This is a genomic window from Geodermatophilus sp. TF02-6, from assembly GCF_003319115.1.
Lineage (GTDB): Bacteria > Actinomycetota > Actinomycetes > Mycobacteriales > Geodermatophilaceae > Geodermatophilus.
Window position 1 is genome coordinate 1 of the sequence record NZ_QOHF01000019.1, and the last position, 56,273, is coordinate 56,273.

General features: G+C 74.3%; 56 protein-coding genes and 5 tRNA genes (1 of these 61 running past the window's edge). 42 read left to right on the forward strand and 19 right to left on the reverse strand.

Annotated features, from left to right (window positions below; all coding sequences use genetic code 11):
• Nucleotides 1-239 precede the first annotated feature (239 nt).
• Nucleotides 240-313: transfer RNA gene (locus DQ238_RS16520), tRNA-Leu, on the reverse strand.
• An 81-nt stretch (nt 314-394) separates the two neighbouring features.
• Here DQ238_RS16520 and DQ238_RS16525 point away from each other — a divergent pair.
• Together DQ238_RS16525 and DQ238_RS24260 are read left to right on the forward strand one after the other, a co-directional pair.
• A complete protein-coding gene (locus DQ238_RS16525) occupies nt 395-994 on the forward strand; it encodes an ANTAR domain-containing response regulator (protein WP_113782367.1) in 600 nt (199 codons plus the stop codon).
• A gap of 234 nt (nt 995-1,228) precedes the next feature.
• Nucleotides 1,229-2,539 (forward strand): ABC transporter substrate-binding protein, encoded by a 1,311-nt coding sequence (locus DQ238_RS24260; protein ID WP_305037574.1) that lies wholly within the window; start codon nt 1,229-1,231, stop codon nt 2,537-2,539.
• Between the two features lie 297 nt (nt 2,540-2,836).
• Here DQ238_RS24260 and DQ238_RS16535 read toward each other — a convergent pair whose 3' ends face one another.
• The 4 genes from DQ238_RS16535 to DQ238_RS16550 are packed head-to-tail and all read right to left on the reverse strand — an operon-like array spanning nt 2,837 to nt 6,919.
• Nucleotides 2,837-3,694: an ABC transporter ATP-binding protein gene (locus DQ238_RS16535; RefSeq protein WP_199506406.1), complete on the reverse strand. Its 858-nt coding sequence runs from the start codon at nt 3,692-3,694 to the stop codon at nt 2,837-2,839.
• Entirely contained in the window at nt 3,691-4,728 is a 1,038-nt protein-coding gene (locus DQ238_RS16540; RefSeq protein WP_113782369.1) for an ABC transporter ATP-binding protein, read from the reverse strand. The genes DQ238_RS16535 and DQ238_RS16540 overlap by 4 nt, the downstream gene beginning before the upstream one ends.
• Nucleotides 4,718-5,716, reverse strand: coding sequence for a branched-chain amino acid ABC transporter permease (locus tag DQ238_RS16545; RefSeq protein ID WP_113782370.1), 999 nt, complete (start codon nt 5,714-5,716; stop codon nt 4,718-4,720). The genes DQ238_RS16540 and DQ238_RS16545 overlap by 11 nt, the downstream gene beginning before the upstream one ends.
• Nucleotides 5,717-5,719: 3 nt before the next feature.
• Complete coding sequence (locus DQ238_RS16550) at nt 5,720-6,919, reverse strand: branched-chain amino acid ABC transporter permease (RefSeq protein ID WP_233496031.1); 1,200 nt, start codon at nt 6,917-6,919, stop codon at nt 5,720-5,722.
• A gap of 427 nt (nt 6,920-7,346) precedes the next feature.
• On the opposite strand from DQ238_RS16550, the gene DQ238_RS16555 reads away from it, so the two are divergent.
• On the forward strand, nt 7,347-7,922 hold the full coding sequence (locus DQ238_RS16555; RefSeq protein WP_113782371.1) for a GNAT family N-acetyltransferase: 576 nt from the start codon (nt 7,347-7,349) through the stop codon (nt 7,920-7,922).
• Nucleotides 7,923-8,060: 138 nt separating this feature from the next.
• Here the strand turns inward: DQ238_RS16555 and DQ238_RS16560 are convergent, their stop codons facing one another.
• Nucleotides 8,061-8,465: a PaaI family thioesterase gene (locus tag DQ238_RS16560; protein WP_113782372.1), complete on the reverse strand. Its 405-nt coding sequence runs from the start codon at nt 8,463-8,465 to the stop codon at nt 8,061-8,063.
• A gap of 161 nt (nt 8,466-8,626) precedes the next feature.
• Between DQ238_RS16560 and polA the strand changes: the two genes are divergently transcribed.
• Nucleotides 8,627-11,374, forward strand: a complete 2,748-nt coding sequence (gene polA, locus DQ238_RS16565; protein ID WP_113782373.1) for a DNA polymerase I — start codon at nt 8,627-8,629, stop codon at nt 11,372-11,374.
• Nucleotides 11,375-11,496: 122 nt separating this feature from the next.
• On the opposite strand, the gene DQ238_RS16570 is transcribed toward polA, so the two are convergent.
• From DQ238_RS16570 to DQ238_RS16580, 3 genes are read right to left on the reverse strand one after another with little or no spacing between them, the layout of a single operon-like run.
• The gene (locus DQ238_RS16570) at nt 11,497-12,285 is read right to left on the reverse strand and encodes an IclR family transcriptional regulator C-terminal domain-containing protein (RefSeq protein WP_370447525.1); all 789 of its coding nucleotides are present in this window, start codon (nt 12,283-12,285) and stop codon (nt 11,497-11,499) included.
• Nucleotides 12,168-12,518: an FAD-dependent monooxygenase gene (locus DQ238_RS24455; protein WP_113782375.1), complete on the reverse strand. Its 351-nt coding sequence runs from the start codon at nt 12,516-12,518 to the stop codon at nt 12,168-12,170. The genes DQ238_RS16570 and DQ238_RS24455 overlap by 118 nt, the downstream gene beginning before the upstream one ends.
• The gene (locus tag DQ238_RS16580) at nt 12,515-14,002 is read right to left on the reverse strand and encodes an amidohydrolase family protein (protein ID WP_113782376.1); all 1,488 of its coding nucleotides are present in this window, start codon (nt 14,000-14,002) and stop codon (nt 12,515-12,517) included. Before DQ238_RS16580 ends, DQ238_RS24455 begins: the two co-directional genes overlap by 4 nt.
• Before the next feature lie 223 nt (nt 14,003-14,225).
• Between DQ238_RS16580 and DQ238_RS16585 the strand changes: the two genes are divergently transcribed.
• The 5 genes from DQ238_RS16585 (at nt 14,226) to DQ238_RS16605 (ending at nt 18,661) form a co-directional block, all read left to right on the forward strand.
• A complete protein-coding gene (locus tag DQ238_RS16585; RefSeq protein ID WP_113782377.1) occupies nt 14,226-15,425 on the forward strand; it encodes a CaiB/BaiF CoA-transferase family protein in 1,200 nt (399 codons plus the stop codon).
• Nucleotides 15,422-16,276: a citryl-CoA lyase gene (locus tag DQ238_RS16590; RefSeq protein ID WP_113782378.1), complete on the forward strand. Its 855-nt coding sequence runs from the start codon at nt 15,422-15,424 to the stop codon at nt 16,274-16,276. The genes DQ238_RS16585 and DQ238_RS16590 overlap by 4 nt, the downstream gene beginning before the upstream one ends.
• Nucleotides 16,269-17,219, forward strand: coding sequence for an extradiol ring-cleavage dioxygenase (locus DQ238_RS16595; RefSeq protein ID WP_113782447.1), 951 nt, complete (start codon nt 16,269-16,271; stop codon nt 17,217-17,219). The genes DQ238_RS16590 and DQ238_RS16595 overlap by 8 nt, the downstream gene beginning before the upstream one ends.
• Before the next feature lie 3 nt (nt 17,220-17,222).
• On the forward strand, nt 17,223-17,582 hold the full coding sequence (locus tag DQ238_RS16600) for a hypothetical protein (RefSeq protein WP_113782379.1): 360 nt from the start codon (nt 17,223-17,225) through the stop codon (nt 17,580-17,582).
• A gap of 179 nt (nt 17,583-17,761) precedes the next feature.
• Nucleotides 17,762-18,661 carry a zinc-binding dehydrogenase gene (locus tag DQ238_RS16605; protein ID WP_233496032.1) on the forward strand — a complete coding sequence of 300 codons (900 nt, stop codon included), beginning with the start codon at nt 17,762-17,764 and terminating at the stop codon, nt 18,659-18,661.
• Nucleotides 18,662-18,672: 11 nt separating this feature from the next.
• Here DQ238_RS16605 and DQ238_RS16610 read toward each other — a convergent pair whose 3' ends face one another.
• Entirely contained in the window at nt 18,673-19,518 is an 846-nt protein-coding gene (locus DQ238_RS16610; RefSeq protein ID WP_113782381.1) for a class I SAM-dependent methyltransferase, read from the reverse strand.
• A gap of 215 nt (nt 19,519-19,733) precedes the next feature.
• On the opposite strand from DQ238_RS16610, the gene rpsA reads away from it, so the two are divergent.
• Entirely contained in the window at nt 19,734-21,194 is a 1,461-nt protein-coding gene (gene rpsA, locus DQ238_RS16615; protein ID WP_113782382.1) for a 30S ribosomal protein S1, read from the forward strand.
• Between the two features lie 253 nt (nt 21,195-21,447).
• On the opposite strand, the gene DQ238_RS16620 is transcribed toward rpsA, so the two are convergent.
• A complete protein-coding gene (locus DQ238_RS16620) occupies nt 21,448-21,720 on the reverse strand; it encodes a hypothetical protein (protein ID WP_113782383.1) in 273 nt (90 codons plus the stop codon).
• Between the two features lie 143 nt (nt 21,721-21,863).
• Between DQ238_RS16620 and coaE the strand changes: the two genes are divergently transcribed.
• Nucleotides 21,864-22,460 (forward strand): dephospho-CoA kinase, encoded by a 597-nt coding sequence (gene coaE / locus DQ238_RS16625; RefSeq protein WP_113782384.1) that lies wholly within the window; start codon nt 21,864-21,866, stop codon nt 22,458-22,460.
• Nucleotides 22,461-22,604: 144 nt separating this feature from the next.
• Here coaE and DQ238_RS16630 read toward each other — a convergent pair.
• From DQ238_RS16630 to DQ238_RS16645, 4 genes are all read right to left on the reverse strand, one after another.
• Nucleotides 22,605-22,679: transfer RNA gene (locus tag DQ238_RS16630), tRNA-Val, on the reverse strand.
• Nucleotides 22,680-22,730: 51 nt separating this feature from the next.
• Nucleotides 22,731-22,801: transfer RNA gene (locus DQ238_RS16635), tRNA-Cys, on the reverse strand.
• Nucleotides 22,802-22,842: 41 nt separating this feature from the next.
• A tRNA-Gly gene (locus tag DQ238_RS16640) sits at nt 22,843-22,915 on the reverse strand.
• Between the two features lie 60 nt (nt 22,916-22,975).
• Nucleotides 22,976-23,422, reverse strand: coding sequence for an SsgA family sporulation/cell division regulator (locus DQ238_RS16645; RefSeq protein WP_113782385.1), 447 nt, complete (start codon nt 23,420-23,422; stop codon nt 22,976-22,978).
• Between the two features lie 139 nt (nt 23,423-23,561).
• On the opposite strand from DQ238_RS16645, the gene DQ238_RS16650 reads away from it, so the two are divergent.
• From DQ238_RS16650 to DQ238_RS16755, 23 genes are all read left to right on the forward strand, one after another.
• Nucleotides 23,562-24,179, forward strand: coding sequence for a sigma-70 family RNA polymerase sigma factor (locus DQ238_RS16650; RefSeq protein WP_233496033.1), 618 nt, complete (start codon nt 23,562-23,564; stop codon nt 24,177-24,179).
• A complete protein-coding gene (locus DQ238_RS16655; RefSeq protein WP_113782386.1) occupies nt 24,176-25,096 on the forward strand; it encodes an anti-sigma factor in 921 nt (306 codons plus the stop codon). The genes DQ238_RS16650 and DQ238_RS16655 overlap by 4 nt, the downstream gene beginning before the upstream one ends.
• A 119-nt stretch (nt 25,097-25,215) precedes the next feature.
• Nucleotides 25,216-25,566, forward strand: a complete 351-nt coding sequence (locus tag DQ238_RS16660; protein WP_255418065.1) for a TIGR02611 family protein — start codon at nt 25,216-25,218, stop codon at nt 25,564-25,566.
• Between the two features lie 97 nt (nt 25,567-25,663).
• Nucleotides 25,664-25,735: transfer RNA gene (locus tag DQ238_RS16665), tRNA-Val, on the forward strand.
• Nucleotides 25,736-25,822: 87 nt separating this feature from the next.
• Nucleotides 25,823-26,275, forward strand: coding sequence for an HNH endonuclease (locus DQ238_RS16670; protein ID WP_233496035.1), 453 nt, complete (start codon nt 25,823-25,825; stop codon nt 26,273-26,275).
• Nucleotides 26,272-26,877: an MOSC N-terminal beta barrel domain-containing protein gene (locus tag DQ238_RS16675; RefSeq protein WP_113782388.1), complete on the forward strand. Its 606-nt coding sequence runs from the start codon at nt 26,272-26,274 to the stop codon at nt 26,875-26,877. The genes DQ238_RS16670 and DQ238_RS16675 overlap by 4 nt, the downstream gene beginning before the upstream one ends.
• Before the next feature lie 56 nt (nt 26,878-26,933).
• Nucleotides 26,934-29,006, forward strand: a complete 2,073-nt coding sequence (gene thrS / locus DQ238_RS16680; protein ID WP_113782389.1) for a threonine--tRNA ligase — start codon at nt 26,934-26,936, stop codon at nt 29,004-29,006.
• Nucleotides 29,003-29,608 carry an HIT domain-containing protein gene (locus DQ238_RS16685; protein WP_199506408.1) on the forward strand — a complete coding sequence of 202 codons (606 nt, stop codon included), beginning with the start codon at nt 29,003-29,005 and terminating at the stop codon, nt 29,606-29,608. Before thrS ends, DQ238_RS16685 begins: the two co-directional genes overlap by 4 nt.
• Nucleotides 29,608-30,336 carry a phosphatidylinositol phosphate synthase gene (gene pgsA, locus DQ238_RS16690; protein WP_113782390.1) on the forward strand — a complete coding sequence of 243 codons (729 nt, stop codon included), beginning with the start codon at nt 29,608-29,610 and terminating at the stop codon, nt 30,334-30,336. The genes DQ238_RS16685 and pgsA overlap by 1 nt, the downstream gene beginning before the upstream one ends.
• Nucleotides 30,333-31,376, forward strand: a complete 1,044-nt coding sequence (locus DQ238_RS16695; protein WP_113782391.1) for a phosphatidylinositol mannoside acyltransferase — start codon at nt 30,333-30,335, stop codon at nt 31,374-31,376. Before pgsA ends, DQ238_RS16695 begins: the two co-directional genes overlap by 4 nt.
• Entirely contained in the window at nt 31,376-32,608 is a 1,233-nt protein-coding gene (locus DQ238_RS16700; protein WP_113782392.1) for a glycosyltransferase family 4 protein, read from the forward strand. The genes DQ238_RS16695 and DQ238_RS16700 overlap by 1 nt, the downstream gene beginning before the upstream one ends.
• 11 nt (nt 32,609-32,619) lie before the next feature.
• Complete coding sequence (locus DQ238_RS16705) at nt 32,620-33,168, forward strand: hypothetical protein (RefSeq protein ID WP_113782393.1); 549 nt, start codon at nt 32,620-32,622, stop codon at nt 33,166-33,168.
• A gap of 36 nt (nt 33,169-33,204) precedes the next feature.
• The gene (locus DQ238_RS16710; protein ID WP_113782394.1) at nt 33,205-34,323 is read left to right on the forward strand and encodes a DUF418 domain-containing protein; all 1,119 of its coding nucleotides are present in this window, start codon (nt 33,205-33,207) and stop codon (nt 34,321-34,323) included.
• Nucleotides 34,324-34,334: 11 nt separating this feature from the next.
• Nucleotides 34,335-34,562, forward strand: coding sequence for a hypothetical protein (locus DQ238_RS16715; RefSeq protein WP_233496036.1), 228 nt, complete (start codon nt 34,335-34,337; stop codon nt 34,560-34,562).
• Nucleotides 34,559-35,311 (forward strand): YebC/PmpR family DNA-binding transcriptional regulator, encoded by a 753-nt coding sequence (locus DQ238_RS16720; protein ID WP_113782395.1) that lies wholly within the window; start codon nt 34,559-34,561, stop codon nt 35,309-35,311. The genes DQ238_RS16715 and DQ238_RS16720 overlap by 4 nt, the downstream gene beginning before the upstream one ends.
• Before the next feature lie 376 nt (nt 35,312-35,687).
• Entirely contained in the window at nt 35,688-36,254 is a 567-nt protein-coding gene (ruvC, locus tag DQ238_RS16725; RefSeq protein WP_113782396.1) for a crossover junction endodeoxyribonuclease RuvC, read from the forward strand.
• 64 nt (nt 36,255-36,318) lie between these two features.
• On the forward strand, nt 36,319-36,960 hold the full coding sequence (ruvA, locus tag DQ238_RS16730) for a Holliday junction branch migration protein RuvA (RefSeq protein ID WP_113782397.1): 642 nt from the start codon (nt 36,319-36,321) through the stop codon (nt 36,958-36,960).
• Nucleotides 36,961-37,066: 106 nt separating this feature from the next.
• Nucleotides 37,067-38,140, forward strand: coding sequence for a Holliday junction branch migration DNA helicase RuvB (gene ruvB / locus DQ238_RS16735; RefSeq protein WP_233496045.1), 1,074 nt, complete (start codon nt 37,067-37,069; stop codon nt 38,138-38,140).
• Between the two features lie 149 nt (nt 38,141-38,289).
• The gene (gene yajC / locus DQ238_RS16740; RefSeq protein WP_113782398.1) at nt 38,290-38,625 is read left to right on the forward strand and encodes a preprotein translocase subunit YajC; all 336 of its coding nucleotides are present in this window, start codon (nt 38,290-38,292) and stop codon (nt 38,623-38,625) included.
• 14 nt (nt 38,626-38,639) lie between these two features.
• Complete coding sequence (gene secD / locus DQ238_RS16745) at nt 38,640-40,325, forward strand: protein translocase subunit SecD (protein ID WP_113782399.1); 1,686 nt, start codon at nt 38,640-38,642, stop codon at nt 40,323-40,325.
• A complete protein-coding gene (secF, locus tag DQ238_RS16750) occupies nt 40,322-41,773 on the forward strand; it encodes a protein translocase subunit SecF (RefSeq protein ID WP_199506409.1) in 1,452 nt (483 codons plus the stop codon). The genes secD and secF overlap by 4 nt, the downstream gene beginning before the upstream one ends.
• Nucleotides 41,770-42,372 (forward strand): adenine phosphoribosyltransferase, encoded by a 603-nt coding sequence (locus tag DQ238_RS23350; protein ID WP_199506410.1) that lies wholly within the window; start codon nt 41,770-41,772, stop codon nt 42,370-42,372. The genes secF and DQ238_RS23350 overlap by 4 nt, the downstream gene beginning before the upstream one ends.
• An 87-nt stretch (nt 42,373-42,459) precedes the next feature.
• Nucleotides 42,460-44,916, forward strand: coding sequence for a bifunctional (p)ppGpp synthetase/guanosine-3',5'-bis(diphosphate) 3'-pyrophosphohydrolase (locus DQ238_RS16755; protein WP_113782400.1), 2,457 nt, complete (start codon nt 42,460-42,462; stop codon nt 44,914-44,916).
• A gap of 45 nt (nt 44,917-44,961) precedes the next feature.
• Here the strand turns inward: DQ238_RS16755 and DQ238_RS16760 are convergent, their stop codons facing one another.
• Both DQ238_RS16760 and DQ238_RS16765 read right to left on the reverse strand, forming a co-directional pair.
• The gene (locus DQ238_RS16760) at nt 44,962-45,615 is read right to left on the reverse strand and encodes a class I SAM-dependent methyltransferase (protein ID WP_113782401.1); all 654 of its coding nucleotides are present in this window, start codon (nt 45,613-45,615) and stop codon (nt 44,962-44,964) included.
• Nucleotides 45,615-46,436, reverse strand: coding sequence for a peptidylprolyl isomerase (locus DQ238_RS16765; protein WP_113782402.1), 822 nt, complete (start codon nt 46,434-46,436; stop codon nt 45,615-45,617). The genes DQ238_RS16760 and DQ238_RS16765 overlap by 1 nt, the downstream gene beginning before the upstream one ends.
• Nucleotides 46,437-46,595: 159 nt before the next feature.
• Between DQ238_RS16765 and DQ238_RS16770 the strand changes: the two genes are divergently transcribed.
• The 4 genes from DQ238_RS16770 to aspS are packed head-to-tail and all read left to right on the forward strand — an operon-like array spanning nt 46,596 to nt 51,347.
• The gene (locus tag DQ238_RS16770; RefSeq protein WP_113782403.1) at nt 46,596-47,291 is read left to right on the forward strand and encodes an MBL fold metallo-hydrolase; all 696 of its coding nucleotides are present in this window, start codon (nt 46,596-46,598) and stop codon (nt 47,289-47,291) included.
• Complete coding sequence (gene hisS / locus DQ238_RS16775; protein WP_113782404.1) at nt 47,288-48,553, forward strand: histidine--tRNA ligase; 1,266 nt, start codon at nt 47,288-47,290, stop codon at nt 48,551-48,553. The genes DQ238_RS16770 and hisS overlap by 4 nt, the downstream gene beginning before the upstream one ends.
• Nucleotides 48,550-49,536, forward strand: a complete 987-nt coding sequence (locus DQ238_RS16780; protein ID WP_233496037.1) for an aldo/keto reductase — start codon at nt 48,550-48,552, stop codon at nt 49,534-49,536. The genes hisS and DQ238_RS16780 overlap by 4 nt, the downstream gene beginning before the upstream one ends.
• A 35-nt stretch (nt 49,537-49,571) precedes the next feature.
• Nucleotides 49,572-51,347 (forward strand): aspartate--tRNA ligase, encoded by a 1,776-nt coding sequence (gene aspS / locus DQ238_RS16785; protein WP_113782406.1) that lies wholly within the window; start codon nt 49,572-49,574, stop codon nt 51,345-51,347.
• Between the two features lie 57 nt (nt 51,348-51,404).
• Here aspS and DQ238_RS16790 read toward each other — a convergent pair whose 3' ends face one another.
• Both DQ238_RS16790 and DQ238_RS16795 read right to left on the reverse strand, forming a co-directional pair.
• Nucleotides 51,405-52,295 carry a DUF559 domain-containing protein gene (locus DQ238_RS16790; RefSeq protein ID WP_233496038.1) on the reverse strand — a complete coding sequence of 297 codons (891 nt, stop codon included), beginning with the start codon at nt 52,293-52,295 and terminating at the stop codon, nt 51,405-51,407.
• Between the two features lie 207 nt (nt 52,296-52,502).
• Entirely contained in the window at nt 52,503-53,363 is an 861-nt protein-coding gene (locus tag DQ238_RS16795) for an aldo/keto reductase (RefSeq protein WP_113782407.1), read from the reverse strand.
• Between the two features lie 36 nt (nt 53,364-53,399).
• Between DQ238_RS16795 and DQ238_RS16800 the strand changes: the two genes are divergently transcribed.
• The 4 genes from DQ238_RS16800 to alaS all read left to right on the forward strand — a co-directional run.
• Nucleotides 53,400-54,758 carry a replication-associated recombination protein A gene (locus tag DQ238_RS16800; RefSeq protein ID WP_233496039.1) on the forward strand — a complete coding sequence of 453 codons (1,359 nt, stop codon included), beginning with the start codon at nt 53,400-53,402 and terminating at the stop codon, nt 54,756-54,758.
• A gap of 210 nt (nt 54,759-54,968) precedes the next feature.
• Nucleotides 54,969-55,499 carry a DUF948 domain-containing protein gene (locus tag DQ238_RS16805; protein WP_113782408.1) on the forward strand — a complete coding sequence of 177 codons (531 nt, stop codon included), beginning with the start codon at nt 54,969-54,971 and terminating at the stop codon, nt 55,497-55,499.
• Nucleotides 55,499-55,786 carry a hypothetical protein gene (locus tag DQ238_RS16810; RefSeq protein ID WP_113782409.1) on the forward strand — a complete coding sequence of 96 codons (288 nt, stop codon included), beginning with the start codon at nt 55,499-55,501 and terminating at the stop codon, nt 55,784-55,786. Before DQ238_RS16805 ends, DQ238_RS16810 begins: the two co-directional genes overlap by 1 nt.
• A 60-nt stretch (nt 55,787-55,846) precedes the next feature.
• Nucleotides 55,847-56,273 carry the start of an alanine--tRNA ligase gene (gene alaS / locus DQ238_RS16815; RefSeq protein ID WP_113782410.1) on the forward strand. 2,288 nt of this gene lie beyond the right edge of the window, so the window shows 427 of its 2,715 coding nt (coding positions 1-427); its start codon is at nt 55,847-55,849; the stop codon falls past the right edge of the window.

Genomic DNA, 56,273 nt, shown 5'->3' on the forward strand with positions numbered 1-56,273 from the left:
GCGGCCGGGGACGGCACGTGGCCGCGGTGCGGTCCCTGGGAGTGGGGGGTCGGAGGCTCCCCCGAGCAGGGACGGGAGTGTGGGGCTCCACGGCGGCCGGGGACGGCACGTGGCCGCGGTGCGGTCCCTGGGAGTGGGGGGTCGGAGGCTCCCCCGAGCAGGGACGGGAGTGTGGGGCTCCACGGCGGCCGGGGACGGCACGTGGCCGCGGTGCGGTCCGGAGGACCGCAGTGTCACCGTGCCCCCGGTGCGACTCGAACGCACACTGCGCGGGTTTTGAGTCCGCTCCCTCTGCCGATTGGGGTACGGGGGCTCACCGGGACGGGCGCTCCCGGTTCGTCGAGCAGCCTAACGCCGACGTCGGGAACGGCCCGGCATCGATAGGCTCCCGCGCGTGAGCAGCGAGCCGACCCGGGTCCTCATCGCCGAGGACGAGGCGCTCATCCGCCTCGACCTCAAGGAGATGCTCGAGGAGGAGGGGTACACCGTCGTCGCCGAGGTGGGTGACGGGCAGCAGGCCGTCGACCGCGCCACCGAGCTGCGTCCCGACCTGGTCGTCCTCGACATCCAGATGCCGGTCCTCGACGGGCTCTCGGCCGCCGAGCGGATCGCCACCTCACGAGTGGCCCCGGTCATCGTGCTGACCGCGTTCAGCCAGCGCGAGCTGGTCGAGCGGGCGCGGGACGCCGGCGCGATGGCCTACCTGGTCAAGCCCTTCTCCAAGAACGACCTGGTCCCGGCGATCGAGGTGGCCCGGGCCCGGTTCGCCGAGATCTCCGCGCTGGACGGCGAGGTGCGCACCCTCGAGGAGCGGCTGGAGGCCCGCCAGGTGGTCGAGAAGGCCAAGGGCAGGCTGATGGCCGAACAGGGGATGACCGAGGCCGAGGCGTTCCGCTGGATCCAGCGGACGGCGATGAACGAGCGGACCTCGATGAAGGCGCTGGCGCAGCGGATCCTCCTCGACCAGCAGCCGGCCGCGGGCCCGACGCCGTAGCGGCCGCACACTGCGAGAGTGACCTCGGTCTCCTCGTCGCGGGAGCTCGTGTCGCCAGGGATCCGGGAGGTCACGACCTCATCACGGTCCGGTCGACCCCTGCGTCGGGCCGGTGTGCGGCAGCTACCTTCCCCCCACTGATCGGGTCATCCCGTCTGGGCTGACCGAGTGCACGACCGACACCACAGTGGGAGTTGTCTGATGCGCACAGGCATCCTCGCCCGGAGCGCTGCCGTGTCCGCTGCGGCCCTGCTCGCCCTCACCGCCTGCGGCGGCGGGGACGACGGGGGCGGCAGCGCCGGCAGCAGCGGCAGCAGCGGCGGCGACAGCGGCGAGAAGCAGGTCAACGTCTACGGCAGCGACGGCAACATGGGCAACGCCCTCGGCGAGGACTTCACCGAGCAGGGCGCCCTCGCCGGGATGAAGGGCACCCTGCCCCTCACCGAGCTGTCCGGGGACTTCCGTGACCGGCTGCTGCAGGTCGACCCGAACCTGGTCGACTTCAACTACTCCGCGGAGACCTACGACGCCATCGTCGTCACGGCTCTGGCTGCCCAGCGGGCGGGCACCAACGACGCCAACGTCTTCAAGGCCTACGTCAACGGCATCACCGTCGGCGGCGACAAGTGCGAGGACTTCGCCTCCTGCCTGGACGTCGTCAACGCCGGCGGCAACCCCGACTACGACGGGCAGTCCGGTCCGCTCAGCTTCACCGACGCCGGCGAGCCGGCCCAGGCCAGCATCGGCATCGAGCAGTTCGGCAACGACAACAGGATCGACGACTCCAAGACCCGCTACGTCCTGCCCGGTGACGAGGCCAACGCCACCACCGACGAGGGGCCGGCCCCGGCCGCGCCCGGCGCCACCGGCGCGGCGCTGGTCATCGGCACCCTGCTGCCGCAGACCGGCAACCTGGCCTTCCTCGGCCCTCCGGAGGTCGCCGGCGCGCAGCTGGCGGTCAACGACATCAACGCCGCCGGCGGCGTGCTCGGCCAGCAGGTGCAACTGATCCAGCGGGACTCGGGTGACACCTCCACCGACATCGCGACCCAGTCGGTCGACGCCCTGCTGCAGGCCGGCGCCAACGCGATCATCGGCGCCGCGTCCTCCGGCGTGAGCCTCACGGTCATCGACACCATCACCGGCGCCGGCGTCCTGCAGTTCTCGCCGGCCAACACCTCGGACCAGTTCACGACCTACAACGACAACGGGCTGTACTTCCGCACCGCTCCGCCGGACGTGCTGCAGGCCGAGGCGCTGGCCGACCTCATCATCGAGGACGGCAACAACACCGTCGGCATCCTCGCCCTGAACGACCCGTACGGCACCGGCTTGGCGGAGAACGTCAAGAACAACCTGGTGGCCGCCGGTCTGGCCGACAGCGACGTCAAGACGGTGATCTACGACCCGCAGGCTGCCAACTTCGACTCCGAGGTGCAGCAGATGGTCGAGTTCAACCCCGACGCGGTCGCGGTCATCGGGTTCGACGAGTCCGCGCGGATCATCGAGGGGCTCAACGCGAACGGCATCGGCCCGCAGCGCTGAGGCACCAGGCGCTCGGGTGACCGCCCGCTGACCAGCCCCACCCCGGGCCGTCCCCGACGGCGGCCCGGGGGACGGCACGACAGCACGACCCACGGCGGCACGACGCACGGCGGCCCGGCACCGGAGACGGTGCCGGGCCGCCGTGCTGCCGGCGGGCGGTCAGCGCTGCAGCCGTGCCGCCCCGGACCGGGCCACCCCTCGCTGCGCCGGACCCCGCGGGAGGTCACCCGCGGTCGTGCCGCGGGTGGAGTCCGTCCCTCCCGCCGACGGGGCCGGCGCCGCCGAGGCCGATCGGTGCTAGTGCGTGCGGGCCAGCGTGCCCAGGTACAGCTCGACGACCTTGGGGTCGTGCATGAGCGCGTCGCCGGTGTCGGTGTAGGCGTTGCGTCCCTGGTCCAGGACGTAGCCGCGGTCGCAGATCTGCAGGCAGCGGCGGGCGTTCTGCTCGACCATGATGATCGACACCCCGGTGGCGTTGATCCGCCGGCAGCGGATGAACACCTCGTCCTGGTAGGCCGGGGACAGGCCGGCCGACGGCTCGTCGAGCAGCAGCACCGACGGGTCCATCATCAGCGCCCGTCCCATGGCCACCATCTGCCGCTCACCGCCGGAGAGCGCCCCGGCCTTGCCCTTGCGCCGCTCGCCGAGCAGCGGGAACAGGTCGACGACGTAGTCGAACCGCTCCTTGAACGTCCTGGGCCGCAGGTAGACGCCCATCTGCATGTTCTCCTCGATGGTGAGGGAGGGGAACACGTTGTTGTTCTGCGGCACGTAGCCGACGCCGAGGGACACCAGCCGGTGGGCCGGTGCGGAGGTGATGTCCTCCCCGCGCAGGGTGACCCTCCCCGACCGCACCGGGATGAGGCCGAAGAGGGTCTTCAGCAGCGTCGACTTGCCGGCGCCGTTGGGGCCGATGATGCCGACGAGCTCGCCGTCGGTCAGGTAGAAGTCGCACCCGCGGAGGATGTCGACCCCGGGCACGTAGCCGGCGACCAGGTCGTCGGCCCGCACCAGGGCGCCCTCGGCGAGGCGGAGGTGCTCCTCGCGGGTGGCGGCCTTCTCCGCCGGGGACAGGGTCGCGGCGCTCGAGGTCGCCTGGTCGGCCCGGGTGAGATCCTCCCCGGACTCGTCGACGGAGAACAGGGGGTCGCTCAACGGTCGGTCCTCTCCTCGGGCGGGACGTCGGAGCTCAGGATCTCGCCGTCCGCCACGTGCTCCTCACGCGCGATCTCGCGCTCGGCCTGGGCGAGGACGCGGTCCTCCTCCTCGACGGTGAGCGGCGCGTCGTGGTGCGCGCCCAGGTAGGCGTCCACCACGGCCTGGTTCTGGCTGATCGACTCCGGCGGGCCCTCGGCGATCACCCGGCCGGCCGCCATCACGACCACCCAGTCGCTGATGTCGCGCACGACGTCCATGTCGTGCTCGACGAAGATCACCGTCATGCCCTGCTCGCGCAGGTCCTTGACGTGGCCGAGCAGGCTCTGCGTGAGCGCGGGGTTCACGCCGGCCATGGGCTCGTCGAGCATGACGACCCGCGGGTCGCTCATCAGCGCGCGCGCCATCTCCAGCAGCTTGCGCTGACCGCCGGAGAGGGTGCCGGCGAAGTCGTCCTTCTTGGTGTCGAGCTTGAACCGCCGCAGCAGCTCCATCGCCTTGTCGGTGTTCGCCCGCTCCTGGCCCCGCCAGGCCCCGGGCAGCAGCGCGCCGAAGAAGCGCTCCCCCTTCTGCCCCTGGGCACCGAGGAGCATGTTCTGCAGCACGGTCAGCCGGGACAGCGCCTTGGTCAGCTGGAAGGTCCGGACCACGCCGAGCCGAGCCACCTTGTGCGGTGCCAGCCCGGCCAGCGACCGCCCGTCGAAGGTCCACGTCCCCCTGTTGGGCGCGTCGAAGCCGGTCAGCAGGTTGAACAGCGTGGTCTTGCCGGCGCCGTTGGGCCCGATCAGGCCGGTGATGCCGCCGCGCTGGATCTCCAGGTGGTCGACCGACACCGCGGTCAGGCCGCCGAAGGTGCGGGTCACGCCGTCGACGACGACCGCCGGGTCGGGCTTGGCGACGCCGACCTCCCAGGGGACGTCCTGCAGGGCCGTCCGGGCCGGACGTCGGACGGCGCCGTCGGCGGCGTCCCGGTCGAGGGAGGCGGCGTGCGCTCCGGTCGGGGCGGGCTCGGGGGACATCGGGTCAGCGGGCATCGAGCATCACCTCTCGTCGGTCACCGAAGATCCCCTGTGGCCGGAAGACCAACAACAGCATGAGCCCGAGGCCGACGAGGACGAAGCGGATCTGCGCCACGTCGGTGGAGGTCAGCAGCCCCTCGGGGATGACGCCGTTGTCGATCAGCGCCCGCAGACCGGTGTCGGCGAACTGCAGGATGAACAGCAGGATCATCGCCCCGACCACCGGGCCCAGCACCCGGGCGGCGCCACCGAGGATGAGCGCGGCGTAGGCGAGGAAGGTGTTGGCGTTCTGGTACTGGTCGGGGATCGCCGACCCGGTGCCGACGGCGTAGACCATCCCGCCGAGCGCGCCGAGGATGCCGCCGAACACCAGCGCCTGCATCTTGTACACGTACACGTTCTTGCCGAGCGCGCGGACGGCGTCCTCGTCCTCGCGGATGGAACGGACGACGCGGCCCCAGGGGCTGCGCATGAGCGCCCAGATGAGCAGGCAGGCCAGCGCCACCAGCAGCCAGCCGACGAGGGCCACCCACAGCTCACCGCCGGACCAGCTGGTGCCCAGCAGCCGGTAGCGCTCGTTGGTGGGCCACGGCGCGAGCTCGAGGAACTGCCCGTTGAAGTCCGAGATGCCGCGGGTGCCGTTGGTGACCGGGGTGGCCGAGACCGATCGGAACAGCAGCCGCAACCCCTCGGCCGTGGCGATGGTGACGATGGCCAGGTAGTCCGCCCGCAGCCGCAGCGTGGGCAGACCGAGCAGCAGAGCCAGCACGACCGCCGCGGCCAGGCCGATGGCGACGCCGACCCAGAAGTCCAGGCCCCACTTGCTCACCGAGATGGCGATGCCGAAGCCGCCGAGCATGGCGAAGGCGATCTGGCCGAAGTTGAGCAGGCCGGTGTAGCCGAACTGCACGTTGATGCCGATGGCCAGCAGGGCGAAGAAGATCGCCTGGAACCCGAGGGCCGCCTTGCCGGCGATGGCCAGGGCGTCGATCAGTTCGCTCACGGGTCAGCCCACCCGGACGCGGCTGCCCAGGATCCCCTGGGGCCGGATGATCAGGATGACGATCAGCAGGAGCAGCCCTCCGACGTACTTGACGTCGTTGGGGATCACCAGGGTCGACATCTGCACGAAGACCCCGACCACCAGGCTGCCCACCAGCGCGCCGTAGGCGGTGCCGAGACCGCCGAGGGTGACCCCGGCGAACATCAGCAGCAGCAGGCGGAAGCCCATGTCCCACTGCACCTGGTCGGACAGGCCGAGCAGGACGCCGCCGAGCGCGGCGAGGGCGCCGCCCATCATCCAGACGACCAGGATCACCCGGTTGACGTCGATGCCCGAGGAGGCGGCGAGGTCGCGGTTGTCGGCGACCGCGCGCATCGCCTTGCCGATCTTGGTGCGCTGCAGCATGACGGCCACCAGCACCAGCACGACGACGGAGACGACGATCGAGGTGAGGTCGGCGTTGGTCAGCCGGAACAGCCCGTAGTCGACCGCCCGGCCGCCACCGACGCCCTGGTAGGGGTTGGACCGGCCGCCGTAGAACAGCTGGATGAGGTAGCGCAGCAGCAGCGACAGACCGATCGAGACCACCAGGGCCGCGATCAGCCCGGTGCCGCGCCGGCGCAGCGGCCGCCACAGCACCAGTTCGTTGAGCGCGCCCACGGCCGCGCCGACCAGCATGGCGATGAGCGCGGCCGGGACGAGCGGCACGCCGCCGTCGACGTTGATGTACCAGGCGACGACCGCCCCGATGGTGACCAGCTCGCCGTGTGCGAAGTTGGTCAGCCCCGTCGTCCCGAAGATCAGCGAGAGGCCGACGGCGCACATCGCGATCAGCAGGCCGAAGCGGATGCCGTCGACGAGCAGTTGGACGGCGCGCACCGAGCCGCCGCCGCCGTCGCGGCTGCCGTCGCTGAGGCCGATGACCACCGCCTGCCGCCGGCCCTCCTCGACGGTGACCGTGCGGCTGTCCTCGCCGGCGAGCACCACCCCGTCGGGCAGGTCGTCCGAGTTCAGGGTGACCACGTACTGGCCCGGGCCGGGCAGGTCGACCTCCCAGCGGCCCTGCGCGTCGGTGTCGACCTGACCGATCCGCGCGCCGTCCGGCGTGGTGACCGTCATCTGCACGCCGTCGATCGGGCCGCTGCGGCTGGTCTGCAGCGTGCCGACGAGCTGCTCGCCCGCGGCCTGCCCGATGCCCGGCACGAACGTGGCCAGCCCCAGCCCGAACGCCGCGACGAGCAGGACCCGGAGGAGGGTCCGGAGGAGGGGGCTGCGCCGCGCGTCGGGTCGGGGGCGGGCCGCGGGGCCCGTCGGGGCCCTGCCGGGTCCCGGTCGTCGACCGTGCCGTCGGGCACGGCCTGCCGCGTTGGTCACTCGACCTCCCTGGCGCTGTGAGTGAGGCAGGACGGTAACCCAGGCGTGTCGCGCGCCGCTGTCGTCGCCTCGGGCTGTGACCTCCCCGCAACCGGCCGCACGTGCCACTCCGCTCTCCGGTGCGGCGCGCCGTCGCGGCCACCGGCGTCCGCAGGTGCACCCTTCCTCCACCGTCCAGGGGAGGGCAGCTGTGTCTGGAACCGGTCCACGGTCCCGCGTCACGACGCGCTCGGCGCGTCCCGACGACCTGCCGGCCGTGCTCGCCCTGGTGCGCCAGCACCGGGCCGAGGCGCACGCCGAGGGCGTGCTGACCGGGCAGACCCCGGGGGCGGCGGCCGCCGCCGGGTTCCGCCGGCTGCTGGCCGACCCGGCCCACCGGGTGGTCCTGGCCGTGCTGCCCGGTCCGATCGCCCCGGACGGCGGGCACGGCGGTGAGGTCGTGGTGGGCCTGGCCGTCCTCGGGCTCGACCAGCTCTCGGTCGTGCTGGGCGTCCCCCAGGTGACCGTCGACAACCTCGTCGTCCACCGGGACCACCGCCGGCGCGGTGCCGGCGCGGCGTTGCTGGTCGTCGCCGCCGCCCACGCCGCCGACCTCGGCGCGGCGCACGTGGTCGCCGCCGTCGGGGGGCACGAGGCCGAGCGGCAGCGGTTCTTCGCCCGGATGGGGTTCGCGCCGCTCACCACCCGGCGGATCGTGCCGCGGGAGACGCTGACGCGGACGCTGGCCTCCTGGCAGCGCGGCGGCGTGACCGTCCCGGTGCCGCGCCGGGTGCCGGTGCGCCGCCGGCCGGTCGCCCGGGTGGTGCCGCTGGTGGACGTCGCCGAGAGCTGACCCGGCCCTCCGGGCCTCCCCGAGCCTGGCTCCCTCCGGGGTCCCGCCGCGAGCGTGCAGACGGTGGGGGGCAGGGGCGGCCCTCCTGCAGGGCCCCGCCGCGAGCCTGCGAGGGGTGGGGGGCAGGAGGGTCCTTTCTCAGGCCGGCTGCAGCATGCAGGTGAGCCGGGCGCTGGCGGTCCGCCGTCCCTGCTCGTCGGTGACCTCGATCAGGAAGGTGGCCAGGGTGCGGCCCCGGCGCACCGGGGTGGCCACCGCGGTGACCACGCCGCTCGTGGCCGCCCGCAGATAGCTCACGTTGAGCTCTACCCCCACGGCCTGCCGACCCGGCCCGGCGCCGAGCGCCGCGGCCCACGAGCCCACCGTCTCGGCCAGGGCGCAGGTGGCGCCGCCGTGCAGCAGGCCGAAGGGCTGCTGGTTGCCCTCCACCGGCATGGTGGCCACGACGTGGTCGGGGTCGTAGTCGGTGATCCGGATCCCCAGCTTGTCGTCCAGCGGGCCCTGGTGCCCGGTGTCGAGCCAGGCGGGGCGGTCCACGGTCACCGGAGCACCGTAGCCAGCCGCGGCCCCGCCGCAGGGTCGGCCCCGTCCCGAGGCTCGCCCCGAGCGTGCGAGGGGAGGGGAGGAAGGGGCGGCCCCGTTGCAGGGCCCACCCCGAGCTCGCGAGCGGTGGGGGGCAACGGGGTCCTCTTAGGATCGCACCGATGTCCGCTCCGGTCTCCGCCCCAGCCACCAGCCCCGCCGTCCCCCCTGCTGCCGGGGCGCGGCCACGGCTGCTGCTGCTCGACGGGCACTCCCTGGCCTACCGTGCCTTCTTCGCGCTGCCCGTGGAGAACTTCGCCACGACCACCGGCCAGCCGACCAACGCGGTCTACGGCTTCACCTCGATGCTGATCAACGTGCTGCGCGACGAGCAGCCCACCCACGTGGCCGTGGCGTTCGACGTGGGGCGCCAGACCTTCCGCAGCGAGATCTACGCCGCGTACAAGGCCAACCGCACCGAGAGCCCGACGGACTTCCGCGGGCAGGTCAGCCTCATCCAGGAGGTGCTGGCCGCCCTGCACATCCCGGTCGTCACCGCCGAGGGCTACGAGGCCGACGACGTCATCGCCACCCTCACCGTCGCGGCCGTCGAGCTCGGCATGGACGTGCTCATCTGCACCGGCGACCGCGACGCGCTGCAGCTGGTCGGCCCGCACGTGACCGTGCTCTACCCGCGCAAGGGCGTCTCCGACCTGGTCCGGTTCACGCCGGAGGAGGTCGAGGCCAGGTACGGCCTCACCCCCGCCCAGTACCCCGACTTCGCGGCGCTGCGCGGCGACCCCAGCGACAACCTGCCCAGCATCCCGAGCGTGGGGGAGAAGACCGCGGCCAGGTGGGTGCGCGAGTACGGCTCGCTCGACGAACTGGTCGACCGGGTCGACACCGTCAAGGGCAAGGTCGGCGACAAGCTGCGTGAGCACCTGTCCTCGGTGTTGCAGAACCGGCGGCTCACCGAGCTCGACCGCCAGGTGCCCCTGGACGTCGGCCCGGACGACCTGGCCGTGCGGCCGTGGGACCGCGACGCGGTGCACACCCTCTTCGACAACCTGCAGTTCCGGGTGCTGCGCGAGCGGCTGTTCGCCACGCTGACCAGCGCCGAGCCGGAGGCCGAGGGCGGCTTCGACGTCATCGAGGACGAGGTGCCCGCCGGCGGCCTGGGTGCCTGGCTGGACCAGCACGCCCGGACCGGCCGCACCGGCGTCGTGTTCCGCGGCACCTGGGGCCGGGGCACCGGCGAGCTGACCGGCATCGCGCTGGCCGCCGCCGACGACCACGCCACCTTCGTCGACACCGGCCCCGACCTCGACGTCGCCGACGAGGCCGCGCTGGCCGCCTGGCTGGCCGACCCGGACCGGCCGAAGGTGGTGCACGAGGTCAAGGGCCCGCTGCTGGCCGTCTGGGCCCGCGGGTGGGACCTCGACGGCGTGGTCAGCGACACCGCGCTCGCCGCCTACCTGGCCCTGCCCGGGCAGCGGTCCTTCGACCTGGGTGACCTGGCCGTCCGGTACCTGCGCCGCGAGCTCAAGGACGCCGCCGCCGAGGACGCCCAGCTCACCCTCGACGGGATGGGTCCGTCGGAGGCCGACCTGGCCCGGGAGGCCGCGCACGCCGACGTCCTCAAGGCGCTGGCGGTCAACGACCTGTCCGACGCGCTGGAGCAGGTGCTGGGGCAGCGCGGCGGCGATGCGCTGCTGGGCGGGATCGAGCTGCCGCTGACCTTCGTGCTCGCCCGCACGGAGCAGCGCGGCATCGCCGTCGACCTCGAGGCCCTGCAGGAGCTGCAGCGCGAGTTCGCCGACGGCGTCGTCGCGGCGGCTCAGGAGGCCTACGCGGTCATCGGCCGGGAGATCAACCTCGGCTCGCCCAAGCAGCTCCAGGGAGTGCTGTTCGACGAGCTTCGCCTGCCCAAGACCAAGAAGATCAAGAGCGGCTACACCACCGACGCCGACGCACTCACCTGGCTGCTCGAGCAGACCGAGGGCCACCCGTTCCTCGTGCACCTGCTGCGCCACCGGGACGTGACCCGCCTGCGCACGGTCATCGACGGCCTCATCCCGATGGTCGACGACGCCAGCCGCATCCACACCACGTTCCAGCAGACGATCGCCGCCACCGGCCGGCTGTCCTCGACCGACCCGAACCTGCAGAACATCCCGATCCGCACGGCCGAGGGACGGCGGATCCGCCGGGCGTTCGTCGTGGGCACCGGCTACGAGTCGCTGATGACCGCGGACTACAGCCAGATCGAGATGCGGATCATGGCGCACCTCTCCGGTGACGAGGGGCTCATCGAGGCCTTCACCTCGGGGGAGGACCTGCACAGCTACGTGGCTGCCAAGGCCTACGACATCCCGATCGAGGACGTCGACCCGGAGATGCGCCGGCGGATCAAGGCGATGAGCTACGGCCTGGCCTACGGCCTGTCCGCCTACGGGCTGGCGCAGCAGCTGCGGATCTCCCCGGAGGAGGCGCGCGAGCAGATGCACGCCTACTTCGAGCGCTTCGGCGGTATCCGCGAGTACCTCGACGGCGTCGTCGAGGAGGCCCGGCAGACCGGCTACACCGAGACGATCCTCGGCCGGCGCCGCTACCTGCCCGACCTCACCAGCGACAACGGGCAGCGGCGGCAGATGGCCGAGCGGATGGCCCTCAACGCCCCCATCCAGGGCTCGGCGGCCGACGTCATCAAGGTCGCCATGCTGCGCGTCGAGGAGGCGATCGCCGCCGAGGGGCTGCGCTCCCGGATGCTGCTGCAGGTCCACGACGAGCTCGTGCTCGAGGTCGCGCCGGGGGAGCGGGCGGCGCTGGAGGCCCTGGTGCGGCGGGAGATGGCCGGCGCCGCCGAGCTGTCGGTGCCGCTGGAGGTCTCGGTCGGCTTCGGCGACAGCTGGGACGCCGCCGCGCACTGAGAGGAGGACGCCCTCTTCCGGGTCCCCTCACAGGCGTCGGGGACGCCCGGGAGAGGGCCGGGGAGCTGGTGTGCGACTGGCGGGACGGCGACCTCTGGTGAGCGCCGGGGACCGAGCCGGGATCAGGCGGGGACGATCCCGCCGGGGTCACGGCGCACCTCCACGTGCGGGCGGGACTGCCACAGTGCCCACTCCGCGCTCACGTCACCGGCGGTGCGCAGCAGCAGCGGCAGGTGCTCGCCGAGCAGCCGGTCGACGGAGGTCTCGGCCGCGTGCACCGTCACGTTCATCGCCGCCCGCACGGTGCCGGTGGCGTCCCGGACCGGCACCGCGACCGAGCGCACCCCGGGCGCGAGCTCCTCGTCGGCCAGCGCCCAGCCCCGGGCGCGCACCTCGGTGAGCTCGTCCCGGAGCTGCTCGGGGGAGCGGCCGATGTACGCCGGCAACCCGGCCCGGCTGGGCACGGCGAGGGTTGCCTCCAGCTCGACGGCGGGAAGGGCGGCGAGCAGCACCTTGCCCTGCGAGGTCTGCACCGCGGGGAAGCGGGTGCCGATCTCCACCCGCAGTGCGATGAGCTTGGGCACCGACACCCGCGCCACGTAGACGACGTCCGAGCCATCGAGCTGGGCCATCGAGGAGGACTCACCGGTGCGGGCGACGAGACCCTCCATGTGCGGCCGGGCGATGTCCCACAGACCCAGGGCGCCGACGTAGGCCATCCCGAGGGTGAGCACCTTCGGCGTCAGCTGGAACAGCCCACCGGAGCTGCGGACGAACCCCAGCTCCTCCAGGGTCAGCAGCAGCCGGCGCGCCGTCGGCCGCGCGAGGCCGGCGGCGGCAGCGACGTCGCTGAGCGACATCGCCGGCCGCTCGGCGCCGAAGCAGGCCAGGACGTCGAGGCCGCGCGCCAGCGCCTCCACGAAGTCCGGCCCGGAGCCGCGTCCTGCCACGCCGCACCCTCCTCACCGTTCGAGTCCCCGTCCGCACGCTCCCGGCGTCGAGGGTGGTGCGCCCCTCCACCCCAGGCGTCCCGGTGCCGCTCCAGGAGTAGGTGCTCGACCCCGAGCCGGCTCAGCAGGAGCGACGTCGTCGGACCGACCGGCCCCCCACCGACGACGACGGACGTGCGGTGGGTCCCGCTCATCGGCCGAGCACCCGTTCCTCGCCGCCGGCCCGCTTGGACTCGTCCTTGAAGTCGGTGTACCGGTACGGGTTGTCCAGGACCTCCGCCTCCGCAGCCGGCACCTCGGGGAACATCCCGGCCTGCCACGCCTCCTCGCCGAGCTCCGCGCGCAGGTGCTCGATGGTGTCCTCGATCTCCCGGCGCACCGGAGCCAGGTCGATCCCGACCAGCCTGCCCTCGTGCTTCACCACGCGGCCGTCGACCAGCACGGTGTGCACGTCGGAGCGCTGCGCCTGGAAGGCGACGTGCCCGAACGGGTTGAGCAACGGGAACGACACCGGGGAGGAGTCGTTCTTGACCAGGACGACGTCGGCCTTCCTGCCGGCCTCGAGGCTGCCCAGGTCGCTGTCGCGGCCGACGGCGTGCGCGCCGCCCCGGGTGCACCACTCCACGACCTGCTGCGCGCGCAGCCTCAGGTGCGTGATCGTCTCGCCCTCGAGGTGCGCGGTGAGGTGCTCGGCCATGCGGTCGGCGTTCAGCGTGGCGCGCATCGCGGAGAACATGTCGCCGCTCCACCACACGCTGGTGTCCATCGACAGCGACACCGGGATGCCGTACCGCAGCACCTGCTCGGTGGGGGCGTGCCCCTGCCCGGCACTGCACTCCGACTCGGTGGCCACCGAGATCGAGCCGCCGGTCGCGGCGATCCGCTGGTAGGAGTCCCGGGTGAGCGTCGACGCGTGGACGTAGGTCGTCTCCGGCGTCATGAACCCGGAGTCGTGCATCTGCTGGATGCCGGTGTCGTTCGTGGCGCCCCAGACGCCGGCGTGCGTCGTCACCGGGAGGCCGAGCTCCCGGGCCGCCTCGAAGGCCGCCTTCTCGGGGAACGCCGGGTCGCCGGTGACGTCGAAGGCGAGCTGCACGCCCATCATGTCGTCGCGGGCGTTGCGCAGCCGCTCGAGGAACGCGCGGACGGCGGGGTCGGCGGTCCACTCCCAGGGACCGGCCTGGATGTTGCCGTAGGCCAGGACGAAGCGGCCGGGCACCGACCGCAGCGCGTCGAGCGCGGCCTCGCCGTGCTCGACCGACTGCAGTCCGTGCGACCAGTCGACGGTGGTGGTCACGCCGGCGTCGAGGGACTCGACGGCGGCCAGCCGGTTGCCCGCGGCGACGTCCTCGGGGCGGAACCTCCTGCCGTGCTCGAGGTAGTACCAGACGAAGTACTGGGTGAGGGTCCAGTCGGCGCCGTAGCCGCGCATCGCGGTCTGCCACATGTGGCGGTGGGTGTCGATCATCCCCGGCATGACGATGCCGCCGCGGGCGTCGACCTCCTGCGTCCCCTCCGGCACCTCCAGGCGCGGCCCGACGGCTTCGATCCGGTCGCCGACGACGAGGACGTCGGCGTCGCTCAGGACCGTGGACGAGGGGTCCATGGTGAGGACGGTGCCGCCCCGGAACACCAGCGGTCGGCCGGCCTCCGGTGCGACGGACTGGGACGGGCTCATGCTGGGCCTCCTCGACCTCGTCGACTCACCGGACGGCTGTCCGCATCGCGATCACGGGGTCCGGGATGGCGCCACCCTGGCCGTGACCTGCGTCACGTGTCAAGGCCTCGACGTCGCAGCCGGCGCGCGGTTGACAGCGGAAAACGGCGGCGCCCAGACTGCGGCGGAGCGGCGGACACCCGTCCGCGCACGTTCGGTCGAGCCCGAGGAGGTCCCAGCCCCGATGACCGTCGGACCCCCTGGCACCGGGAACGGCCCCGCCGGACCCCTCGCCGGCCTCCTGGTCGCCGACTTCTCCCGGATCCTCGCCGGGCCCTACGCCACGATGCTCATGGCCGACCTGGGCGCCGAGGTGGTCAAGGTCGAGAGCCCGGGCGGCGACGACACCCGCACCTGGCAGCCGCCCGTCCGCGACGGCGTGTCCACCTACTACCTGGGGGTCAACCGCAACAAGCGGTCGGTAGCGCTGGACCTGAAGGACTCCGACGACCTCGCCGCCGCGCGGGAGCTGGCCCGGCGGGCGGACGTGCTCGTGGAGAACTTCAAGCCCGGTGGCCTGGCCCGCTTCGGCCTGGACCACGCCGCCGTCTCGGCGACGAACCCCGGCGTCGTGTACGCGTCGATCAGCGGGTTCGGCAGCGGCCCCGGCGGCGCCGCGCTGCCCGGCTACGACCTGATCGTGCAGGCGATCTCCGGCCTGATGAGCCTCACCGGGGACCCGGGCGGCGACCCCTACCGCGCCGGCGTCGCCGTCTTCGACGTCATGGCCGGGCTGCACGCCACCATCGGCGTCCTGTCGGCGCTGCACCGGCGCGCCGAGACCGGGCTGGGGCAGCACGTCGAGGTGGACCTGCTGTCCTCGGCCCTCTCCGGGCTGGTCAACCAGACCAGCGCGTTCGTCGCCGGCGGCGTCGTCCCGTTCCGGATGGGCAACAGCCACCCGAGCCTGTTCCCCTACGAGCCGCTGCCCTGCGCGGACGGGGAGCTGATCGTCACCGCGGGCAACGACGGGCAGTTCCGCAGGCTGGTCGGGGTGCTCGGCGTCCCCGAGCTGGCCGAGGACCCGCGCTTCCTGCGCAACGAGGACCGCACCGCCAACCGGGAGCAGCTGCGGCCGCTGCTGGTCGAGCGGCTGCGGACCCGCGGGAAGCAGGAGTGGTTCCGGGAGATCATCGCCGCCGGCGTCCCCTGCGGCCCGATCAACACCGTCGACCAGGGGATCGCCTTCGCCGAGGAGGTCGGGCTCGACCCGGTGGTCACCGCGGGGGAGGGCACCGCGGCCGTGCCGTCGATCCGCAACCCGATCCGCTTCTCCGGCAGCCGGCCCACCTACCGGCTGCCGCCGCCGGCGCTGGACGAGCACGGCGCGGAGATCCGCGCCTGGCTGGCGGCACCGGCGCGCGACGAGGAGCGCAGCGCGTGAGCGGCGACCGCCCGGTGTACCCGACGGCGCTGGGCGCCTCGAGCCCGGAGACGATCACCCTGCTCGGCACCGACCTGGCCCGCGACGTGATGGGCGAGGTCGGGTTCGGGGAGCTGGCGTTCTGGCTGGCCACCCAGCGCCGTCCCAGCCGGGGCGAGACCCGGGTGTTCGAGGCGGTGCTGGCCGCCCTGGCCGACCACGGGTTCACCCCGACGGCGATCGTCACCCGGCTGACCTGGCTCTCGGCGCCGGACTCGGTCCAGGGGGCGCTGGCCGCCGGCCTGCTCGGCGGCGGCTCCCGGTTCCTGGGGGTGACCGAGGACTGCGGCCGGTTCCTGCACGACGTGTTGACCCGAGCCGAGGACGGCCTGCCCACCGACGACGCCGGGTGGGACGCCCTGGCGCTGCAGACGGTGACCGCGCAGCGGGCCGCCCGCCGCTTCGTCCCCGGCCTGGGGCACCACGTGCACAAGGACGGCGACCCGCGCACTCCGCGGTTGTTCCAGATCGCCACCGAAGAAGGGCTCTACGGACCCCACCTGTCGCTGTTCGCCGCCATCGGCCGGGTCCACCCGCAGGTGCTGGGCAAGCGGTTGCCGCTCAACGGCGCCGGGGTGTGCGGGGCGGCGCTGGCCGACCTGGGGCTGCCGCTGGAGCTGCTGCGCGGCTTCGCGCTGCTGGCCCGCACCGCCGGGCTGATCGGCCAGCTCGCCGAGGAGCTGCGCCACCCCGTCGCCAACGAGGTCTTCCTGTCGGTGGACCTGAACAACCGCTCGGTCCCGCCCGACCCGTACGTCCCCGAGCTCCTGCCCGCGCACGAGTCCGACGCCGATGGAGGTCGTCATGGCTGAACTGGCCGCGGTCATCGCATCCACCCACCACCCCTTCTACTACAAGACCAGCCAGCTGCCCCCGAAGGACCGGCCGCCGTTCGCCGAGGAGTGGATCACCAAGATCGAGCGGTTCCGCCAGACGCTCACCGCCGCCGAGCCCGACGTGCTGGTCATGGTCGGCAGCGACCACTTCCACCAGCTGTGGCTGGACAACATGCCGCAGTTCCTGGTCGGCAAGGCGCCCTTCTTCGACGCCAACTGGTACAACGAGGAACGCGAGTTCGGCCTGCCCCGCATGCTGCTGCGCGGCGAGGAGGACCTGGCCGCGCACATCCTGCGCGACGGCCTGGACCGCGGCTTCGACCTGGCGTTCTCCAACGAGCTGCGGATCGACCACAGCATCACCTGCCCGATCATCACGCTGCGGCCCCAGGCCGACCTGCCGATCGTGCCGGTCTACACCAACATCTTCGCCCCGCCGCTGCCCCAGCCCCGCCGGTTCGTGCAGCTGGGCCGGGCGATCCGGGAGATGGTCGAGTCCTGGGAGTCCGACCAGCGGGTCGCCGTCATCGGCACCGGCCACCTGTCGCTGGAGCTGGGCGGCCCGCGCCAGTTCGGCGAGCACGGCCCCGACCCCGAGTTCGACCGCAAGGCCGTGGACTGGATCGCCTCCGGTGACATCGACAGCTGCCTGGCCGAGGTCTCGCTGGAGTCGCTGCACGCCCCGGGCAACGCCACCCACGGGTTCATGGACTTCATGCTGATGATGGGCGTTGCTGCCAACAGAGCCGGCGAGGGACAGAAGGCCGACCACGTCGAGACCGTCGACCTGTTCCACACCATGGAGGCCTACTTCACCTGGTACCCGGACGGAGTCCCGGAGCGCGAACCCGACGGACGGCTGAGCAGCGCAGCGAGCTCAGCGAGCGAGGAGCGGAGCGAGTCCGGAGGGGAGCAGTAGACGATGAGCCGGTACCTGCTGGACAAGTTCCTCTACACCGTCGACCGCGACCCCGAGCTGGTCGAGCGCTACCGGGAGGACCCGGCGGGCACGGTGGCCTGGTGGGAGACCGAGCGCGCCAACAAGATCCTCAACTGCGTCGACGCCGAGGACTCGACGTGGCTGGGCTTCACCGAGGAGGAGCGCCGGGCGCTGCGCACGCACGACCACGTCACGCTGTTCGAGCTGGGCGCGCACCCGTTCTTGACGTTGACGCTGTTCATCGCGATGTTCGAGCACGACCACGAGCCGCTGGGTTACGTGAAGGCCTATGCCCAGCGGATGAGCCACATCCAGCTGCCCTATCCCGACATCACCACCTGATGGAGGACCCCACTGCCTCCCGCCCCTCGCGAGCTCGCGCCAGGCCCCGTCCAGAGGCTCGCCGCGAGCCTGCGAGCGGTGAGGAGGACGGGGTCCTTCTGCTGCAGCGGGGCCACTCGTACGCCGCCGTCCTGCACACCCCGGGCGAGCCGCCGGCGTACCGCCCCCACCCCGACCCCGTGCCGGCCGTCGGGCAGACGCTGGTCCGGGTGACGGCCGCGCCGGTGGTGCCGCTGGACCTGCTCTGCGCCTCGGGCACGTCGTACTTCGGTCGCCCGGCCGTGCCCTACGTCCCCGGGGTGCAGGGGGTCGGCGTCGTGGCCGACTCCGCCGCCCACCCGACGGGGGCGCGGGTCTGGTTCGCCACCGCGGCCGGCACGGCGCCCGGCGACGGCAGCCAGGCGGAGCGCTGCGCAGTCGCCGACGGCGACGTCGTCCCGCTCGACGTCGAGCTCCCCGACCCGGCGGTCGCCGCGATCGGGCTCTCGGGGGTCGCGGCCTGGATGGCGCTCACCTGGCGGGCGCAGCTGCGGCCGGGCGAACGCGTGCTGGTGCTGGGCGCCGGGGGAGCCGTCGGCCAGGCGGCCATCGGCGCCGCCCGCTCGCTCGACGCGGGCCGGGTGGTGGCCGTGTGCCGGCCCGGCCCCTCCGCCGAGCGGGCCGCCCGCGCCGGCGCCGACGAGGTCGTCCCCCTGACCGAGGACGTCGACGAGCTGGCGCGACGACTGGCGCGGGCCTGCGGCGGGGACGTCGACGTCGTCGTCGACCCGGTCTTCGGCGCCGCGGCGACGGCGGCCTCCCGCGTGCTGGCCCCGGGCGGGCGGCTGGTGAACCTCGGCGGCGCGTCGGGCGACACCGCCCGGTTCTCCTCGGCCGTGCTCCGCAGCCGCAGCGCGTCGGTGCTCGGCTACACGAACAACGCGCTGACCGGCGAGCAGCGGGCCGCCGCGCTGGCCTGCGCCGCGGCCGGGCGGCTCGCGGTCGACCACGAACTGCTGCCGCTGTCCCGGGCCGCGGAGGGGTGGGCGCGGACCGCAGCCGGTGCGGGACGGCGCGTGGTGCTGAGCCCCGGCGGCTGATCGGCGGCTGATCAGCCGGGCGTGGCGCAGACCAGGACCAGCGTGCCGGGGACGAGCGCGCCCCGGGCCGGCGACCACTGGCCCCACTCCCGGGTGCGCCCCGGCGTCCACTCGGGTTCCACCAGGTCCTCGAGCACGAACCCGGCGCCGACGACGGCGCGCACCCAGTCACCGACCGTGCGGTGGTGCTCGACGTAGACCGCGCGCCCGTCGTCGGTCTCCACGTACGGCGTCCGGTCGAAGTAGGAGGAGGTGACCTGCAGGTCCCCGGGGTCGGGGGAGTCGGGGAACGGCCAGCGGAACGGGTGGTTCACCGACGCGACGAACCGCCCGCCCGGCCGCAGCACCCGCCGCACCTCGGCCAGCGCGCCTCGGGCGTCGGCCACGAACGGCAGCCCGCCGAAGGCTGAGCAGGCCAGGTCCACGCTGGCGGTGGCCAGCGGCAGCGCGCCGACGTCGGCCTGCACCAGGGGGACGTCGGTGCCGGTGGCCCGGTTGAGCCCGGCCGCGCGGGCGAGCATCCCGGCCGACAGGTCGAGGGCGACGACGTCGGCCCCCGCGCGGGCCAGCCACCGCGCGCACGGTGCCGACCCGCAGCCGACCTCCAGCACCCGCCGCCCGGCGACGTCCCCGAGCAGGTGGGCCTCGCCCTCGCGCAGCCCCTCGGGGCACCAGAGGAAGTCCACGTCGCCGAGGTCGTCGCCGTGCTCGGCCAGGTAGGCCGGGGCCGCGGCGTCCCACCACCGCCGGCTGGCGCGCACCGACTCCGCCGTCCCGGCCGGCCGGCGGACGACCCCGCCCGGCGCCGGGTAGCCGTCGCTGCCCAGGGGGAGGCCGGGTACCGGAGGAGTGGTCATGGCGCGCCGATCGTGACACGCCGCCGGAGGTGTTCCTGCGCGACGCCCCTGGTGGACCCGCTCGCGCGCGCGTCCGTAGGATGGAATGACGCCAGAGGTCTGCAGTGTTGTTCCCACGTGCGGGGGACCGCTCTCTGTTGCCCCCTGAACGTCCCCACGGCCCCTCCGGGTCGTGGTCCTGTCCCTACGACTCCCCGTCCGGAGCACTCGACCACATGACCTCCACCCAGGTCCGTCCTAGCAGCACCCCGCAGGTCGCCGTCAACGACATCGGCACCGCGGAGGACTTCCTCGCCGCGATCGACCAGACGATCAAGTACTTCAACGACGGCGACATCGTCGAAGGCGTCATCGTCAAGGTCGACCGGGACGAGGTGCTGCTGGACATCGGCTACAAGACCGAGGGCGTCATCCCCTCGCGCGAGCTGTCCATCAAGCACGACGTCGACCCCAACGAGGTCGTCACCGTCGGCGACGAGGTGGAAGCCCTCGTCCTCCAGAAGGAGGACAAGGAAGGCCGGCTGATCCTGTCCAAGAAGCGCGCCCAGTACGAGCGCGCCTGGGGCACGATCGAGGCGAAGAAGGAAGCCGACGAGGTCGTCACCGGCACCGTCATCGAGGTCGTCAAGGGCGGCCTCATCCTCGACATCGGTCTGCGCGGGTTCCTCCCCGCCTCGCTGGTCGAGATGCGCCGCGTCCGCGACCTGCAGCCCTACGTGGGCCGCGAGCTCGAGGCCAAGATCATCGAGCTCGACAAGAACCGCAACAACGTCGTCCTCTCCCGCCGGCAGTGGCTGGAGCAGACCCAGTCCGAGGTCCGCAGCGAGTTCCTCAACAAGCTCGCCAAGGGCCAGGTGCGCACCGGCGTGGTCTCCTCGATCGTCAACTTCGGTGCGTTCGTGGACCTGGGCGGCGTGGACGGCCTGGTGCACGTCTCCGAGCTGTCCTGGAAGCACATCGACCACCCGTCGGAGGTCGTCGAGGTGGGCCAGGAGGTCACCGTCGAGGTCCTCGACGTCGACCTCGACCGCGAGCGGGTCTCGCTGTCGCTGAAGGCGACGCAGGAGGACCCGTGGCGGCAGTTCGCCCGGACCCACCAGATCGGCCAGGTCGTGCCGGGCAAGGTCACCAAGCTGGTGCCCTTCGGTGCGTTCGTCCGCGTCGACGAGGGCATCGAGGGTCTGGTGCACATCTCCGAGCTGGCCGAGCGCCACGTGGAGATCCCCGAGCAGGTCGTGCAGGTCGGCGACGAGATCCTGGTCAAGGTCATCGACATCGACCTCGACCGGCGCCGGATCTCGCTGTCGCTCAAGCAGGCCAACGAGGGCGTCGTCGGCGACGAGGACGTGTTCGACCCGGCCGCCTACGGCATGGCCGCCTCGTACGACGAGCAGGGCAACTACATCTACCCCGAGGGCTTCGACCCGGAGACCGGCGAGTGGCTCGAGGGCTACGAGGAGGCCCGCGAGACCTGGGAGCGGCAGTACGCCGAGGCTCAGGCCCGCTACGAGGCGCACCGCCGCCAGATCGCCGAGGCCCGCGCGGCCGACGCCGAGGCCGCCGCCGGTGGCAACTACTCCAGCGGTGACGTGGACGCCGACGACACCTCCGGCGGCACGCTGGCCAGCGACGAGGCGCTCGCCGCGCTGCGGGCCAAGCTGGCCGGCGGCGCGTGAGGCGTCGCCGGTCGATCCCGACCGGCACCTGACGACAGGCCCGGGACCCCGCGGGGTCCCGGGCCTCTTCGTCGTCTCCGGATGCCGCGGCCCCGTCCCGGGCTGGTCCCCTTCCGCCCACCGCCGGCCCCGTCCCGGGCCCCGCCCTGAGCCTGCGAGGCGGCCCCTCGCAGGGGCCCGCCGCGAACTTGTGAGCGGTGGGGGGCGAGGGGTCCTTCGAGGGGTCCTTGTCGGGGTCCTTGTCGGGGGTTTTTCAGAGGCTGAGGATGATGGCGAACGCGGTGCGGGGCCGGCCGCCCGAACCGGCCAGGAACTGCCAGGTGTGCCGTCCGGCGGGGGCGGTGGCCGTCAGCCAGCGCGTGAACGCGTTGCGGGATCGCGCGGCTCCGGTGCGCTCCAGCCGTTCGCGGACCGCCGGCAGGTCGGTGCACCGCACGCCGGTGGGGCGGTCGAGCCGGTGGCGACCGGGACCGCGCCGGACGGCTGCGGGGGTCGACGGGGGAGCCGCGTGGGCGGGACGGGACATGGTCGGTACACCTTCCTCGGCGGGTGGAGAGCGCCGGGGGAGAGTTGCCCACGGTGCGGGTGTGACGGGAGCGACGCGCCGGACGACGCGGGCGGCTGTTACCCGTCCGTGATCGTCGCCGGGGTGCTGGCTACGGTCCGTGCATGCTGCGGATCGGGCTGACCGGCGGGATCGGATCGGGCAAGAGCACGGTGTCCGGGCTCCTGGCCGCCCGCGGCGCGCGGGTGGTGGACGCCGACCGGATCGCCCGCGAGGTGGTCGAGCCGGGCACCCCGGGGCTGGACGCCGTCGTCGTCGCGTTCGGGCCGGACGTGCTGACCGCCGACGGGGCCCTCGACCGGCCCGCCCTGGCGGCGGTCGTGTTCGCCGACCCGCAGGCCCGGGCCCGGCTGGACGCGATCGTGCACCCGCTGGTGCGGGCGCGGGCCGCCGAGCTGGTCGCCGCGGCCCCTCCCGACGCCGTGGTCGTGCAGGACGTCCCGCTGCTGGTGGAGACCGGTCAGGCCGCGTCCTACGACCTCGTGCTGGTCGTCGAGGCCGACCTGGAGACCCGGGTGCAGCGGCTGCTCGCCCGCGGGCTCGGTGAGGCCGACGCGCGCGCCCGCATCGCCGCGCAGGCCACCGACGAGCAGCGCCGTGCGGTCGCCGACGTGGTCCTGGACAACAGCGGCAGCGTCGAGGACCTGGCGGCGCAGGTGGACCGCTTCTGGGCCGAGCACGTGACCCCCGCCGTCGGTTGACCTGCTGCGTCGCCCGGCGCCCGGTGGAGGGCGTCGTGCGCGGCGTCGTGCACGGTGGACACCACGACGATCGCCGCACCCGGCCGGCGAGCGGCACCCCGAGACAGCGAGAGGCCCGGGTCCACCGGGCCCGGGCCTCTCCTGTGGTGGGCGATACTGGGTTCGAACCAGTGACCTCTACCGTGTCAAGGTAGCGCGCTACCACTGCGCCAATCGCCCGGTCCGGCCTGCCCGGCCGGGTCCCCCTCCACCGCGCTCGGCGGGGAGCCGAGGTGGAGACGGGATTTGAACCCGTGTAGACGGCTTTGCAGGCCGTTGCCTCGCCTCTCGGCCACTCCACCGCACGCGGGCGCCGGTCTCGCGACCAGCGCCCGAGGTCCCGAGCGGACGACGGGATTCGAACCCGCGACCCTCACCTTGGCAAGGTGATGCTCTACCAACTGAGCCACGTCCGCGCTGTCGTACGAGGAGAACCATACCCGACGTCGGAGGGGGGTTCGCAGGGGGCCCCCGGCTCACCGGCCGCTCGGGTCGGCGCCGCCGTTGGACAGCAGGGTGGTCAACTCGTCGTCCACGTCCAGCACGGAGGACTCCTCGCCGAGCGGGACGACGGTGGCGGTGAGCTGCAGGAACCCGGCGACCGTGCCGCGGGAGGCCTCGAACAGCGCCTCGCCCGAGGGCGCGCGCAGGTGCAGGAAGAGGACGTCGTTCGACGTCCGGGACGGCCACAGCCGCACGTCGCCCTCGCCCGTCGGCCGGTCCAGGCCCGCCTGCAGCAGCTCGCGGCCCACCAGCCAGGAGATGCCCGTGTCCTCCTCGCCGCTGTCGCCGAAGATGATCCGGACGGCGAACGGGTCGCCGACCTCGTAGCTGAGCAGCGCGGGCACCTCGGTCCAGGACCGTGGACCGATCAGGTGCAGGGTCGTGGCACAGGTGTACCCGGGCGGGGAGCTGCTCGTCATGTCGGCTGCAACGACCTTTCCGTCGAGCGGGAAGGGCGCCCGGGCGACTCCGGGCGGATCGACCCGGTGAGTGCCCGCTGCGGGACGAGCTGAACCGTGGTCTCTCCCCGCCGCGCACGGCGCGTGTGACGATGGACTCGTGAGCAGCCCGGCCCGGCGTGTCGGCGACGACTCCGGGGACGCCGACCTCGTGGCGCGGATGCGCGCGGGGGACCGCGGTGCCGTGACCGAGCTGTTCGACCGCTTCGGCCGGCCGGCCTTCACCCTGGCGCGGCGCATCCTCGCCGACGACGCGCTCGCCGAGGACGTGCTGCAGCAGGTGTTCCTCGGCGTCTGGCGCGACCCCGGCGCCTACGACCGCAGCCGCGGCAGCTTCTCGTCCTGGCTGCTGGCCGTCGTCCACCACGGGGCCGTCGACGCCGTCCGGCGTGGGGAGTCCCAGCGGCGCCGGCCGGTCCGTGCCGAGGACGACGCGGGCGCCGCGGCACCCTCGTCGTCCCGGGACGCGGGGGGGCGGCGCCCGGCCGCCCAGCGGGTGCGCGCCGCGCTCGGCGCCCTGCCCGACGACCAGCGGGAGGCGCTCGCGCTGGCCTACTACGGCGGATACACCCAGCGGGAGGTCGCCGCCCTGACCCGGGCTCCGCTCGGCACGGTCACGTCGCGCATGCTCGCGGGCATGCGCCGGCTCGCCGAGGAGCTCGGCGGCACGAGCGCCTCGTCCGGCGGCGGCGCCCCGATCGGGGGGGCCGGGCGGTGAGGGAGGACCGGGGCGGCGCGCCGCGGCGCGGGGAGCACGAGGTCTTCGACGAGCTGGCCGTCGGCTGGGCGCTGCACGCGCTCGAGCCCGAGGAGGAGTCCCTCTTCGCCGCGCACCTGCCCGAGTGCGCACGCTGCCGGCGCACGGTCACCGAGACCGGCGAGGTGATGGGCGCCATGGCCACCGGCCTGACCACGGTCGACCCGCCCGAGCGGCTGCGCGAGCGGCTGCGGGCCGCGGTGGAGGAGACCGACCAGGTGTCCGCGCCGCCTCCCGTGCCGGACCGGCCGGTGCGGCCGGCCCCGGCCGCACCGGCCGGGGCCACCCGCTGGACCGAGCACCCGGCCGCGGCGTCCCCCGGCGTCCGGCCGCCCGCCACCTCGCCCGGCTTCCGGCCGTCCACCCCGGTGGGCCGCCGGGTGCCGCCGAGCGCGTGGCGGCGGGTGCTGCCCAACGCCCTGGTCGCGGCGGCGGTGGCGGCCATCCTGGCGTTGGGTACCTGGAACGTTCTCCTGAGCTCCGCGCGGGACGACGCGCAGGCGACCGCCGCCCGGCAGCAGGAACTGGTCAACGCCCTGCTGACCCCCGGCCACGCCGCCATCGCGCCGCTGTCCGGGAATGACGGCACGCCGCTGGCCACGGTGATCGCCCGCAACGGGCAGGTGCAGGTGGTCACGCACGGGCTGCGGCCCAACGACACCTCGGAGCAGACCTACGTCGTGTGGGGCACCGCCGAGGGACTGCCGGTCCCGCTGGGCACCTTCGACGTCGTGTCGTCGCGGATGGACCTGCGCACCGTAGGCTCGGCCTCGACCGGCCTCGACGACTACACCGGCTACGCCGTCAGCCTCGAGCCCGGTCGCCGGATGCCGGCACGGCCGACGGAGATCGTCGCGGACGGGGAGGTGACCAGCTGAGCGGACACGAGACGGCGGCGCGACCCGTTCCCGAGGCGCCCGGTCAGCGGTGGGCCCACGCTGCGCACGGTCACCGCAGCCTCCGGGAGCGGATCGCCGAGACGCGCTGGCGCCGTCGGCTGGCCGCGCGGCGCACCGTCGACTCCACCTACCGGGTGTGCGTCGGGGTCGTCGGTGGGCTGGTCGTCGCGGTCGGCCTGGTGACGATCCCGCTGCCGGGGCCCGGCTGGCTGACCGTGATCGCCGGGTTGTTCGTGCTGGCCACCGAGTTCTTCTGGGCCGAGCGGCTGCTGGAGTTCACCAAGCGGCACGTCCGGGCCTGGACCGACTGGCTGGGCCGGCAGGCGGCGTGGGTGCGGTTGGCGGTCGCCCTCGTCACCGCGGCGTTCGTCTACGGCGTCCTGCTCGTCACCCTGCACGTGACCGGCGTCCCCACCTGGGTGCCGGGGTGGGTGCCGCTCTGGCGGTGAACGTCCGGTGCCGGGGTGGGTGCCGTTCCGGCGGTGAACGTCCGGCGCCGGGGTGGGTGCCGTTCCAGCGATGGGCGTCTGGCACAATGAACAGCACGGGCGATTGGCTCAGTGGTAGAGCGCTTCGTTCACACCGAAGAGGTCACTGGTTCGAACCCAGTATCGCCCACTCCCGCGAGAGGCCCGGTCCGCGACGGCGGCCGGGCCTCTCCTCGTTCCGCGGCGGCGGCGCCGGCGGAGGGGGACCATGGGGGAGATGTCCCCGCGCCGCACCCCCGCCGTTCCCGACCCGGTCCGCCCGCGGCAGCCGGGGCGCGCCGAACGCCTCGCCGTGGTCCTCGAGCGGGACGGCGCCACCTGCATCTGGTGCGGCCGCGAGCTGGGCGGCCTGGTCGCGCCCACCACCGAGCACGTCGTCCCCCGGGTCAAGGGCGGCCCCTCGTGGCTGGAGAACGAGGTGGCCGCCTGCCGCCGGTGCAACGCCGAGCGCGGGCACCGCGCGCCGGTGGACTGGCTGGAGGAGTGCGAGCGCCGCGGCTGGCGGCCCGACGCGGCCCGGCTCGCGCGGGCGCTGACCGACCTGCAGGCCGCCATCGACCGCGCGGGCGGCCAGCGTCGTGCGCGTCCCCACCTGGACGCCCAGCTGCGCCGGCTGCGCCGTCGGCTGCCGGGTGCGGCGGGCCCGGATCGTCGTACGGTCGCCTCGTGACCGACGTCGTGGGCAGGGTCGAGCAGGTGACGGTCTACCCGGTGAAGAGCCTGGCCGGCCGGACCGTCCGGGAGGCCGAGGTGGGGCCGGAGGGCCTGGTCGGCGACCGGGTGTGGACCGTCGTCGACGCGACGACGGGGGAGCGGGTGACGGTGAAGTCGACGCCCGCGATGGCCGAGGTGGTCGCCACGGGGGACGACGAGGCCGACACGATCACCCTCACCGAGGTGCTCGGTCGTCCGGTGCGGTTGGAGCGCTCCGGTGCCCCGCAGGTGGACGCCGCCGCGGTGCACCTGGTCAGCCGCGCGGCCGTGGCCCGGGCCGCTGCCGGCGACGTCCCCGAGGGCTGCTCGGCCGACGACCCCCGCGCGAACCTCCTGGTGGACCTGCCCGACGGCGCCGACGAGCGGGACTGGACCGGCCGCACGCTGCGCGTCGGTGAGGTGGAGGTCGAGGTCACCCGCACACCCAAGCACTGCCTCGGCGTCTACGCCGAGGTGCGGCGGCCCGGCAGGGTGCGGGTGGGCGACCGCGTCGAGCTGGTCGCCTCCCGGGAGGCCGGTGCGGGGCAGGCGGCCGGACCCACCGTCGTCCCGGGGTGACCCGCGCCGCGCACTAGGCTCGCAGGAGCTGCGTCCGACGACCTCCAGGAGCTCCCGTGTCAGCCGCGCCCACCCTCGCCGCCGCCGCCCCGATCCGGGTGCCGGCCGGGACGACGGCCCAGGACGCGCTCGAGGCGGCCGGGATCGGCATGAAGGGCCCCGACGGCGCGGTCGTCGTCCGCGACCTGGCCACCGGCGACCTCAGGGACCTGGCCTGGGTCCCCGAGACCGACGCCGAGGTCGAGCCCGTGCCGGCCGCCAGCCCGGAGGGGCGCGCGGTGATCCGGCACTCCACCGCGCACGTGCTGGCCCAGGCGGTGCAGGACCTCTTCCCGGGCACCCGGTTGGGCATCGGCCCGCCGATCGAGAACGGTTTCTACTACGACTTCGACCCCGAGCGGCCGTTCACCCCCGAGGACCTGCAGGCCCTCGAGAAGCGGATGCGGGAGATCGTGAAGGCCGGCCAGTACTTCTCCCGGCGCGAGATCTCCGACGCCGACGCGAAGGAGGAGCTGGCGCACGAGCCGTACAAGCTCGAGCTCGTCGACCTCAAGGGAGGCGGTGCTGATGACCCCGCCCTCCCCGCCGCCGAGGGGGCGTCGGTCGAGGTCGGCGGCGCGCAGCTGACCATGTACGACAACCGCGACGCCCGCACCGGCGAGCTGGTGTGGACCGACCTGTGCCGCGGCCCGCACGTGCCGCGCACCAGCAGCATCCCCGCGTTCTCCCTCACCCGGTCGGCGGCCGCCTACTGGCGGGGCAGCGAGCAGAACCCGCAGCTGCAGCGCATCTACGGCACCGCGTGGGAGAGCCGGGAGGCGCACAAGGCCTACCTCGAGCAGCTGGCCGAGGCCGAGCGCCGTGACCACCGGCGGCTGGGGGCCGAGCTGGACCTGTTCAGCTTCCCCGACGAGATCGGCTCCGGCCTGCCCGTCTTCCACCCGAAGGGCGGGGTCGTCCGCCGGGAGATGGAGGACTACAGCCGGCAGCGGCACGAGGCGGCCGGCTACTCGTTCGTCGCCACCCCGCACATCACCAAGGGGCAGCTGTTCCAGACCTCCGGGCACCTCGACTGGTACGCCGAGGGCATGTACCCGCCCATGCACCTCGACGAGGAGCGCGACGCCGAGGGCAACGTCCGCCGGCAGGGGCAGGACTACTACCTCAAGCCGATGAACTGCCCCATGCACAACCTGGTGTACGCCTCGCGCGGGCGCTCCTACCGGGAGCTGCCGCTGCGGCTGTTCGAGTTCGGCACCGTCTACCGCTACGAGAAGTCCGGCGTGGTCCACGGCCTGACCCGGGCCCGGGGGTTCACCCAGGACGACGCGCACATCTACTGCACGCCCGACCAGATGCCCGGCGAGCTGCGCAGCCTGCTCGACTTCGTCCTCGGCCTGCTGGCCGACTACGGCCTGACCGACTTCTACCTGGAGCTGTCCACCCGCGACCCGCAGAAGTCGGTCGGCAGCGAGGAGAGCTGGGAGGTGGCCACCGAGGCGCTCCGACAGGCGGCGCTGGACTCCGGCCTGGAGCTCGTACCCGACCCCGGGGGCGCGGCGTTCTACGGCCCGAAGATCTCCGTCCAGGTGCGCGACGCGATCGGCCGGTCGTGGCAGATGTCGACCATCCAGGTCGACTTCAACCAGCCCGAGCGCTTCGGGCTGGAGTACACGGCGCCGGACGGCTCGCGGCAGCGGCCGGTGATGCTGCACCGCGCGCTGTTCGGGTCGATCGAGCGGTTCTTCGGCGTCCTCACCGAGCACTACGCCGGCGCCTTCCCGGCCTGGCTGGCGCCGGTGCAGGTCGTGGGCATCCCGGTCACCGACGAGCAGGTGCCCTACCTGCGCGACGTCGCGCTGCAGCTGCGCGCCCGCGGCATCCGGGTGGAGATCGACGACTCCGACGACCGGATGCAGAAGAAGATCCGCACCGCCAGCAAGCAGAAGGTGCCGTTCGTGCTCATCGCCGGGGCCACGGACGCCGACGCCGGCGCGGTCTCCTTCCGCTTCCGCGACGGCAGCCAGCGCAACGGCGTGCCCGTGGACCAGGCGGTGGCCGCGATCGTGCAGTGGGTGGAGAGCCGGGCCAACACCGATCCGACGGCCGAGGCGCTGGTGGCCGGATGACCGGTGGCCGGACGAGCAGCAGGGCGGACGGGACCGAGGACCGGCAGGCCTTCCAGGTCGCCGTGTCCAGCGACGACGGCGGCCCGGCCACGGTCTTCGAGCACCTGTGGACGCCGTACCGGATGGCCTACATCCGCGGCGAGGGCAAGCCCACCGGCGCGCACGACTGCCCGTTCTGCCTCATCCCGCGGATGAGCGACGAGGAGGGGCTCGTCGTCGCCCGCGGCGAGCGCGTCTTCGCCGTCCTCAACCTGTACCCGTACAACGCCGGCCACCTCATGCTCGTCCCGTACCGGCACGTGCCCGACTACACCGACCTCACCGAGCAGGAGGTCGCCGAGCTCGGCGCCTTCACCCAGCGGGCGATGCGGGTGGTGCGCGCGGTGAGCGGGGCGCACGGGTTCAACATCGGGATGAACCAGGGCTCGGTCGCCGGCGCCGGCATCGCCGACCACCTGCACCAGCACGCCGTGCCGCGGTGGGGCGGCGACACCAACTTCATGCCGGTCATCGGCCTCACCCGGGTGCTGCCGCAGGTGCTCACCGAGACCCGTGCGCTGCTGGCCGAGCACTGGCCGGACGGCCGGCCCCGGGGGGACTGATGCTCGGCGTCAACGCCCGCGCCGCCGTCGCGCGGTTCTGGGCGCCCGTGGTGACCCAGCTGGTCCGGGCCGGGGTGACCGCGGACGTGGTCACCGTGACCGGCACCCTCGGCGCGATCGCCGGGTCGGTCGGGCTGATCGCCACCGGTCACCTGTTCTGGGGCGCGTTCACCGTCACTCTCTGCGTGCTGCTCGACATGCTCGACGGCGCCCTGGCGCGGGCCCGCGGCGGCGGGTCGGTGTTCGGGGCCGTGCTGGACTCCACCGGCGACCGCGCGGCCGATGCGGCGATCTTCGGCGCGCTCGTGTGGTGGTTCGGCGGAGCCGGCGACAACCGGCTGCTGGTGCTGCTGGCCCTGCTGTGCCTGGTCCTCGGCGTGCTCACCTCCTACGTGAAGGCCCGCGCCGAGGGCTTGGGGCTGTCCTGCGACGTCGGCATCGTCGAGCGCACCGAGCGGCTCATCCTGGTGCTCACCGGGACCGGGTTCACCGGCCTGGGCATCCCGTACGCCCTGCACGTGGCGCTGTGGGTGTTGCTCGTGGGCAGCGCCGTCACCGTCTGGCAGCGCTTCGCCGCCGTCCACCGCCAGTCGCGCGGCCGGCCGCTGGCGACGACCTCCCCACCCACCCCGCCGACGACCTCCCCACCCGCCCGACCGACGACCCCCCCACCCACCCGACCGACGACCTCCCGGCCCACCCCGCCGTCGGAGGGGGCGGTGCCGTGACCGACGCGCCCCGGACGGGGGCCGGGCAGCCGGTCCCGTCCGCGCCCACGCTGCGGCTGGTCCCGGCGCGGCGCGGGCTGCACGCCCGGGCCACGGCCCGGCTCACCGACCTCGGCTTCGCCGCCGGGTGGGGCGCGGTGCGGCTGCTGCCCGAGCCGGTGGCCCGCGGCGCCTTCGACGCCGCCGGCCGGGAGGCGGCCCGGCGCGGTGGGCGCGGCGTCCGGCAGCTGCGCGCCAACCTGCGGGTCGTCACCGGCGGGCGGCTGCCCGACGCCGAGCTCGACGCGCTCACCGCGCGCGCGGTGCGCTCCTACGCGCGCTACTGGCAGGAGGCCTTCCGGCTGCCGCGGCTCGGCACCGCGCGCATCCTCGCCGGCACCGTCGTGCCCGGCATCGAGCACCTGGACCGGGCGCGGGCCGCCGGGCGCGGCGTCGTCCTGGCCCTCCCGCACAGCGGCAACTGGGACGCTGCCGGCGTGTGGTTCGTCGACTGGCTGGGCGGGCCGTTCCTGACCGTCGCCGAGCGCCTGCGCCCCGAGTCGCTGTACCGGCGCTTCCTCGACTACCGCGAGTCGCTGGGCATGCGGGTGGTCCCGCTGACCGGCGGGCCGCGATCGAGCTCGGCCGTCCTGCGCGAGTGGCTGGACGGCGGCGGCTCGGCCTGCCTGCTGGTCGACCGCGACCTGGGCGCCGACGGCGTCCCGGTCGAGTTCTTCGGCCGGCCGGCGACGATGCCCGGCGGCCCGGCGCTGCTGGCCGCGCAGACCGGTGCCTCGCTGCACCCGGTGGTCTGCCGGTTCACCGACCGCGGGTGGCGGCTCGACGTCGGCGCCGAGGTGCCGGTCGACGGGCCCGGCCGCCTGCGCGAGCGCGTCACGGCGGGGATGCAGGGGGTCGCCGACTTCTTCACCGACGTCATCGCGCAGCGCCCCGAGGACTGGCACGTGCCGGGCCGGGTCTGGGCCGACGTCCCGCCCGACCCGGCGCGCGGCCCGGCTCCGTCGGGCCCGTCGAACCGGACCGGGTCGGAGCGCCCCTGATGCGGATCGGGCTGGTCTGCCCCTACCAGTGGGACGTCCCCGGCGGCGTCCAGTACCACGTGCGCGACCTCGCCGAGACGCTGCGCGCGACGGGCCACCACGTGGAGGTGCTCACCCCGGCCGAGCGCGAGGAGTCGCTGCCCGCCGAGCACGTCACCTGGGCCGGGCGCACCGTGCCGATCCCGTACAACGGCTCGATGGCCAGCGTGCAGTTCGGGCCGGTCTCGGCGGCGCGGGTGCGCCGCTGGCTGCGCGAGGGGCACTTCGACGTCGTCCACGTGCACGACCCGGCGCCGCCGTCGATCGGCCTGCTGGTCTGCATGATCGCCACCGGGCCGATCGTGGCCACCTTCCACGCGGCGACCACCCGGTCGAAGTGGCTGGCCGCCTGGGGGCCGGTGATCCGCCCGTGGCTGGAGAAGATCACCGGCCGGATCGCCGTCTCCGACTTCGCCCGCCGGGTCCAGGTGGAGCACCTGGGCGGCGACGCGGTGATCATCCCCAACGGGGTGCACGTCGCCGCGTTCGCCGAGGGCCCGACCCTGCCCGGTCGCACCCGCGGCGTCGACGGGCCGACCATCGGCTTCCTCGGCCGCTACGAGGAGCCGCGCAAGGGCCTGCCGGTGCTGCTGGAGGCGATGCGTGCCGTGGTGCGGCGGCACCCGGGCGCGCAGCTGCTCATCGCCGGCCGCGGGGACCCCGACGCCGTGCACGGCCTGCTGGACGACGACCTGCGGCCGCACGTGTCGCTGCTCGGCGAGCTCTCCGAGGAGGACAAGGCCGCCTTCCTGCGGTCGGTGGACGTCTACTGCGCGCCCAACCTGCTGGGGGAGTCCTTCGGCATCGTCCTCATCGAGGCGATGGCCGCCGGCGCGCCGATCGTCGCCAGCGACCTCGACGCCTTCGCCACGGTCCTGGAGGACGGCGCCGCGGGCGTGCTGGTGCGCCGCGGCGACGCCCGCGAGCTGGCCCGCGCGCTGGGCGACCTGCTCGCCGACCCGCAGCGGCGGGCCCGGCTCTCGGCCACCGGCACCCGGGTGGCCGCGGCCTACGACTGGTCGGTGGTCGCCCGCCGCGTCCTCGACGTGTACGAGACCGTCGCCCTCCTCGGTAGCGGCGAGGTCACCGCGCAGGACGACGACCCGGGGCTCGCCGCGGTCCCCGGCGTGTCGGGCGGTGAGCCCGACGGCGCCCCGCTGCGGACGGTCCTGCGCCGGTGGGTACAGCGATAGCCTGACCCGCCGTGACTCCCGACGTCTGGCTGCTCGCCGTCGCCGTCGTCGCTCTGCTCCTGGTCGTCTGGTCGGCCTGGACGCTGACCCGGCTGGGCCGGCTGGAGGCACGCGTCGACCGGGCGTGGACCGTCCTGGACACCCAGCTGCAGCGCCGTGCGGCCCTGGCCGCCGAGCTCTCCCGCGACCACACCGACGCCGTGGGGGAGGAGCGGGCCGCCCGGCTGGCGGCCACCGCGCGGGAAGCCCGTACCCCGCTCGCCGGCGACCGCGAGCTGGCCGAGAACGCGCTGGGCCGCGAGCTGCGCGAGCTGCCGCACGGGCTGCCCGGGGCGCCGGCCGCGCTGCGTGCCGACCTGGAGGGTACGGCGACCCGGATCGGCCTGGCCCGGCGGTTCTACAACGACGCCGTCCGGGACACCCACCTGCTGCGCACCCGGCGGCTGCCGAGCCTGCTGCGGCTGCACGCCTCCCGGCCGCTGCCCCGCTTCTTCGACATCGAGGACGGCCTGCGCGAGGTCACCAGCAGCGCCGCCGGTGGCGGACGCGCCCGCCCGTAGCACGGTGCCGCCCCTCCCCGTCGACCCCCGAGGACGATGACCGGCGAGGCGACGCCGTCGCCCCGTCCCGAGCCCACCCGGGCCGGTGGACGGCCCGGCGCCCCGCGGCGGGTGGCCGGGGTCGACGCCGCCCGCGGCCTGGCCGTGCTCGGCATGTTCGCCGCCCACCTGGGCGACCCCGGGCACCTCGACTGGTCGCCGTCCACCTGGGCCGCGGTCGTGGACGGGCGCTCGTCGGTCCTGTTCGCCACGCTGGCCGGCGTCTCCGTCGCGCTGCTGTCGGGCGGCTCGCGGCCGGTGGCCGGGCGCGAGCTGGCCCGGGCCCGCACCCGGATCCTCGTCCGGGCAGCCTGGGTGTTCGCGATCGGCGGGGTGCTGGAACTGCTGGACACCTCGGTCGCCGTCATCCTCGGCGTCTACGCCGTCCTGTTCGTCCTCGCCCTGCCGTTCCTGCGCTGGCCGCCGCGGCGCCTGCTGCTCGCGGCCGGCGTCGTCGCCCTGGCCGGGCCGCCGCTCACCCTCGCGGTGGCGCGGTACGCCACTGCTCGCGACGAGGAGGGCGACCCGTTCACCTGGCTGCTCGCCACCGGGTACTACCCGGCATTGGTCTGGCTGGCGTTCGTGCTGGTGGGGCTGGCGGTGGGCCGGCTCGACCTGCGCGCCGGCCGGGTTCGCGCGGGCCTGGTCGCCGGCGGGGCGCTGGCCGCGGTGCTCGGCTACGGCGGCGGGTGGCTGAGCGCCCGGCTGGCCGGGCCGGGACGCCGGTTCGGGGGGATGGAGACGGGCTTCGCCAGCCCCGGCACGTGGGACCCGGCCTGGTTCGCCGGCGCCGAGCCGCACAGCGGTACGCCGTTCGAGGTGGTCGGCTCGACGGGCGTGGCGGTCGCGGTCGTCGGCGGGTGCCTGGTCCTCGCCGACCGGCTGCCGCGGCTGACGTACCCGCTGGCGTCGGTGGGCGCGATGGCCCTGACGGTCTACACCGTGCAGATCGCAGCCATCGCGGTGCTGGACGCCGACCCGACCGCGGGCTGGGGGACGTGGGCGCGGTTCGCCGTCACCGCGCTGGTGCTCGCCCCGGCCTGGCGGCTGCAGATCGGGCAGGGGCCGCTGGAGCGGTTGCTGACCTGGAGCTCGCGGCGGACGGCGGGGCCGTAGCCAGCCTGCCCGTGCCGCGAGACCCCGTCATCGGCCTGCTGGAGCCCCTGCGCGTGGCCGTCGGCGGACGCGCCGACGGTAGGATCGTCGCCGTCCGCCAGAGGGACCTGGTGGCCACCAGCTTCCACCCCGAGCTGACCGGGGACCGCCGGGTGCACGCGCTGTTCGTCGACATCGTCCGCCGCCACCTGGCCGAGAGGGCCGGCGCTGCCGCCGGCGACGAGAGGGGTACACCGTGAGCGGCCACTCCAAGTGGGCGACGACGAAGCACAAGAAGGCCGCGGTCGACGCCAAGCGCGGCAAGCTGTTCGCCAAGCTGATCAAGAACGTGGAGGTCGCCGCGCGCGTCGGCGGCGGGGACCCGGCGGGCAACCCCACGCTCTACGACGCCATCCAGAAGGCCAAGAAGTCCTCGGTCCCGAACGACAACATCGACCGGGCGGTCAAGCGCGGCGCGGGCCTGGAGGCCGGCGCCGCCGACTACCAGACCATCATGTACGAGGGCTACGCCGCCGGCGGGGTGGCCGTGCTCGTCGAGTGCCTCACCGACAACCGCAACCGGGCCGCCTCCGAGGTCCGCACCGCGATGACCCGCAACGGCGGCTCGATGGCCGACCCGGGCTCGGTCTCCTACCTGTTCTCCCGCAAGGGCGTCGTCGTCGTCCCCCGGGGCGCCGGTGTGGACGAGGACACCGTGCTGATGGCCGTCCTCGACGCGGGCGCCGAGGAGGTCCGCGACCAGGGGGACTCCTTCGAGGTCATCTCCGAGCCGGGGGACCTCGTCGCCGTCCGCACCGCGCTGCAGGACGCCGGCATCGACTACGACTCGGCCGAGGCGGGGTTCGTGCCCAGCGTGACCGTCGAGCTCGACGAGGAGCCGGCCGCCAGGGTCTTCCGGCTCATCGACGCCCTCGAGGACTGCGACGACGTGCAGAACGTGTACGCCAACTACGACGTCTCCGACGAGGTGCTCGAGAAGGTCGGCTGACTCCGGCCTCCTAGCCAGGCGAGGAGCCCGGCCCGTCGCGGCGGCAGCGCTCTCCTCCGCGACCGCCGCTCGCACCACGTGTCCACCACGTGTCCACCACGGCTCCCGGGTGGAGCAGCAGCCCGACGGGCGCTGGCGCTCCTGGCGGGCCGACGGCACCGAGATCGTGATCGGAGGACCACCTCCGCCCGCCCGCCGCGTGCGGCCGCTGTACGCCCGGGGTCCTCAGTCGCCGCGGCCTCGCCGTCTCCGGCGCCATCCCGTCGGGAGGCGGAGACCCGTGCCGGCGACCGACCGCGTGTTGCGTTCCCGGAGGTCGGTGGCGGCGGCTAGCGTGGGGTCGAACACGCGTTCGGCCACGACGGGAGGTGCCTCCATGCGGGTGCTCGGCATCGACCCGGGCCTCACCCGGTGCGGGTGGGGTGTGGTCGACGGGCGGCCCGGTGCGCGGCCCACCGCGGTGGGGGTGGGGGTGGTGCGTACCCCGGCCGAGCTCGACCTGGAGCTGCGGCTGCTGGAGCTGCACACCGCCGTCACCGCGCTGCTGCGCGAGCACCGGCCGGACGTCGTGGCGATCGAGCGGGTGTTCACCCAGAGCAACAAGGGCACCGCCACCGGCACCGCGCAGGCGGCCGGCGTCGCGGCGCTGGCCGCGGCCCAGGCCGACCGGCCGGTCGCCTGGCACACGCCCAGCGAGGTCAAGGCCGCGATCTCCGGCAGCGGCCGGGCCGACAAGGAGCAGGTCACCGTGATGGTCACCCGGGTGCTCGGGCTGGCCAGCCCGCCCAAGCCGGCCGACGCCGCCGACGCGCTCGCGCTGGCGGTCTGCCACGCCTGGCGCGGGCCGGCCCAGCAGCGACTGCGGGTGGCCGCGCTGGCCGGCGGGATCGGCGCGCCGGTCCGGTCGACGACGCTGCCGAGGTGGACGGGGGTGTCGCGGTGACCGCCCCCGGTGGCCGCACGCCGACGGGGCGCCGCGGCGGCCCGCGCGCAACGGGAGCGGGACGTTGATCGCCAGTGTGTCGGGCCGGGTGGCGGCGGTGTCGCCGGACGGCGCGGTCGTCGAGGTCGGGGGCATCGGGCTGTCGGTGCAGTGCACCCCCGGCACGATCGCCCGCCTGCAGGTGGGGGAGGCCGCCCGCCTGGCGACCAGCCTGGTGGTGCGCGAGGACTCGCTCACCCTCTACGGGTTCGCCGACGACGACGAGCGCCAGCTGTTCGAGCTGCTGCAGACCGCCAACGGGGTGGGGCCCCGGCTGGCGCAGGCCGTGCTGGCGATCCACCCGCCGCGCGAGGTGCGCCGGGCGGTGTCGATGGCCGACGTCAAGGCGCTCACCCAGGTCCCGGGCATCGGCAAGAAGGGCGCCGAGCGGCTGATCCTCGAGCTGCGCGACCGGCTGGGCGTCACCACCACCGACACCCAGCTGGACGGCGGTCCGGCACTCGCGGGTCCGCCGGCCCTCGTCCCGGTGGCGTCGTGGCGGGACCAGCTGACCTCCGCCCTGGTCAGCCTCGGCTGGACCGGCAAGGAAGTCGACGGCGCGGTCGCCCAGCTCGCGCCGGTCGCCGACGAACAGTTGGCCGCCACCGGCGCCGTGGAGGTCGCCGTCCTGCTGCGCCAGGCGCTGCGCCTGCTGGGGCGGTCGTGAGCGGCTTCGTGAGCCTGCCGGCCCCGCCGGGCGGGAGCGAACGGAGGACAGGGTGAGCGCGCCGTTCGACCGCGGGTTGTCGGCCGCCGACGCCGGCCCCGGGCGGATCCCCGACGACGCCGTCGACCCGCGCGCCGGTGACGAGGAGCGGGTCGTCGAGTCGGCGCTGCGGCCGCACTCGCTGGCCGACTTCATCGGCCAGCCGAAGGTCGCCCGCCAGCTCGAGCTGGTGCTCGAGGGCGCCAAGCGCCGCGGCCGGCCGCCGGACCACGTGCTGCTCTCCGGCCCACCCGGCCTGGGCAAGACCAGCCTGGCGCTGATCATCGGCTCCGAGCTGGGGACGTCGGTGAAGATCACCAGCGGTCCGGCGATCGAGCGCTCGGGCGACCTCGCCGCGATGCTGTCCAACCTCAGCCCCGGTGACGTGCTGTTCATCGACGAGATCCACCGGATCGCCCGCCCGGCCGAGGAGCTGCTCTACATGGCGATGGAGGACTTCCGGGTCGACGTCGTCGTCGGCAAGGGCCCCGGAGCCACCGCCATCCCGTTGGAGATCAACCCGTTCACGCTGGTCGGGGCCACCACGCGGGCCGGCCTGCTCACCGGGCCGCTGCGCGACCGGTTCGGCTTCGTCGGGCAGATGGAGTTCTACGAACCGGCCGAGCTGCAGCAGGTGCTGGCCCGCAGCGCCGCGCTGCTGGGCGTCGAGCTCACCGAGGACGGCTCGGCGGAGATCGCCGGCCGCTCCCGGGGGACGCCACGCATCGCCAACCGGCTGCTGCGCCGGGTCCGCGACTACGCCGAGGTCCGGGCCGACGGGCGGGTGACCCGGGCGGTCGCCGAGGCCGCGCTGGCGCTCTACGACGTCGACCACCTCGGGCTGGACCGGCTCGACCGCGCCGTCCTCGAGGCCCTGGTCGTGCGCTTCGGCGGCGGCCCGGTCGGCGTGGCCACGCTGGCGGTCGCGGTGGGGGAGGAGCCGCACACCGTCGAGGAGGTGTGCGAGCCGTTCCTCGTGCGGGCCGGCCTGCTCGCCCGCACACCGCGCGGGCGGGTGGCGACCGAGGCGGCGTGGCGGCACCTGGGCCAGCCCCTGCCCCGGGGCGGCATCCCCCTCGGTCGGGGTGCGCCGGATCCGCAGGCACCCGGGTCGTCGTCAGAGACCCTCTTCGACGCCTAGACTGCGAAGGCGCTGGCGCGCTCGTCCGGCCGTGGCCGCGCGCGTCCCGCCCGGATGTCCCGGCGTGCCGCAGCCGACGTACCCGAGCGGTCCCATCCCGGACCGCACCCACCGCGGCCCGCACCGCGCGGTAGAGAGGCACATCCATCGTGGAGCAGTTCTTCCCGCTCGTCGTCCTGGCCCTGGCCTTCGTCCTGCTGATCGTGCTGCCCGCCCGGCAGCGCAAGCGGGTGCAGGCCCAGCAGCGGGCGATGCAGGAGTCGCTGACCCCGGGCACCCCGGTCGTCACCACCGCCGGCCTGCACGGCACGGTCGCCGGCCTGGGCACCGGCACCGTGGACCTGCAGATCGCTCCCGGCGTCGTGGTCACCTTCGCCCGGCAGGCCATCCTCGAGGTCCGCCCCGCCGTCGACACCGGGTCCACCGTGGCCGGCGACGAGCCGAACGGCCCGACGGACGGCGGCCCGGCCGACCGCCTCCGCTGAGCCGGAGCGGCACCGTGGCCCAACGCCAGTTCCCTGCGCGCCGGTACTTCGGCGCCTTCGTCCTCATCGTGGCCGTGCTCTACGGCCTGGTCTTCCTCACCGGCGACACGCGCACGCCGCAGCTGGGGCTCGACCTGCGCGGCGGCACGACGGTCACCCTCACCGCCCGCACCCCGGACGGGCGGGCACCCGCCCCCGAGGACCTCGAGCTGGCCCGCCAGATCATCGAGCAGCGGGTCAACGGCCTGGGCGTCGCCGAGGCCGAGGTGGTCACCGAGGGCGACTCGAACATCGTCATCTCCGTCCCCGGGGACAACGGCGAGCAGGCCCGCGAGCTGGGCCAGACCGCGCAGCTGCGCTTCCGCCCGGTGCTCGCCGGCCCCGAACCGGCGACGCCGGCGGCCGACCAGAGCACCCCGCCGACCGACGGGTCCCCCACCGGCACCCCCGCAGCGCCCACCGACACCCCCACGCCCACCGACACCCCGGCGCCCAGCGACGGCGCGGCCCCGTCGACGCCGGCGGCGCCCACCACCGCGGCTCCCTCGGGGGACGCCGTCGCCGACCCCTCGCTGCCCGACCCCGACGCGCCCCCGGTGACCCAGGAGCAGGCGGCCGCCGAGTACGCCACCCTCACCTGCGGCACCGACCAGGCGCCGGGGGCCGTCGACCGCCCCCAGGACCACGTCGCCGCCTGCTCCGAGGACGGGCAGGCCAAGTACCTGCTGGGCCCGGCCATCCTCGAGGGGACCGACATCGTCGACGCCAGCGCCGGCACCCAGCAGACCACCGGCGAGTGGGTGGTCCTGCTCGACTTCGACTCCACCGGCCGGGACACCTGGGCCGCCTACACCGCCGCCCACGTCGGCGAGAACGTCGCCTTCACCCTCGACGGGCGGGTCGTCTCGGCGCCGACCATCCAGGGCGCCATCAACGGCCAGACGACGATCACCGGCAACTTCGACCGGGCCGGCGCCGAGCAGCTGGCCAACCAGCTGCGCTACGGCGCCCTGCCGCTCACCTTCACCCAGGCCACCGCCCAGTCGATCTCCACCGAGCTGGGCGCCGAGCAGCTGCGCGCCGGACTGATCGCCGGCGCCATCGGCATCGCCCTGGTGTTCGTCTACGCGTTGGTCTACTACCGGCTGCTCGGGCTGGTGATGATCGCCAGCCTGATCCTGTCGGCCGTGGTCGTCTACGCCGTCCTCGTGCTGCTCGGCCGGCAGATCGGCTTCACCCTCAGCTTGGCCGGCATCGCCGGGTTCATCGTCTCGATCGGCATCACCGCCGACTCGTTCGTCGTCTACTTCGAACGGCTCAAGGACGAGATCCGTGAGGGCCGCACGCTGCGCTCGGCGGTGCCGCGGGCGTGGGTCCGGGCCCGCCGGACGATCCTGTCGGCCGACGCGGTCAGCTTCCTCGCCGCGGCGATCCTCTACGTCCTGGCCATCGGCGACGTGAAGGGCTTCGCGTTCACCCTGGGCATGTCGACCGTGCTCGACCTGGTCGTCGTCTTCCTCTTCACCCACCCGCTGATGGCCGTCCTGGCCCGCTTCCGGTCGTTCGGCAGCAGCCGGATCTCCGGGCTGGGCAACGTCGACCGCGGCCGCCGGGCGGCGACCGTCCCCACCGCGCCCGGCCGCGAGCTGGTCGGCGCCGGCGCGGCGCGTCCCGCAGCCCACGACAGGAGCTCCTCATGACCCGCCGCGAGCCTGCCGACGGCCCCGCCGACGTGGCGGTCCCGCTCGGCACGGACGCCGACGAGGGCCAGGACGACGGCGCCGTGCGCTCCGACGCGGCCGCCGCCGCCGACGACGACGCGCTCGCCGACGCGGGGCTGCTGGCGCAGCGGCGCGCCGGCACCCGCTCGCCGCAGCGGCGTGCCTCCCTGGCCCACCGGCTCTACAACGGCGAGGCCGGGCTCGACGTCGTCGGCAACAGCAGGCGGATCTACCTGCTCACCGCGGTGGTCGTGCTGGTCTGCGTCGGCGCGATCGTCTTCCGCGGGTTCAACTTCGGCATCGAGTTCGCCGGCGGCAACAGCTTCCGGGTGCCGGGCACCGGCGCCGACCTCTCTGCGGTGCAGACGGCGGCCGAGGACGCCGGAGCCCAGGTGGCCAGCGCCCAGGTGGTCGGCGGCAACTCGATCCTGCTGCGCACCGGCGCCCTGGACAACGCGGGCGAGAACAGGGTCGTCGACGCCGTGGCCCAGGCGGCCGGCGTGCAGCCGAACGAGGTCGCCCAGCAGGCGGTGAGCGCCGCGTGGGGCCAGGACATCACCAGACAGGCGCTCATCGCGCTCGCGGTCTTCCTCGTCGCGGTGGTGCTCTTCCTGGCCGTCCGCTTCCGGCTCACGATGGCCATCGGTGCCATCGCCGCGCTGGTCCACGACATCGTCGTCACCGCCGGCATCTACGCCCTCGTCGGTTTCGAGGTCACGCCGTCGACGGTGATCGGCTTCCTCACCATCCTCGGCTTCTCGCTCTACGACACCGTCGTCGTGTTCGACAAGGTCGACGAGAACACCCGGGGCCTGACCCGGAGTGCCCGGATGACCTGGGGCGAGGCGGCCAACCTGGCGGTCAACCAGACGCTGATGCGCTCGATCAACACCTCGGTGATCGCGCTGCTGCCGGTGGCCGGGCTGCTGTTCGTGGGCGCCGGGCTGCTCGGCGTCGGCACGCTCAAGGACCTCGCCCTGGTGCTGTTCGTCGGGCTGGCCGCCGGCACCTACTCGTCGATCTTCCTGGCCACCCCGATCGTGGCCGACCTCGAGGAGCGCGACCCGGAAGTCGTGGCCCTGCGCAAGCGGGTGCTCGCCCGCCGGGCCGCCCAGGCCCGGCAGGCCGGTACCGCCGCCGGCCGTGCGCCGGTGGCCAGCGCCCGCCGCGCCGCGGCCGGCGCCCGCCGCGGCGGAGGGGTGGCCCTGGCCGAGCGCGAGGAGGACCTGGGGCCGGCCCGGGTCGACGTCGTGGTCGAGTCGCCGGAGTCGGTGCGGCCGGAGCAGCCCGGCGGCCGGCCGGTGCCGTCGGGAAGCGGCCGCACGGCCGAGCCGCGCAGCGGGGCGACGGCCGCACCGCGCCCGGGCGCCCGCCCGCAGCGGCCCGGGGGGCGCCGTTCGGGCAGCGGCTCCCGGAAGCGCCGGTGAGCGCCGACGCCGCGGCGGCCGAGGGCGCCGCCGAACCGCCGCTCGACGAGCTCATCGCCGGCCTCACCGTCGACGTCCCCGACCACCCCGAGCCGGGCGTGGTGTTCCGCGACCTGACCCCGGTGTTCGCCGACGGGCACGCCTTCCGGCGGATGATCGACGGCCTGGCCGCTCCCTCCGCCGCGGACCCGCGGGTGGCCGCGCTGGCCTCCGGCGGGGCGGACCCGGGGTTCGACGTCGTCGTCGGCGTCGAGGCCCGCGGGTTCCTCCTGGCGGCCGCCGTGGCCCTCGACGCCGGCGTCGGGGTGGTGCCCGTCCGCAAGGCCGGCAAGCTGCCCCGCGAGCGGATCGCCGCCGAGTACGCGCTGGAGTACGGCACGGCCACGCTGGAGCTGCACTCCGACGCGGTCCGGCCCGGTCAGCGGGTGCTCGTCGTGGACGACGTCCTGGCCACCGGGGGCACCCTCGGGGCGGCGATCGCCCTGGTGGAGCGGCTCGGCGGCGTGGTGAGCGCCGTCTCGGTGGTCGTGGAGCTCACCGCGCTCGGCGGCCGCCAGCGGCTGGCCCCGCACACCGTGCACGCGCTCTGGACCACCTGAGGGAAGGTGCCCGAGTCGGGGCGCGTTTCCCCTGGTGCCGTCCCACTACCATGAGGGTCCTCCCTCCTCCGGCCTGCAGGAGTCGCCATGGGCCCCGACGCCACCGCCCACGTGGCTGTCCCGCGGCCTGACGCGCCGGCCCTGCCCGCCCCGGACGGCACGCCGGCGGCGCCGCCCACCCCGGTCGAGCGGCCGCCGCTGCCGAGCCGCCCGGGGGTCCACCGTCCGGACGACGCGGGGCCGCAACCCGCGGGCGACACCGACACCCAGGGCGTCCCCAAGCGCCGGGTCCGCGACCGGCTGGCCCGCCGCATCGTGGCCGGGCAGCGCAGCGGCCTGGTCCGCCCGGTGCTGGAGCCGCTGGCCGCGCTGCACCGGCAGAGCCACCCCAAGGCCGACCTGGCGCTGCTGCAGCGGGCCTACGACGTCGCCGACGCTGCGCACGCCGGCCAGAAGCGCAAGAGCGGCGACCCCTACATCACCCACCCGCTGGCCGTGGCGACGGTCCTGGCCGGGCTGGGCATGGACACCACCACGCTGGTGGCCGCGCTGCTGCACGACACGGTGGAGGACACCGGGCAGACGCTGGAGTCGATCACCGAGGCGTTCGGCCCCGAGGTCGCCCACCTGGTGGACGGCGTCACCAAGATCGACAGGGTGAAGCTGGGGGACGCCGCCCAGGCCGAGACGATCCGCAAGATGATCGTGGCGATGGCCCGCGATCCCCGGGTGCTGGTCATCAAGCTCGCCGACCGGCTGCACAACATGCGCACGCTGCGCTTCCTCCCGCCGGAGAAGCAGGAGACCAAGGCGCGCGAGACGCTGGAGATCCTCGCCCCGCTGGCCCACCGGCTGGGCATGAACACCATCAAGTGGGAGCTCGAGGACCTCGCCTTCGCCACGCTCTACCCCAAGCGCTACGACGAGATCGTGCGGCTGGTGGCCGAGCGGGCGCCGTCCCGCGACACCTACCTCGCCGAGGTCACCACCGCGGTCACCGACCAGCTGAAGGCCGCGAAGATCGAGGCGGTCGTCACCGGCCGGCCCAAGCACTACTACTCGATCTACCAGAAGATGATCGTCCGCGGCCGGGACTTCACCGACATCTGGGACCTCGTCGGCATCCGCATCCTGGTCGACTCGGTGCGCGACTGCTACGCCGCGCTGGGCATCATGCACGCGCACTGGCAGCCGGTGCCCGGCCGGTTCAAGGACTTCGTCGCGATGCCGAAGTTCAACATGTACCAGTCGCTGCACACGACGGTGATCGGCCCGCAGGGCAAGCCGGTCGAGCTGCAGATCCGCACGCACGACATGCACCGCACCGCGGAGTACGGCATCGCCGCGCACTGGAAGTACAAGGACAAGCAGCGCTCCGGCGGGGCCGTGTCCACCCGGTCCGGGTCGGCCAGGCCCGGCTCGGGCGACGACATGCTGTGGCTGCGCCAGCTGCTGGACTGGCAGCGGGAGGCCCAGGAGCCCGGCGAGTTCCTCGAGACCCTGCGCTACGACCTCGGGCCGCAGGAGGTCTTCGTCTTCACGCCCAAGGGCGACGTGATCAGCCTGCCGGGCGACTCGACCCCGGTCGACTTCGCCTACGCGGTGCACACCGAGGTGGGGCACCGCTGCATCGGCGCCCGGGTGAACGGCATGCTGGTCTCGCTCGACAGCACGCTGAACAACGGCGACGTGGTGGAGGTCTTCACCTCCAAGTCGCCGACGGCCGGCCCGTCGAAGGACTGGCTGTCCTTCGTCGGCTCGTCCCGCGCCCGCACCAAGATCCGGCAGTGGTTCACCAAGGAGCGCCGCGAGGACGCCGTCGAGGCCGGCAAGGAGGCGCTCACCCGCGCGATGCGCAAGGCGGGCCTGCCGCTGCAGCGGCTGCTCGGCGGCGAGGCGCTGTCCACCCTCGCCAAGGACCTGCGCTACGCCGACGTCACCGCGCTGTACGCGGCGGTGGGGGAGCACCAGATCTCGGCCTCGTCCATCGTCGAGAAGTTGATCGCCGCGCTGGGAGGCACCGAGGGCGCGGTCGAGGACATCGCCGAGACCACCATCCCCATGCGGCGTCCGGCGCACCGGCGCCCGGCCGGCGGTGACCCCGGGGTCGTCGTGCACGGCATGAGCGACGTGTGGGCCAAGCTCGCCAAGTGCTGCACCCCGGTCCCCGGGGACGAGATCCTCGGCTTCGTGACCCGCGGCGGCGGGGTGAGCGTGCACCGCACCGACTGCACCAACGCCGAGGACCTCAAGCGCAAGCCCGAGCGGCTGGTCGAGGTGGAGTGGGCCAGCCAGCCCGGCTCGGTGTTCCTGGTGGCCATCCAGGTGGAGGCCCTCGACCGGCACCGGCTGCTCTCCGACGTCACCAGGGCGCTGGCCGACGAGCGGGTCAACATCCTGTCGGCGTCGGTGCAGACCAGCCGCGACCGGGTGGCGATCAGCCGGTTCACCTTCGAGCTCGCCGACCCCGCACACCTGGGCGCGGTGCTGCAGACGGTGCGCAGCGTGGAGGGCGTCTTCGACGTCGTGCGGGTCACCGCCTGAAGAAGGGACCCCCTGAGCCTGCGGAGGCGCCCTGGAGGGGGTCCTTCAGAGAGCGGTGGCCACGACGGCGTAGAGCGGGTCGCCCGTACCCGGCGGGGTGCGCAGTGTCACCGTCGGCTCGGTGAACCGTCCGGTGCGCCGGATCAGCTCGCTGATGATCGCCCCGTGCTGCCGGTCGTCGGTCGCCAGCCAGCCGCGGACGGCCTTGGTCGGGAAGCACCGGTTGGAGAAGGTGATGGCCAGCGGCCCGCCCGGCCGCAGCACCCGGCCGACGTCGGCGAGCACCTCGATCGGCTGCGTGAGGTAGTCGATCGACACGCAGCAGACCACCGCGTCCACGTCGTCGTCGGGCAGCGGGACCCGCGGGTCGGCGTTCAGGTCGTGGACGCACCGCTCGGTCGCCGCCGGGTTGGCGGCCAGCTCCTCGGCGTTCATCCCCAGCACCACCAGCTCGGCCGGCGGCGTCTGGAAGTGCGACACCCACGACGACATCAGGTCGAGCACCCGGCGCGGGCCGGGCGCGGCGCCGTCGATGCCCAGCTCGGCGTACAGCTCGCCCACCGCGGCGATCGCGGCGTCGTCGAGGTGCGTCACCAGCCGGGGCGGGGCGTAGAAGAGCGCGTCGGGACGCTCGTCGGCGCGCTGGAAGAAGCCCGGCGGGAACCCGGCGTAGCGGTCGCCGTCCCCGGTCGGGGGCATCAGCCGGCGACCGTCATCGACTCGATGCGGACCTCCTGGGTCGGCTTGCCGTCACCGGGGCCGTTGCTGCCGTCGTTGCCGTTGGCGGCGATGGCGTCGAGCACGGCCAGCCCCGCGTCGTCGATCGTGCCCAGGACGGTGTAGCCCGGCGGCAGCTGACTGTCGCCGTAGACGAGGAAGAACTGGCTGCCGTCGAAGCCCTGACCGCTGTTGGCCATCGCCAACGTGCCGCGGGGGTAGGTCTCGGTCCCGGTCACCTGGGTGGGGAACTGGTAGGCCGGTCCGCCGCTCCCGGTGCCGCTGGGGTCACCGCACTGCAGCACCTCCAGGCCCTCGGAGTCGGTCTCGCGGTGGCAGGTCGTGCCGTCGAAGTAGCCCCGCTGGGCCAGGTAGACCATGCTCGCCGTCGCGCACGGGGCCTTGGCGTTGTCCAGGGTCAGCCCGATGGCGCCGACGTTGGTGGTCATGGTGACCGCGGTGGTGCCGGTCGGGGTGACCTCGGTGGGCGGGGTTCCGGTGTCGGCGCGCAGGTTCGGGTTGCTGGCCGTGTCGGCGGGGGTCCAGTCGCACGTCCCGTCGCTGCCGTCGACGACCGCGGGGCTGGTGGGGGCGGCGCTGCTCGAGGCCGCGGCGGCGTCGACGCTCTCGTCGTCCCCGACGCCGGTGATCAGCCAGACGGCGCCGACGACGAGCAGCACCGCGACGGCGGTGACCCCGATGAGCAGGTTGCGACGGCGCTTGCGGGCCAGCGCGGCACGGCGCTCGAGTTGGCGCTGCAGCCGCCGCTGGGCGGCCTGCCGTCGCTGCTTGTTGCTCGGCACGGGTGGGAACTCCTCGGACGGACGGCTGCTGCGGCGGAACGCGGGAGGCGGGCTTAAGCGGGCGCCCGCGCAACGCTGGTCGGTCCGCGAGTCTAGGTGTCGCGCCTGGCCGTTCCCTGGCAGCGGAGGGGCCCGGAGCGCCGCGCGTAACCTGCACGGGTGCTCATCCGCTCGTTCCCGGCCGGCGCGTTCGGCACCAACTGCTACGCCGTCGCCTCCGGGCCGCGGCAGGAGTGCGTGGTGGTCGACCCCGGCATGGACGCCGTCGAGCCGCTGGCCCGGATGCTGGCCCAGGACGGCCTCAAGCCGGTCGCCGTCGTGCTCACCCACGGCCACCTCGACCACACCTTCTCGGTGCTGCCGGTCTGCGACGGCTACGACATCCCCGCCTACCTGCACCCGAGCGACTTCGGGATGCTGGCCGACCCCGCTCGCTGGCACGGCCCGCAGCTGGCCCCGCTGATCACCGGCGTCGCGCTGCCCGACCCGTCGGAGGTGCGGCCGCTCGACGACGGCGCCGTGCTGTCCCTCGCCGGGGTCGAGCTGACCGTGCGGCACGCGCCCGGGCACACCCAGGGGTCGGTGGTGTTCTCCCTCGACCTGGACGACGCCCCGGGGCTGCTCGCCGGCGACGTGCTCTTCGCCGGGTCGGTGGGCCGGGTCGACCTGCCCGGCGGCTCGTGGGAGGCGATGCTCGCGTCGCTGCGGGACGTCGTCCTGCCGCTGGACGACGAGACGGTGGTCCTGCCCGGGCACGGGCCGGCGACCACGATCGGGCGGGAGCGGGCCACCAACCCCTACCTGGCCGAGGCAGCGGCGGGTGCCGGGCCCGCTCCGAGGGGACGGGGGCTGTGACCGACGTCCTCCGTGCCCCCAAGGGCACCTTCGACGTCCTGCCGCCGGAGTCCGAGCGGTTCCTCGCCGTCCGCGAGACGCTGACCGCGCCGCTGCGGCGGGCCGGGTACGGCTACGTCGAGACGCCGGTGTTCGAGGAGACCGCCGTCTTCTCCCGCGGGGTGGGCGAGTCCACCGACGTGGTGACCAAGGAGATGTACACCTTCGCCGACCGGGCGGGGCGCTCGCTCACCCTGCGCCCCGAGCTCACCGCCGGGCTGATGCGCGCGTTCATCGAGCACCGGCTGCACACCGCTGCGCTGCCGGTGAAGCTGTGGACCGTCGGGTCGGCGTTCCGCTACGAGCGGCCCCAGGCCGGCCGGTACCGGCACTTCACCCAGGTGGACATGGAGGCCCTCGGCGTCGACGACCCGGCGCTGGACGCCGAGGTCGTCGCGCTGGGGGTGCAGGGGTTCCGCGACCTGGGGCTGACCGACTTCGAGCTGCTGCTGACCTCGCTGGGCGACGCGACCTGCCGGCCGCAGTACCGCGAGCAGCTGGTCGAGTACCTCGCGAAGCTCGACCTCGACGAGGAGACCCGCCGGCGGGCGGAGATCAACCCGCTGCGGGTGCTCGACGACAAGCGCCCCGAGGTGCAGGCCCAGCTCGAGGACGCGCCGGTCGTGGTCGACCACCTCTCGGACTCGGCGAGGGTGCACTACGACGCCGTCCGCCAGTACCTCACCGACCTCGGCGTGACCTGGACCGAGGCGCCCAGGCTGGTGCGCGGGCTGGACTACTACACGAAGACGACGTTCGAGTTCGTGCACTCCGGGCTGGGCGCTCAGTCGGCGATCGGCGGCGGCGGCCGCTACGACGGGCTGTCGGCGGCGCTCGGCGGGCCGGACGTCTCCGGCATCGGCTACGCCGTGGGGGTCGACCGCACGCTGCTGGCCGTGCAGGCCGAGGGCCTGGACATCGTGCCCTCGACCGGCGTGCAGGTGTTCGTCGTGCCGCTGGGGCCCGCGGCCAAGCGCGTGGCGGTGCGGCTGGTCGGGCGGCTGCGGGCGGCCGGCGTCGCCACGGACACGGTGTACGGCGACCGCGGGCTCAAGGGCGCGATGAAGGCCGCCGACCGGTCGGGCGCCTCGCACGCGGTGGTGATCGGCGAACGCGACCTGGCCGAGGGCGTCGGCCAGCTGCGCGACCTGCGCACGGGCGAGCAGACCGCCGTCCCGGTCGGTGAGCTGTCCGAACGGGTTCGTGGAACGGTGGGGACGTGAGCGTGGAGCAGCGGCCGCTCGGCCGGACGGGGGCCGACGTCAGCGTCGTCGGCCTGGGCACCTGGCAGCTCGGCGGCGATTGGGGGGACGTCGACGACGACACCGCCGCCGAGGTGCTCGACGCCGCCCTCGACGCCGGGGTGACCCTGCTCGACACCGCCGACGTCTACGGCGACGGGCGCTCGGAGCAGCGCATCCGCAAGGCGCTGGTCGCCCGCGCGGAGCGGCCGTTCGTCGCGACCAAGGCCGGCCGCCGCGCAGACCCGTTCGAGGCCGCCACGTTCACGCCGGAGAACCTGCGCGCCTGGATCGACCGGTCCCGCCGCAACCTCGGCGTCGACACCCTGGACCTGGTGCAGCTGCACTGCCCGCCGACCGCGGTCTACGCAGACGGGCGGGTGTACGACACCCTCGACGGCTTCGTGGCCGACGGCTCGATCGCCGCGTACGGCGTCTCGGTGGAGACCGTCGCCGAGGGGCTGACCGCGTTGGAGCACCCGGGGGTGCAGTCGATCCAGGTGATCCTCAACGTCTTCCGGCGCAAGCCGACCGAGGAGCTGCTGCCCGCGGCGGCCAAGGCGGGTGTCGGCGTCCTCGCCCGCGTGCCGCTGGCCAGCGGTCTGCTGAGCGGTAAGTACGACGAGTCGACGCAGTTCCCGCCGGACGACCACCGCACCTTCAACCGCCACGGGGAGGCCTTCGACGTCGGAGAGACCTTCTCCGGCGTCCCCTTCGAGGTGGGGGTGCAGGCGGCCCGCGAGGTCGCCGAGATCGCCGGCGACGCCCCGACGGCGGCCTTCGCCCTGCGCTGGGTGATCGACCAGCCCGGCGTCACGTCGGTCATCCCCGGCGCCCGGACGCCTGCGCAGGTGCGCGGCAACGTCGCCGCCGCCGCGCTGCCGCCCCTGACCGACACCCAGCTGGCCGACCTCGAGCGGCTGTACGACGAGCGCATCCGCGCCCACGTGCACGACCGCTGGTGACTCCGCTCCCTGAGACCTGAGAAAGGCACACCCCAGTGCTCCGCACCCACGACGCCGGCACGCTGCGCGCGTCCGACGCCGGTTCCACCGTCACCCTCGCCGGGTGGGTCGCCCGCCGCCGCGACCACGGCGGCGTGGTCTTCGTCGACCTGCGCGACGCCTCGGGCTACGTCCAGGTCGTCGTCCGCGAGGAGCAGGCCCACGCGCTGCGCAACGAGTTCTGCGTGCTGGTCACCGGCGAGGTGCGTCGGCGGCCGGAGGGCAACGAGAACCTCGAGCTGCCCACCGGGGAGATCGAGGTGGTCGCCACCGAGCTGCGGGTCCTCGCGCCGTCCGCGCCGCTGCCGTTCCCGGTCGAGACCGATCAGGCCGCCAGCGACGACGTCCGCTACAAGTACCGCTACCTCGACCTGCGCCGGCAGGGGCCGGCCCGGGCGATCCGGCTGCGCAGCGAGGTCAACCGGATCGCCCGCGGGGTCATGGCGCGGCACGGCTTCGTCGAGGTGGAGACGCCGGACCTGACCCGCTCCACGCCCGAGGGTGCGCGCGACTTCGTCGTCCCGGTGCGGCTGCAGCCGGGCAAGTGGTACGCGCTGCCGCAGTCGCCGCAGCTGTTCAAGCAGCTGCTGATGATCGGCGGGCTGGAGCGCTACTTCCAGATCGCCCGCTGCTTCCGGGACGAGGACTTCCGCGCCGACCGGCAGCCGGAGTTCACCCAGCTGGACTTCGAGATGAGCTTCGTCGAGCGCGACGACGTGCTGGGGGTGATCGAGGACGTCGTCCGCGCGCTGTGGGCCGAGTTGGCCTCGTACGAGGTGCCGGAGATCCCGCGGATGAGCTACCGCGAGGCGATGGACCGCTTCGGCTCGGACAAGCCCGACCTGCGGTTCGGGCTGGAGCTCACCGAGCTGACGTCGTTCTTCGCCGAGACGCCGTTCCGGGTCTTCCAGGCCCCCTACGTGGGGGCCGTGGTCATGCCCGGTGGCGGCTCGCAGCCGCGGCGGGCGTTCGACGCCTGGCAGGACTGGGCCCGTTCGCGGGGGTACCGCGGGCTGGCGTACGTGACCGTCGGGGAGGACGGCACCCTCGGCGGGCCGGTCGCCAAGAACATCTCCGAGCCCGAGCGCGAGGGGCTGGTCGCCGCCGTCGGTTCGCAGCCCGGCGACTGCGTGTTCTTCGCCGCCGGTCCCCGCCGCTCGTCGCAGGAGCTGCTCGGCGCGGCGCGCAACGAGATCGCCCGCCGGCTGGAGCTGATCGAGCCCGGCACGTGGTCGTTCCTGTTCGTCGTCGACTTCCCGATGTTCGAGCAGCTCGAGGACGGCGAGTGGACGTTCACGCACCACCCGTTCACCTCGCCCACCCCCGAGTGGCGGGAGCGGTTCGCCGAGGACAAGGCGAACGCGCTGTCCGACGCCTACGACCTGGTGGTCAACGGCAACGAGCTGGCCAGCGGCTCGGTCCGCATCGCCGACCCGGAGCTGCAGGAGCGGGTGTTCGAGACCCTCGGGATGTCCCGGGAGGAGGCCCGCGAGCGGTTCGGGTTCTTCCTCGAGGCGTTCTCCTACGGCCCGCCGCCGCACGCCGGCGCCGCGCTCGGCTGGGACCGGCTGACCGCGCTGCTGGCCGGCGTCGACTCGATCCGGGAGGTCATCGCCTTCCCCAAGACCGGCGCCGGGTACGACCCGCTGACGGGTGCGCCGACGCCGATCACCGAGGCGCAGCGCAAGGAGGCCGGCATCGACGCGAAGCCGCAGGAGCCGCCCCTGCCCGGCGAGCCCGGCGCCCCCGGGCCGAGCGACCCGACCCGCTGAGGCCGCCGCAGCCCCGTCGTGATCATCGGCGGGTGGCTGCCGCTGTCCGCGTGTCGGTCAGCCACCTGCCGATGGTCGAGGCATCCCGGGCCGCCAGCCGCGACTCGTCAGTGCTCGGCGCGTGCGGTCGACGACGACCGTGGGGAACTCCGCGTGCCGTGCGGCGAACCGGAGCACCAGCCAGCCGTCCGCGGCCATCAGCGAGTACCGGTCGATGTCCTTGCCGAACTGCTCCGGTTCCGCGTGCTGCCGACCCTCGTACTCCACCAGCACCTTCCACTCTTCGTACCCGAGGTCGCCGTGCGCCACGACCCGCCCCCACCGGTCACGGACGTCGACCTGCTGCTGCGGGTCCGGCAGGTCGCTGGTGACCAGCCAGTACCGCACCAGGCTCTCCGGGCGGGACATCGACCTCGGCGTGAGGAGGGGCGCGCACCGCCGCACGCGCACCACACCGCGGACCCGGGTCGCGCGCTCCAGACGTCGAGCGAGCGCCTCGGCCGGCAGGTGACCGCCGCGCATCAGCGCGTCGCCGACCGCGACGAGTTCGTGGGACGGGAGGCGCTCGGCGAGGTCGAGCCAGGTCTGCGGCCCGGACGTCGTCCGCAGACCGCGGTGCACGACGACGTCCTCCTCGGTGAGCCGGCGCGCGTGGACGACGAACTCGGCGCGCTGGGGCAGCACCCGGCGCGGGGTCATGGCGACGTGGGCGCGGACCGGCATGTCGACGTGCGTCCCGAGCAGCGCCGCCGCGGTGCCGTGGCTGTAGGCGGCGTCCGCGGGGAGCAGGCCGGCCAGCAGCGCCAGGCGTTCCCGCTGGTCGATGGCGTCGTCCAGGCGCACGACGAAGTCGTGGGCCAGCCGGACGAACCGGGAGCCGCGCAGCTGGGCCCGGGTCAGCCCGGCGGCGCGGGCGGAGGCGGTGGTGTAGGCCGGGGGCAGGGACATGCGGTCGACGCTGCCCCGGCTGCACCGTGCGCGGACGAGCCGATGGAAGGCTGTGGAGCCGCGTGAGCCCTGTGGACAGCGGTGCCGCTTCCGTGATCATCGGCGGGTGGCTGCCCGACTCGCCCGGCGGGCGCAGCCACCCGCCGATGGTCACGGCGCGAGGGGGACGGGCGCGGGGATTACGGCACCAGGATCACGGCGCGGGGTTCAGCCGGCGTCGAGGCGGGCGAGCTGCTCGGGGGTCAGCCGCAGGTCCGCCGCCGCGGCCGAGTCGACGATGGACGACGGCCGGGAGGCGCCCGGGATCGGGACGACGACGTCGGCCTGCGCCAGGTGCCAGGCCAGCGTCACCCGGTACACCGAGACGCCCAGCTCGCGGGCCACCTCGCTGAACGCGGGTGCCGTCGACGACAGCGACCCGGCCGAGGACACGCCGCCGAACGGGCTCCACGGCAGGAAGGCCAGCCCGTGCGCCGCGCAGTGCGCCAGCTCGTCGCGGGAGTTCCGCCAGCCGGGGGAGTACTGGTTCTGCACGCCGACCAGCGCCGGGCCGACGATCGAGCGGGCGACGTCGATCTGGGCGACGTCGGCGTTGGAGACGCCGACCATGCGCACCAGCCCGTCGTCGGCCAGGGCCCGCAGCGCGCCCATCGACTCCTCCCACGGCGTGGCCGGGTCCGGCCGGTGGAACTGGTAGAGGCCGATCGCGTCGACCCCGAGCCGGCGCAGCGACGCCTCGCACGCCCGGCGCAGGTACGCCGGGGAGCCGTCGAGCTCCCAGTCGCTGCCGCGCCGGGTGTGCCCGCCCTTGGTCGCGACCAGGACGTCGTCCGTGGACCTCCCGTACGAGCGCAGCGCCCGGGCCACGAGCTCCTCGTTGTGGCCGAACTCGGCCTCGCCGGCGGCGTAGGCGTCGGCGGTGTCGACGAGGGTGACGCCGGCGTCGAGCGCGGCGTGCACCACCGCCTCGGCCTCCTCCGGCGTCGGGCGGTCGGACTTGGTCGACAGGGGCATCGCCCCCAGGCCGATGGCGCCCACGGTCACGTCTCCGATGCGTCGCTGCTGCACGGGACCTGTCGTGCCCCCCGGGTAGCGTCCTCACCCGTGAGTTCGCTGTTCGACGAGCCGGCCGAGGAGGGCGTCGGTGTCGACCCGGGTGCTGGGCGGGTGGGGAGGCCACTCGCCGTCCGGATGCGGCCACGCTCGCTGGACGAGGTCGTCGGCCAGCAGCACCTGCTCGGCCCCCGCGCCCCGCTGCGCCGGCTGGTCGAGGGCGACGAGCCCATGTCGGTGGTGCTGTACGGCCCGCCCGGCACCGGCAAGACGACGCTGGCGCACGTCGTGTCCCTGGCCACCCGGCGGCAGTTCGTGCAGCTCTCCGCCCTCGACGCCGGGGTCAAGGAGGTCCGCGCGGTCATCACCGCCGCCAAGCGCGAGCTCAACTACGCCGGCCGGCGCACCGTGCTGTTCATCGACGAGGTGCACCGCTTCTCCAGGACCCAGCAGGACAGCCTGCTGTCCGCGGTCGAGGACCGCATCGTCAGCCTGGTCGCCGCGACCACCGAGAACCCCAACTTCAGCGTGGTCGGCCCGCTGCTGTCCCGGAGCCTGGTCCTCGCCCTGCAGCCGCTGTCCGACGACGACGTCCGCACCGTGCTGCGCCGGGCGCTGACCAGCGACCGCGGGCTGGACGGCGCGGTGACGCTGACCGCGGAGGCGGAGGAGCACCTGGTCCGGGTCGCCGGGGGCGACGCCCGCAAGGCGCTGACCGCCCTGGAGTCCGGAGCCGGCGCGGCGCGGGCCGCGGGCGCGACCGAGGTCGACCTGCACACCCTGGAGACGGCGGTCGCCCAGGCCGCCGTCCGCTACGACCGGTCCGGCGACCAGCACTACGACATCGCCAGCGCGCTGATCAAGTCGATCCGCGGCTCCGACGTCGACGCCGCGCTGCACTACCTGGCCCGCATGGTGGAGGCGGGGGAGGACCCGCGCTTCATCGCCCGCCGGTTGGTGATCTCCGCCAGCGAGGACGTCGGCATGGCCGATCCGACGGCGCTGCAGACCGCGGTCGCGGCCGCCGACGCGGTGGCCTTCCTCGGCATGCCCGAGGGGCGGATCCCGCTGGCGCAGGCCGTCGTCCACCTGGCCACCGCGCCGAAGTCCAACGCCGCCTACACCGCCATCGAGCGGGCGATCGCCGACGTCCGCGCCGGGCTGGCCGGGCCGGTGCCGCCCGGGCTGCGCGACGCCCACTACGCCGGGGCGAAGCAGCTGGGCCACGGCGGGAGCTACGTCTACCCGCACGACACGCCCGACGGGATCGTGCCGCAGCAGTACCCGCCCGACGCCCTCGTCGGCCGCGACTACTACCGCCCCACCACGCGCGGTGCCGAGGGCCCGATCGCCGCCCGACTGGGGAAGCTGCGGGCGATCGTCAGACGGCAGCCGTTCCCCGAGGGGTAGCGGGCGGGGAACGGACCGGGGCGCGGATGGGGCACCTCCCGCTTGCGGGGACTGACCGACGGCATGGTCCGGCGTGGTCGCCGAGTCCCCGGTGGGGCACGGACGGCGTCCGGCCGCCCCGGCTACTGTGATCTGGCCGGGCCGACGTCCCCCGATCGGCGCCGCACGTCCGCGCCGAGACGAGCCGATCCGGAGAACAGGAGGCCCCTCGTGTCCCCAGGAGAGTGGGCGGGACTGGTCGCAGCGCTGGCTCTGCTGCTGCTGGTGGGGCTGCTCGCCGTGCCGCTGCTCAAGCTGGGTCGCACGCTCGACGAGGCGACGCTGGCCATCCGCGAGGCTCGTGAGCAGGCCGCGTCCGGCTTCCGCTCCGCCCCGCCGGCGGTCCCCTCCGGTCGGGGCGTTCCCGAGCGGGTCGACGACACCCGGGACGAGGTGCCGGGTGCGGCGACCGGCAGCGCCCCGTCGACCGGCAGCGCCCCGGCGACCGGCAGCGTCCCGGCGACCCGCACGGCCCCGTCGCCCGGCACGGCCCCCTCGGCGGGCTTCGAGGCTCCGCAGACGAGCGTGGTCGCCGCCACGGTCGGCGGATCCCTGATCAAGGTGGCCGCGTACGGTCACGGCCTGCGCGCCGCGACCCGGCGCCGGTTGGCCGAGCGTGCCCTGGCCGAGGCCGCCCGCTCCGACCGGGAGCTGCGCCGCGCGCTGCGCACCGCGCGGCAGGGAGCCCGGGGGACGGTGTGATGCGTCGGCTGTTCTGGCTCGGGATGGGGACCACCATGGGCGCCCTGGCGATGCGCCGGCTGTCCCGGGTGGCCGAGCGGCTGACCCCGCAGGGCGTCGCCGGTTCCCTGGCCGAGGCGCTGCACGAGCTCGCCGGGGCGATCGGTGAGTTCGGCGCCGACGTGCGTGCCGCCGCCGCCGAGCGGGAGGCCGAGCTGCGCGCCCAGACCGGGCTGACCGCCCCGCTGCCGTCATCGGCCCGGCTGCACCTGCCGGCCGCCCGAGGCGTACCCGCCGTCGACCGCTGAGCCCCCGACGCCGGTCCGCCCCGACCGAGAGACCAGAGCGAGAGACCAGAGTAGGACCTGATGCAGACCGCCGAGATCCGCCGCCGCTTCCTGGAGCACTTCGCCGCCCGGGGCCACACCGTCGTCCCCAGCGCCTCGCTCGTGTCGCCGGACCCCTCGCTGCTGTTCACCGTGGCGGGGATGGTGCCGTTCATCCCGTACCTGACCGGCCGGGAGCCCGCGCCCTACCCGCGGGCGACCAGCGTGCAGAAGTGCGTGCGCACCCTCGACATCGAGGAGGTGGGCAAGACCACCCGCCACGGCACGTTCTTCCAGATGAACGGCAACTTCTCCTTCGGCGACTACTTCAAGGACGGCGCCATCCGGTACGCCTGGGAGCTGGTCACCGGCTCGGTGGACGACGGCGGGCTCGGCTTCGACCCGGAGAGGATCTGGGTCACCGTCTACCTGGACGACGACGAGGCCGCCGAGGCCTGGAAGCGGATCG

What these genes read in the sequence shown, in the direction of transcription:
- DQ238_RS16540 (WP_113782369.1), bottom strand. Translation starts at nt 4,728, where the DNA reads ATGCCCGCTGACCCGATGTCCCCCGAGCCCGCCCCGACCGGAGCGCAC.
- polA (WP_113782373.1), top strand. Translation starts at nt 8,627, where the DNA reads ATGTCCGCTCCGGTCTCCGCCCCAGCCACCAGCCCCGCCGTCCCCCCT.
- DQ238_RS24455 (WP_113782375.1), bottom strand. Translation starts at nt 12,518, where the DNA reads ATGAGCGGGACCCACCGCACGTCCGTCGTCGTCGGTGGGGGGCCGGTC.
- DQ238_RS16580 (WP_113782376.1), bottom strand. Translation starts at nt 14,002, where the DNA reads ATGAGCCCGTCCCAGTCCGTCGCACCGGAGGCCGGCCGACCGCTGGTG.
- DQ238_RS16585 (WP_113782377.1), top strand. Translation starts at nt 14,226, where the DNA reads ATGACCGTCGGACCCCCTGGCACCGGGAACGGCCCCGCCGGACCCCTC.
- DQ238_RS16595 (WP_113782447.1), top strand. Translation starts at nt 16,269, where the DNA reads ATGGCTGAACTGGCCGCGGTCATCGCATCCACCCACCACCCCTTCTAC.
- DQ238_RS16600 (WP_113782379.1), top strand. Translation starts at nt 17,223, where the DNA reads ATGAGCCGGTACCTGCTGGACAAGTTCCTCTACACCGTCGACCGCGAC.
- DQ238_RS16610 (WP_113782381.1), bottom strand. Translation starts at nt 19,518, where the DNA reads ATGACCACTCCTCCGGTACCCGGCCTCCCCCTGGGCAGCGACGGCTAC.
- rpsA (WP_113782382.1), top strand. Translation starts at nt 19,734, where the DNA reads ATGACCTCCACCCAGGTCCGTCCTAGCAGCACCCCGCAGGTCGCCGTC.
- DQ238_RS16620 (WP_113782383.1), bottom strand. Translation starts at nt 21,720, where the DNA reads ATGTCCCGTCCCGCCCACGCGGCTCCCCCGTCGACCCCCGCAGCCGTC.
- coaE (WP_113782384.1), top strand. Translation starts at nt 21,864, where the DNA reads ATGCTGCGGATCGGGCTGACCGGCGGGATCGGATCGGGCAAGAGCACG.
- DQ238_RS16645 (WP_113782385.1), bottom strand. Translation starts at nt 23,422, where the DNA reads ATGACGAGCAGCTCCCCGCCCGGGTACACCTGTGCCACGACCCTGCAC.
- DQ238_RS16670 (WP_233496035.1), top strand. Translation starts at nt 25,823, where the DNA reads ATGTCCCCGCGCCGCACCCCCGCCGTTCCCGACCCGGTCCGCCCGCGG.
- DQ238_RS16685 (WP_199506408.1), top strand. Translation starts at nt 29,003, where the DNA reads ATGACCGGTGGCCGGACGAGCAGCAGGGCGGACGGGACCGAGGACCGG.
- pgsA (WP_113782390.1), top strand. Translation starts at nt 29,608, where the DNA reads ATGCTCGGCGTCAACGCCCGCGCCGCCGTCGCGCGGTTCTGGGCGCCC.
- DQ238_RS16700 (WP_113782392.1), top strand. Translation starts at nt 31,376, where the DNA reads ATGCGGATCGGGCTGGTCTGCCCCTACCAGTGGGACGTCCCCGGCGGC.
- DQ238_RS16710 (WP_113782394.1), top strand. Translation starts at nt 33,205, where the DNA reads ATGACCGGCGAGGCGACGCCGTCGCCCCGTCCCGAGCCCACCCGGGCC.
- ruvC (WP_113782396.1), top strand. Translation starts at nt 35,688, where the DNA reads ATGCGGGTGCTCGGCATCGACCCGGGCCTCACCCGGTGCGGGTGGGGT.
- secF (WP_199506409.1), top strand. Translation starts at nt 40,322, where the DNA reads ATGACCCGCCGCGAGCCTGCCGACGGCCCCGCCGACGTGGCGGTCCCG.
- DQ238_RS16755 (WP_113782400.1), top strand. Translation starts at nt 42,460, where the DNA reads ATGGGCCCCGACGCCACCGCCCACGTGGCTGTCCCGCGGCCTGACGCG.
- DQ238_RS16760 (WP_113782401.1), bottom strand. Translation starts at nt 45,615, where the DNA reads ATGCCCCCGACCGGGGACGGCGACCGCTACGCCGGGTTCCCGCCGGGC.
- DQ238_RS16790 (WP_233496038.1), bottom strand. Translation starts at nt 52,295, where the DNA reads ATGTCCCTGCCCCCGGCCTACACCACCGCCTCCGCCCGCGCCGCCGGG.
- DQ238_RS16810 (WP_113782409.1), top strand. Translation starts at nt 55,499, where the DNA reads ATGCGTCGGCTGTTCTGGCTCGGGATGGGGACCACCATGGGCGCCCTG.